Genomic DNA, 56862 nt, shown 5'->3' with positions numbered 1-56862 from the left:
AAGCACCCGGTGGTGCACAACTTGGTGGTGTCCAACGTGCCCGGTCCGCCGATGCCGCTGTACTTCCTCGGCATCCGGGTGGACGGGATGTACCCGTTCGGACCGGTGTTCCACGGCGCGGGCCTGACGGTGACCGTGCTGTCGAACAACGACAAGCTGAATTTCGGATTCATCGCCTGCAAGGAACTGGTGCCCGACATCGCCGCGCTGGCCGACGCCGTTCCCGGCGTGGTCGCCGAATTGCTCGCCGCGGCACGCACGTCGGGCTGAGCGCCGGGTCCCGGTCCGCCACCGCCGCCGGACGGGACCTGCCGAGTCACATCTTCGCGGCGACGGCTGCACAGGCTTCGAGCAGCACCGGTACGAACCGATCGGCTTCCAGCACACAGGACGCGTGCCCGGCCGCGACCAGATGCTTGCTCGCCCCTGGAATCATCGTCGCCAACTCCATCTGCCGATAGACGGGAATCGCGCGATCTCGGGTCGTGATCACCACCGCCGTCGGCATCGTCAGCTCCGGCAACCACGCGGTCGCGTCGAAGCGCCCCACCGCGGCGAGCACCTGGGTGAGCGCCCACCCGCTGGTGCTGCGGAACTCGCCGAGCGCCCAGCGATTCAACCGTCCCGGCGCCCACGTGATCTCGGGAAGCTCGGGCAGACGGCCCGCGAGCTTCTCGGCACGACGGTAGGAGTATTGCTCCACAGCGGCGGCGACAGCGCCGAACGTCCGGTGAAAAGCGTGCTCGCGCCATTTCTCGCGGAACCGATAGGGCGTCGCGCACAGCACCAGCCCGCTCACTCGGTCCGGATGGCGATGTCCCGCCAGCAGGCTGACGATTCCGCCCAGCGAAAACCCGGCGCAGATGGCTCGGTCGATCTCCAACGCGTCGAGCACGGCCGCCACGTCGTCGGCGCAGTCCTCCAGGGTGAACCGCTCGGAGCGGATGCCGCGCCCGTGCCACCGTTGGTCGAACAGGATGACCCGGTACCGCCGGGCCAGCTCCGCCAGCGACGGGAACCAGGTGAGGTACGCGGTGCAGGCGGTGGCGTGCAGGAGCACCAGCGCGGGCGCGTGCTCGGGCCCCGGGATGTCGACCACGTAGGTCCGGCCTCGACCCGCCAGCTCGACCAGGCGGCCACCGGGCACCTCGGCGATATCCGGCACCCGCAAACGTCCGCCGAACCGCGTCACGCTTCGGCCGGGGTTCGTCATAGCGCACCTCCCGAGTGGTCACACCTTGGCCATTCTAGAACACGTTCTACATGTGCGGGACACAAGCCGTAGCCGACGCGGGGCATCCGGGCCCTCACGTCACGGCTGCCCGCCCTTTCCATCGCAGCCGATGGCCGCCCGAAGCACCACCCGCGCAGCGCCGGACACGCCTCGAGATTCGCGCACCGAATGTCGGGCGATGCGCCCGCCGACAACTTCCGCCCCATCAGGAGTCGCGCACCCGGCCCAGGCTCGCACGATGGGCGCCGAATGCTCATACGGGCCACTTTCCGGCACGTTCCCCGGCAGGGCGCGACCGAATCCTTCGCGACCACCGTCGGCACCGGACACTCCCGAAAAAAAACCGGCACCATTCGAAGGATGGCATCGACGGCCCGCTCACCGGGACGCGCGGTCGATCACGCCGTCACCGGCGACCGCCTGGGCTACTGTCGCGGAACGTGTCGACACGAGGCGCATTTTCTGTAACGTGTTACAAGCAGATCGAGAGACGGAGGTACCTCGGATGGGGCGGTTGACCGGCAAGGTGGCGTTGATCAGCGGCGGAGCGCGCGGCATGGGCGCGGCGCACGCAAAGGCCCTGGTCGCCGCGGACGCGCGCGTAGTGCTGGGCGACGTGCTCGACGACGAGGGCGCCGCGGTCGCCGCGGAACTCGGCGACAACGCCGCCTACGTCCACCTCGACGTGCGCGAGCCAGAAGACTGGCGCAAAGCCGTCGGCGCGGCGGTGGAGCGCTTCGGGTCACTGAGTGTCCTGGTGAACAACGCGGGCATCGTGAACGGCAACCTGCTCGTCGCGTTCGAATTGGCCGAGTGGCAACGGATCATCGACATCAACCTCACCGGCACATTCCTCGGGATGCAGGCCGCTACGCCCGCGATGATCGATGCAGGCGGCGGCTCGATCATCAACATCTCCTCTGTCGAAGGCATGCGCGGCAGCCCGGGCCTGCACGGCTACACGGCCACCAAGTTCGCCGTGCGCGGGCTCACCAAATCCACCGCGCTCGAGCTGGCGCAGTACAAGATCCGAGTGAATTCCGTGCACCCCGGCTTGATCCGTACACCGATGACCGAGAACATCCCGGAGGACTTCCTCCAGATCCCGCTCGGCCGCGGCGCCGACCCGTCCGAGGTCTCCGCGCTGGTGACGTTCCTGGCCAGCGACGAATCGTCGTACTCGACCGGCGCCGAGTTCGTGGTGGACGGCGGTCTCACCGTAGGCGTTCCGCACAAGAGCTTCTGAGTCACCCGCGGGTGGCCAGCAGGGCGAGCGGCGGAAGCGACACCAGCGCCGCGGCCACGATCGCGTTGCTCCACTTGTAGGCCACCAGCAGCGCGGCGAACTCGCGCAGGAAGGCGCTCGGCAAGTAGTAGAAGGCGGTCTTGGCGCCCGTCACCTCGGCGTCGAGGTCGAGGCGGCGGGCCAGGATCGCCGTGCGCAACATGTGAAAGTTGCTCGTCACCAGCACCATGCGCGTAGTGGGACCGCGCTCGCCGAGCAGCCGTTTGGTGAAGAGCAGATTCTCCTCGGTCGTTCCCGACCGGTCTTCCAGCACGACGCGGTCTTCCGGCACGCCCCGGTCGATCAAGTAATCACCCATGGCCGACGCCTCGGAGACCTCCTCGTCGTCTCCCCTACCGCCACTGGCGATCAGCAGTGGGGCGCGCCCCGCACCGGCTTCGTCACGGTAGACCTCGATCGCCCGATCCAGGCGCGCGGCCAGCAGCGGCGGCACCTCACCGTCGACCAGCCCGGCGCCGTGCACGACGATCGCGTCCATCCCGGGACGGTAGGGCAACAGTCCGTAGCACAGGGAATACAACAGGAACGCCGCGAACAGAAATCCGACGTAGCTGATCGTCATCGTGAGCGACGCCAGAAGCACTACCAGCCAGATGTTTTCGGTCAGCAGTGCCAGGAGGAGCACCACGTACGGCGTCAACAGGGCGATACCGAGTCCGAGCGGCAACAGATTCGGAAGACGCCAACCCTCACGGCGCACCAACTGCGCGCCGTTGGCGATCGACAACCCGGCCAGCACCAGCACCAGCAGCGGTGACAGCAGCACCACCAGCGGCGCGAGCACCACCGTGCGATCGCCCTCGATGATCCGGCCGACCACCCACGCGCCGACGAACCCCAGCCCGAGGAGCAGGAACACCCCGTGGCCCAGACGCCTGCGGTCCCTGCCGAATCGCACCGCGAACACACCGAGCAGGACCACGCCGACGACCAGCAAAAGCACCGGGTCACGGTAGCCGACGGGCGCGCGGCGCGCCCCTCCGTCGACGAGCGGCGCGGCGACCTCGGCTTTTTCCCGATCGTCCCCTACAGTGTGCAGGTCCGGGCATCGGTCGCGAGCGACCGGTGTCCGGTTGCATTCGGCTTCAGCACACCAGCGTTACTGAACAGCACGTTGTGATGAAGGGGAGTCGACGAAAACCATGCTTCGATTATTCATCGCCACCGCAGCGGCCGCCCTCTGTGTGATCACACCGCAGGCCGCGGCGCAACCGATCTACCCCGCACCGGATCCGGATCCGTTCTACGCCGCTTCGGCGGGACTGGACCACGCCGCGCCGGGCGACGTCCTCGCCGTCCGCCCGATGCCCGCGCTGCCGATGTTTCCCGGCTCGACGGTCACGATGATCAAATTCCGCTCCACCAACTCCGCGGGCGAGCCGATCGCGGCCACCACCACCGTGCTGACGCCGCAGAATCCCACCCCTGGTAGGCCACTGCTGTCCTATCAGCACATCATCAACGCACTCGGCACCCAGTGCACGGTGTCGCGCGTGCTCTACACCAGCGACCCCAACCTGTCGATCCGCGAAGCGCCCGCGCTCAATGCCCTCCTGCTGCGCGGCTGGTCGGTCGCTCTCCCCGACCACCTCGGACCCACCAGTGCCTACGGCGCCGCCAAACTCGGCGGCATGATCACGCTGGACGGCATCCGCGCCGCACGGCGGGTCGCCGAACTCGGATTGGCGGACAGCCCGGTCGGCCTGCTCGGCTATTCCGGCGGAGGCATGGCGAGCGCGTGGGCGGCCGCGCTGGCGCCGACCTACGCGCCGGAACTGTCGCTCGTCGGGGTCGCCTCGGGCGGGGTGCCGATGAATCTGGTCAAGATGATCGAGGGCCTCGGCTACGCGCCGCACGCGGTGTTCGGTCTCGCTTTCGCCGCCGCCCTCGGGCTGGAGCGTGAGTACCCGACGCGGCTGCCGGTGAGCGACCAACTGAATTCGCTCGGCTTGTCGGTCCGCAATCGGATCGCCAACAGTTGCACCAACGACATCCTGCTGGTCGGCGCAGGCCGCGGCATCGTGGACGTCGCGGCCTCGAACTCACTGGCCGACGACAAGCGCGCACGCGAGGTGCTCGAGGAGAACAGCCTGGAACTCTACGAGGACATCCCGGCCACGCCGAGCTACCAATGGCGGGCGGAGCAGGACGCTCTCATCCCGGTCGAGTCGGTCGACGCTACGGTTCGGCGGTATTGCGCCGCGGGTGCGCGAGTGCAATACGAGAAATTCCCGAGTCCGGACCATCTGTCCGCCGCGGTGCTCGGCGTACCGTCCGCGCTCAGTTGGCTGGAAGCGCGCTTCAAAGGTGTTCCCGCGCCGAGTAATTGCTGAGAACGGCCCGGCGGTGGTTCACCGCCGGGCCGGTGACGGGCCGTTCCGCCAAACGGCCACATCGAATCTCGCGGGAGCTAGGCGTCCTTGCCGCTCTCGTACGCGCTCTGACGGGCCTCGTCGAGATCTGCTTCCGCACGGGCCTTTTCGGCCTCGGCTTCCTTCTGCGCCGCCTCGCGCTGCGATTCGGCCTTGTCCTGCTGTGCGCGACCCTCTTTCTTCAGGTCCTCGTCACCGGTGACGACGCCAGCGGCTTCCTTCGCCTTCCCCTTGGCGTCCTCGACGACACCTTCGACAGCTTCCAGGGGTCCGCTCCGATGCTCGGGCATCACATACCTCCCAATTCCTTGTCGGCTGACATGGGTCGCATACCCGGGTCCGGCAGAGCCAATCACCTTGTGAGCGCTGCCACGGGTTGTCTTCCCTCGTTCCCGCGCGACCGCGACGCGAACAGCCGTACGAACCGCTGTCCGGAGCCCGCCAATTCCCGTAGGGATCCGGCCGCTCAGGTCACCGATCACGCAGAAAGGAAGCGACCGCGAGGGCAAGTGACAACACGAGGGCCGCGACGATACTCCACGCGAAGGCGGACACACTCGGATCGGCGAGCACAGCAGCGCCGCTGAAGGTGACGGCGAACGGCAACAGCACGAACGAGATCACCGCGATGGTGGTCTGATTGTGGCGATCGCGATCCTCGGACACGCGATGGCGCTCCTCGGCGCGGCGCTGTCGTGCCTGCGCGTCGGCGAGCGCCTCGTCCTCCAGCCGCGCGCGGCGCGCTTGCAGATAACGGAGATATCGTCGAGGTCGGCGACGACCTGGGCGTAGAGATCGGCCATCCGGTGCTGATTCTGGAAGGCGCGCAGCACCTCCGCGACCTGCACTCCACGCTCGGAAACGTTGTTCCACCACAACCTGGCGCGGATATCGAGGATCTCCGCCTCCAGCGACTCGACCGCCCCCGCGCCGGTGCGGTCGACCCGGATGCCCGCGACCCGATCCGCGATGCGGTGCAAGGCGTTCAATTGCAGTAAGCCGAGCAGAACGGCGTCCAGATGAATCGACCGCACGTAGGCGCGCGCGACGGCGTGGAAATCGGTGGCCTCGGTGGAGGTCAGCGCGGTGTAGGTCACGCCATCCCGCAGAATCGTCGCGCGCCAATCACTCGAGAGGTGAACGGTGCCTGCGAAGATCCGCGGATCGGCGGGGTCGGGCAGTCCGTCCGCCGCCGACGTGCCGGAGGCCAGAAACCATTGCCATCGCTGCATCGTGGACCACGAAGACAGGGCCGCCGGATCGGGAATCGGCTCCGGTATCCGATCACCCGCCCAGCAGAAGTGAGTGACGACGCGCGGTCGCACCGGCTCGAAAGTCACGTCGTCGACGAGCGCGGACAGCCATCGGCGGCCCTCTCCGCGCACCTTGGTGAGTTCGGACAGCACCTCGACAGCCTGCTGAGGCAGCCGCACGTGCGCGACGGCGTAGCCGCCTTCTTCGTCCAACAGCAATTCCCAGTCGTGGACTACCGCACCTCTCCATTCCGGCGGCTCGCCGCTCGACCGTCTGTGCCAACGGCCGGTGTCCTGCGCGCTGTACAGCGCGTCGTGCACGCGGGCGGAGAAGTACCCGGTCCGAGCGCTGCGGTCGGCAACCACCGATTCACCTGCACGACCCGCCGCCGCTTCGACGGCCGGGATCGGCACCGGGAGGGGACCCGGCGACCAGCCACGAGACGACGGCGTTCGCTCGGCCTTCCAGCGCGCCCGGAATATCAGGCACGCGAATACGTCAGCGGCCACGGCTTCTCCTGCGTCCGGTGATCACAGGACTAATAGCCCTCGACGGAGAACGCCTCGGCATACTGCTCCGCCCTCGCCGACAGCGGGGCATTCTCCAGCACGGTCTTGACGTTGCGCAGCACCTCGATGACGCCTGCCAGCAAGCCGACCTGCAACCTCGTCCACGACTCGGCGTCGTCGTCCGCGAGGACCTTCCGGCCCGTCAACTTGAGGCAGACGGCGCCGAGCAATTCGGCGTCCCGTCCCTCGACGAACGCGTGCCCGTCGGCGTTCCTGAACCGCCGCACCGCGTCCATCCGCCAATCCCGGATCTTGTCGTAAACGCCGTCGATTCCGTACCGGTCCTGGGGTTCCTTGGGTTGCTCGCCTTTGAGCCGCCGGTCCAACGTCTCGCCGAACGCGTGATGGCAATCCATGATCCAGGACGTGAAATCACGCGCACCGTGCAGCGGACGCCCGAGGTGCAGCAGTTTGTTGTGGTGCACATGCCCGAAGAGATCGCTCTCACCGCATCGGCGCGAGAGATCGTTCAACTGGGTCCGCAGATCCAGCGATTCCTCCGAGAGGCTCGCGAGTTTTCCGCTCATTTCGCTGTCGATCCGGCGACCCGCGGGATGGAGTGTGTCGATCGTCGACTGCAACCTGGCGCCGCCGGGGTCGGACGGTTTGCCGACATGATGCGCGACACCGGTGCCCAGATCCGCGAAGTAGCCGTGGAGTACGTCCACCCCGCCGGTGCGGCTCGGGTCGCCACCACCCACCTGCACCAGTTCCCGCAGCAGCGTGTGGTTCGGAATCACACTGATGTGCGGATCCTGGTGTCCGGCCGGCCGGTTCGTCTGCCACCAGCGCATGAACGTGTCGCGATCGCCGATTCCGACGGCATGAAGGTTGATGTTGAGGAACTCGTGCAATTCCTCCATCAACGAGACCGGATCGGCGATCGCGACCACGGCCTCTCCGGCGGTTTCCTCGCCCTGCTGCTTCCAATCGGCTCCGTCGCTGACCAGAACGATCAACCGGTCGTTGCCCGGCACGCCGTGGCGGTGCAGCAGATCGGACGCGAAGTGCAGGGCCTGCCCGATATCGGTCGCCGCGTTCTCCGGTCGCAGCAAACCAATGGCGCCCTGGAATTCTCGTAACGTCCGCTCGTCGTCGGGGCCCTGGATCTCGGCCATGGAGCCCGATCTCGGGAAGACGCACATCGACGTAGTGGTGAATTTCACCAGGGCGATGCGGGCCACCCGCCCGGTCACGTGCCGACGGATCTCGACCATGTCCATGAGCGAACGTTTCAGGGCATCCATCCGCGAGATGTAGTTGGATCTCCTGCGCAGCCCGAGCCGGACGACGTCGGCGCGGTCCTCGATATCGTCCCAGCTCATCGAACCACTGCAATCGGCGAGGATCACGATGTCGACCCCGTTGCGATTGCCGGCGAGGAATACGTCCAGCTCGGTCTCGGCGTCGATATAGCAAAGGTCCGTTCGCTCCCGCCCGGAGCGGTCGAAGACCTGCCGCACCCGGAACGACTCGCCGTCGGCGAAGACCCACGCGTCACCGCTGCCGAGATGGATCTGCTGGCCGACGATGTCCTTCGCATTGCGCAACTGCCTGCTGACGTCGTCGAGACGGTTCTCGGTGAGCGGTTCGAGGACGATCCGAGCGGCGGGCTCGCAAGCCGTCGCGTTCAGGCGCCATCCGTGCTCGTCGAGCACTTCCAGCCGCAGTTCGTCGACCAATTCCGTGCTGACGACGACGCAACCCTCGTCGACGGAAGCCGAGGCGACGATCCGCACCGCAGCCTGCCGTGACGCGTCGACGCCCACCTCGAGCACGCCCACCCGAGCGTTTTCTCCCCGGCCGCCCACATCGTGCCGATCCCCGGCGCCGACGGCGACGATGTTGCCGGTGACGAGGCCGTCTCCCCGGGCGACCTGCAATGTGTGCCGCCGACTGTCCCACACGGTCGATGTCATTTCCGCTCCACTTCGACCCTGACACCCAGGTCGTTCGACACCGCTCGCTTCTCCGCGCCGCCGCGACCGATGAACCGGCCCAGGTATTCCGGCTCGACATTGACGAACAGCAAGTTGGACCGCGGCCGGTAGTCCGCGAAACTGATGTGGTTCGCCACCTCGGCGCGGCCACGTGCCCGCAACCATGCGGTGAGCTTGTCGAACAGCTCGCGACCGCGTGCCCCATCTCGCTCGGCAGCGGCCAGATCCTCTTTGCGTATCTTCTCGTGCTCCTGCAACAGACGCCGCATGACGCCGTCGGTGCGGTTGTCGTGCTGGAGTTCGCCGAACATTCGATCGATGGAATGAACTTCCAATTTGCGTGAACGAGAATTGATGAAGATATGCCGGACGATCGTCAACCGCGGCAGCCGCAGGTATGTGCGCCGGCTATCGGTGCGCGGGCCCCGCCGCCGATTCGTGGTTCCCGCCACGATCTGGAAGACGATCTGACGGTCTTCCAGCGACTTCAACCGCAGCGCGTGATCCGGGCACAGCCCGAGCCCCCGCTTGTGCGGCCCGAATATCTGCCAGCGATACGCGTGCCTGGCGCATGCCGCGTTTCCGCAAGTCGCGCGTCTGCCGTCGACGACGAACTCACAGGCGATGCTTCCGGTCGAATTGCATCCCTGCGCCGCGCAGTCCGGAAATTTCTGCCGGAAGCAATCCCGGCAATACGACATGTCCACGCCGCCGGGGTGCCCGACCCGATGCCGGTCACAGAACGCGTTGCGGCCGCGACACAGCTCCCCGTTGCACCAGAACGTGGCCGCCGCTCCGCATGAGCAGGCGGGCCGGTGGCGCGCGCAGGTCGCGGTCATGCGACCTTCGATCACGACGGCATGCTCGTCGCACACGCGGCCCGGCTGACCGCCCTGGTCACAGCCCCTGCACAGGAAGGGTCCGTAGGTGACCACGCCCGCGGCCGAGCAGGTCGTGCACCTGTGCCGAACCGTCGCGGGCTCCAGGACACCTCGTATGGAGAAGACCGTGGTGTCGTCGACCCGGTCGGGAGCGCGCAGTCGATCCTGTATCCACAGCACGCATGTCTGGTCGTCCCGGAGCGGGACGACGACCTTCTCCGTGGCGCGCAGACTGGTGCCGGCCAGATACTTTTCGACCCGCGTCCACAACTCGCGCAATTCGGCCGCGTCGGTAGGCGGATCGCTGGTCTGGCGGATGTCCAGCACGACGTTGACCGGCCGATTCACGACCGCTCCCCTGCGGTGGAGCTCAAGACGATCATCTCGATGCTGACGCGGCGATCGGTCTTGCGCACGTAGACCTGGTTGGTGATCAATCCGGCGCACACTCCCTTCGGCAGTCTGCGGGCCAGACCCAGCATCGCGTCCACGGCGGCTTTCCGTTCGGCCTCGGCCACGTCGAGCCGCACGCAGACGCGGCCGTGCCGCGACAGCCGACCGCTCAGCTCGTCCGGTATGCCGTCGCCGAGTTCTTCGCGCCCGCCCAGTTCGAGCACGGAGGCGTTCGGTTGCCGAAGCACCCGGCGAACCTCCTTGCCACGACCGAGCCGCGACAGCGCGGGAGCCAGATTTCGCGGCGGGCGACCGGACAGCAGAGCCCGCAGCCGTTCATCCATGTCGCGCTGCTCGGTCAACTCGTCCAACTCGCGGATGATCTCGTCGTCCGACCGACGCGGACGAGCGGGCCTGGCGGGCCCTTTACGTCCGTTCGGCGCCGAGCGTCGTGGGGGCCGGGCGGTAAGTCTAGTGCGCCATGCCGCCTCCAAGGTGCCCAGGCTGCCCGGAGCAACCTGCCTGTTGTGCTTGGTCAGCTGGTCGTCGACCAACGCCGCGCGGTCTCTCAGCAGTGCCGCGATCTCATCGCTTCCGATTCGGCGACGGCGGCTCCAGACAGCCAGCAAGTCGTTCTCGGTCTGCGCGTACTCCGGGTGCAGTTTCGCGAGTTCCGGTGCGGAGAGCAAAGGCAGAATCTCGCGCGGCTCGATCTGCATCGCGCGCAGTTCGGCGTCCAGGTCGTCCAGCAGATCGGACACCGAAACGGCCGCCGAGCGGCGAACGGTCGCCTGCTCGCGCGACTTGCGCTGCTCGTCCACCTCGTGCTCGAATTCCCCGCTCATCCCCCTCGCGATGGCGTTCGATCGGTTCCGATCCAGCATGCGCTGCGGGACGGCGGGCATACGCCGTCCGTCCCGCTGCATCATCCGCGCGCGTACCGCGAGTGCTTGCAGCAATACCGCCTGCGCGACAGCTGAACTCGGAAAGACCTGAGCATCGAGGCATCGAACGCTGACATTCGGGATTCCCAACTCACCATCACCCACCGGATTCACGTCCATCACAGCGAATCCCGAGACGCGGTCGTCACGGCGCAGCGCCTGCTCGACCCGCCGCAAATGCCGAGCGGAAGCGGATGCGATATATCTCGTCGAGACCTGATCCTTCGATTCCGCCAGGCGAAGCGAACCACGTCCGGCGACACGACCTCCGACGAACAGCGCACGCCCACTGAGCGCGATGAGTTCGGGAACGTAGCGCCGGATGAGGTTGCTGAGAATTTCGCGTTGCAGGTCGTCGGCGATTTCGATGGAATGCCCGTCCGCGCACAGTCGGCGATGCGGCGGTGCGCCCCACGAGATGCCCGACGGCAACAGCGACCCACCGGCCTTCCGCACCCCTTCCGCGACAGCGGAGACCGCCTCCGCCAGGGCGCCGACGACCTCGGCGCGCTGCGTGGGATCACTGACCCAGACCGGCCCCGTGTCGATCCACAGACAACCCGGCCGCTTCGCATCGAAACACACTCGTGGGTACTCCCCGCCGGACGACGTGGGAGACGATCGTCGCAACTTCCGATGCATTTCATCGAAATCGTCCGCGACGATAACGTAGCCCTTCAATATTCGATGCCGCAGCGGAGCATTTCTGTAGGCGCTCACGAGCACAGTAATAGACCTCATCACCCCGGCGGTGGTGCGGATATGCACGCCCGCACCACCGATCATACTTTCGATCATGTTGCCGCTGAGCTACTTTGGCGAAACATGCCCGAAAGAGTGAAATTTTGCCGAGCTTCACGAATATCGAGCAATATCTTGCCGATTCTTCGCATTCCTCGGCAATGGCGTGCTCCGCGCGTGCGCCGCCGAATCGAATCGCGCCCGCTCGCCACCATTCTTCCGGCATGCGTCAGCGCGGAGGTCAGTACCCGGAACGCGGCTCGAAACCGGGGTCTGGAAGGGAGGGCGGCTCCGCGGGCTGCGGCGGCGCGGGTCTGGGCTGCGGCGCGGCGGGCTGCGGCTGCGGCTGCGGCTGCGGGACGCGTACGCCGACAGGGGGCTCGACCAAGGGTTCCGGCGCGTCGGGTTCCGGCAGAGCCGCCTCCGAAACAGAAGCCTCCGGAGGCGCCGAAGCGATCGGCTCCGAAGCGATCGGCGACACCGGCGCGGGCGCCGCGGCGGAAGTCGGACTCGTGGCCGACGTCGACGCTGCCGGTGCGGCGGGCGCCGACTCCGACGGCTGCGCGCATCCGCCGATCGCGAGCGCGACGATGCCCAACGCGAGCGGCAACCGACGGGATTCGGATCGGAGAGCAGGCACGAGGCAACGCTAGTGCCGGCACGGTACCCACGGCAGTCGGCCGTTCGACCGACAGCGGCGGGCGGCGGCCCGACGCGATACTGGAACCTCCTGTGCCGTCGAAAGTTTGGGTGTGCGATGAGATCCGTCCGAGGTAGGTCGACGGCTACCGCGGCGCTCGTAGCGATCTCGTTGCTCGCCCTGCCCTCCGGCACGACCGCCACGGCCGATCCGGCCGGCGCCGCGACGCTGGTCGTCCTCGGCGACTCGTTCACCGCCACCGCGCCCGTCCTCGGCCATGCCGACGACGGGTGCGCTCGGTCACCGAACTCTTGGCCGAACAAACTCGCCATATCGACAAGACTCTCCGGCACCGCCGGATTCGTAGACGTGTCCTGCAACGGCGGCACGATCGACACCGGGAACGGCTGGACGCTTGTGCATCAGACACGAAAGGCCCACGCACAGGGCGCGTTCGGGTCCGATACACGTGCCGTCCTGATCCAAGCGGGCCTGAACGACATCTGGGGTGCGTCGAGCGGGACCGCGTTTCCCTCGACCGACTGTCTCCTCGACATCGTCGAGGGGTGCGGGCTCGACGCGGCTGAGCAGAACCGGCTGCCCGACTACCACGCGGTGACCGGCGCGACCTACGCGGACCGCGTACGCGAGGTCGTCACGTTCGTGCGTTACTACGCCCCGAACGCGCGGGTGGCGCTCGTCGGATACCCGGAGATCTTCCCCCCGGGGCAGCCCGCGGCATGCATGGATCTCGCCGTGGTCGGACGGGTCGTCCAGCCGCGCGCGGAAGGCTACATCACTTATCTCGATCGCCTGCAGGACGCGCAACGTGCCGCCGCGCAGCTGCTCGGCATCGAGTTCGTCGACGTGCGCGCGATCACCGCGGGGCACGCCAGTTGCTCGGAGGAGCCGTGGATCAGCGGGCTCGCAGGCGCGGACTCGCCGTTCGACGGCGCCCCGGTGCACCCCAACGCGCAGGGCAACGGTGCCGTCGCCGTGCAGGTGCGCCAGCGGTTCGGGCTCTGAGCGCGACGCACGGCCCGCCCATGCCGTCCGACTATCGTCCGGCCGTTGAGCTGCCCGCGCTCACCGGCGCGAGGTGGTGGGCGGCTTTCGCCGTCTTCGTCCTACACGCGTTGGTCTTCATCCCGGCCTATCCGTTCCAGAAGTCGGAGCTGTTCCGCACCATTCACACTTTTGCTCCGATGCAGCAGGGCGCTGCGGGGGTGACCTTCTTCTTCGTGCTCTCCGGCTTCGTCATCTACTGGTCGTTTCGCGAAGGTATGCCGGTGCGGTTGTTCTATCGCCGCCGAATTCTGAAGATCTACCCGACCCATCTGGTCGCCGCGCTGGTGTTCGTCGTCGCGGCAGGCGTCCCGCTCGGCCGTGCGGTGGTGTGGGCGCCGAACGTTCTGCTCGTGCACACCTGGGTGCCCAAGTGGACCACGGTGGGCGGGCTCAATGTCCCGTCCTGGTCGCTGTGCGCGGAGTTGCTGTTCTACTTCAGCTTTCCCCTGGCCTACCCGATGGTCGCGCGTATTCCGCGACGCGGGCTGTGGTGGGCGGCGGCGGCGCTGCTGGTCGCGATCCTGGCGCTGCACACCGGTTTCTACCTGTGGGCTGACGGCCCCAAGGGCATCGCCAACACCTTCGCGCCGAGGCTGCTGCGCGGCGATGTCTCGCCCGAGTTCGAAATTCACGCCTCTCCACAATGGTTCGCGCAGCCCGATATTCCGATCCCGACGTCATACTGGCTCAGTTACCCTTTCCCGGCATCACGACTGCCGGAGTTCTATCTCGGAGTCATCGCCGCTCGTCTCGTCGCCGAAGGGCTCTGGCGCAATACGCGGCTGACCACACCGCTGACAGCGCTGGTCCTCGTCTACGGCGCCACCTGGTTCGTCCCGGTGAACTACAAGATGTCCGCACTGCTGGTGGCGCCGATGACGGCGGTGATAGCCACCTTGGCCGCCCGGGACGTGGCGGGAATCTCCGGCCTCAATGCCAGACGGCCGCTGGTCTGGCTCGGTGACATCTCGTACGCGTTCTACATGATCCAGTTTCCGGTCATGGTGATCGTCACCCGGCTGTTCATCGGCGGGCACCGGTACTCGATCGGCGGCTGGGCGTTGTGGGCGACAGTCGTACTGGTCGTATCGATCCTCGCCGCGGCGGCCATCTACCACGGTATGGACCGGCCCATCATGCGACGCTTCGCCGGACGCCCACCTGGTGACCGGCCACGTCGTGCGGCCACCGCTGCGGATCAGCCGCCGATCAGCGTGCGCGCGAAACCGTAGGCGATCTCGTTCGCGGGCCGCCCGCCCGCGGGCCCGTCGCGCAGTGTGCACAACACGATGACGGTGATATCGGTGACCGGGTCATAGCCCATGAACGTCTGGAACCCGGGGATCGCCCCGTCGTGGCCGAGCAGCGGCCCGAACGACTCGAGTCCGAGTCCGTAGTGGATGTCCGCCGGATCGCTCCGGCTCAACGGAGCCGCGCTGTCGAGGCGCTGCGCCTGGAGCGGGGGCCCGAGCAGGCGGTCGCCACCGACCAGCTCGCGCACGTAGGCAGCCAGATCCGCCGCGGTCGAGATCGCCGCGCCCGCGGCCCCGATCCACGAGGGATCCAGGTTCGTCACGTCGGTCGGCAGTAGTGATCCCGCGCGAGCCGCGGCGAGCTGGTCGTCGGGCAACCGCGGTGACGTGAGCGCGGACTCGTTGGTGCCGTAGAGGTATCCGTGCGGGGACGGCATGGGTAGGGACGCGTCGCCGAGGGCTGGGAACGACGTGTTCGTCAGGCCGAGCGGAACGAAGATGCGATTCGTCAGCAGCGAGCGGATGTCCTCACCGGTGATCTGCTCGAGCACCGAGGCCAACAGAATCGTATTGGTATTCGAATAGCGGAACTCGGCATCGGGGGCGAAATACGGCGGCGACGAGAACCCCAGCCGCAGCAGCTCTTCCGGCTCCCACGTGCGCCCCGGGTCGTCGTCCATCGCTCGTGCGAGCTGAGGTGCTTCGTTATAGCTGAACAACCCGCTGCGCATGTTCAGCAGCTCGGCGATCGTGATGCCGGCGCCGTTCGGAACGTCGCGCCGGTACTTCGACACCGGATCATCGAGGGCCAGTCTGCCCTCCCCGACCAGCTGCAGCGCGACCGTGCCGACCATCGTCTTGGTGGTGGAACCTACGCGAAAGAAGTCGTCGACGGTCACCGGATCGCTCCGCCCGACCGTTCGCGTGCCGAAAGCCTGTCGCCACACGGTGTCCCGCGTCCGCACGTAGACCACCGCGCCCGGAACGAGGTGCGCGTCGAGCACTCCGCGCACGATGGGCTCCAGCGTGCGACCGAGAGCGGTGGAGTCCCCGGCGCTCACCGGGTTGTCACGCGCCCCGGGCTCGGACCCGCCGCCCACGACCACGACGGTGGCGTATGCGACGACGACTGCCACAATGAGCCGCGGCCATCGGCTTCTTCCATGGCGGAAGCTGTGCGTCGCCATCAGTCACCGATCACGGACACTGTGCCGTCGCTGAAGTTCGTGACGTAGACGGTCCGGTTGCCCGGATCGATGACGACACCGTGCGGGCGGCTCCCCACTCGAATCGAGCTGTCGGGCTTTCCGGTCCGGGTGTCGATCAGAGAAACAGCGCTGGCAGTACGCACATCGTCGAGGCCGTGGTTGGTGACGTACACCGTCTTCCGCGGCCCGTCCACCGCCACGCCGACCGGTCCGAGCCCGACGCGCAATGTCGCGGTGACCGCGCGGGTTCGAATGTCGATCACCGATACGGTGCCGTCGGCATGATTGGTGACGTACGCGGTGCGCGTGTCGGAGTCGACCGCCACGCCCCAAGGTTGATTCCCGACATTGATCGTGGCCGCTACGACCGGTAGGGCGGGGTCGATCACCGACACCGTGTGGTCGACGGCGCCGGGCGGACCGGCGTTGGCGACGAAGACGCTGTGCGAACTCGGGTCGACGGCCACGCCGTACGGATGGCTACCGACCCGGATCGTCGCGGTGACCACCCTGGATCGGGTGTCGATCACCGATACCGTGTCGGCCTCGAAATTCGTGACGAAAGCGGTGTGAGAGGCGGAGTCGACGGCGATGCCGTACGGCCCCACGCCCACGGGGATACTTCCCACAAAAGACCCATTGCGCGTGTTGATCAGTGACACGGAGGCGCTCCCAGCATTCGTGACATAGGCGAGCCCCGCCGCCGAATCTATGGCGACCGCGGTCGGCTTCACCATTCCCGGTGCCGTAACCACCCCGGTGACATTCGTCTTCGTGTCGATCACCGAGACCGAATTGCCTGCGCTGTTGGTAACGAACAAGTTCGCGCTGGTCGGATCGATGGCGACGCCCCAGGGTTGCGCGCCTACGGCGATCGTGGCGGTCACCGAGGTCGGTCCGGTCGCCACGGCCGCCGCGCGGTTGCCCGCGGCGCTCGGACCGTTGTCGCCGGACATCTTGCCGGCCAGCAAGCCAACGACGACAACAAGGAGAGCGAGCGCGGAGATCACCTTTACCCGAGTCGGAATCCGAGGCGCCCACGGGCGGCGGCCAGCGGGCGGCGGCATGATCACCGGTGGTGCCGGTGTGACGATGGCGGGCGCCACCGCTCCGCGCGGCGGTGTGGTCCGTGGCGGAGGCGACGGCGCGCGGGTGGCGGCGTGCGCCGCGGCCTGGGTCAGCGCGGGCAACCAGTCCCCCGGCCGGGGCCGCTGCGCCGGTACGGGCGACAGGGCCGCGCCGACGAGTCCCCGTACCGGAGCGGGCACGGCGGCGGGCAGCCGGTTCGGATCGCGGGTGCTCTGGTCTCCGGCCAGCAGCCGCAGCGCGAGCAACCCGAACTTGTAGGCATCCGATCGCGCGGTCGCCAGTTCCTCTCCGGGATTGACCACCTCGACCTCCCAGTCCGGAGTCTCGACTTGCGCCGAGACCGACCGGGACCGCAGCCGCATGGCATCGCAGTCGATGAAGTACACCTTCCGATCCGGCTGTAACGAGAACAGCAGGTTCTTCGGTGACAGGTCGCCGACCGCGATGTCGTGGCGGTGCAGAATAGTCAGCGCTTCGGCGGCTTCGGCGAGTAACTCGTAGCGGTGCCGGTCGGTCAGCGGAATGCCGCGCCGCGCCAGGAAACTGTCACCGTTGAGCAGATGCTGGAACTCCGCGGTCTTCGACTGCACCGCCGAGGACATGGTCATCTTGATGAAGAACTCGTCCGGAATCGCGGGCATCACGAACCCGGTCACCTGGGCGGAGCTGTCCGCCTCGACCAGCCTGCACGGCCACGCGACCCGGGAGAGCAGGTCCATGCCCTCCGCGAAGGGCAGCGATTCGAGGTAGGCGGGCATCTCCTCCAACACGTCGACCGCCACATTCGCCAGCACGACGGGTTTGTATTCCTTGTACACCACCGCTTTCGCGTATCGCATGCGCGCGCTCGGCGCGCTGAAGACCACCCCTTGACCACCGGCCGCCAGCTTGGTCAACGGGCCGAGCTGACCCACCTTCACTCGCTGCTGCGTCACTGCCGATCCCGTCAGTTCACCCTCGGCCAGATGGCCACCAATGTCCGGTCGTCGTCGAATGTCTCCCGCGAGAAATCCAGGGTGTGCGCGAATTCCAGGTGCGACGGCACCCGCCCGGCGAGCACCGAGGCGAACAACGCCCCGACCTCGCCGTCGCCGCCGCCGAGCGGATCGCCGAATCCGTCGGTGCCGACCAGCAACACCTGGCCAGGCTCGACGGTCACCGAGATGGGCTCGACTTCGTTCGGAACTCTGGGCAGCCCGCTCACCGCGGAGGAGGTCAACCCGGAGTCCGACGACTGCTTGCCGCCGAGCACCGGCACGAAACGCTCGTCCGACAGCAACCAGGCACCGGAGTCGCCGACACCGGCCAGCACCGCGGACAACGCGCCGTCGGCGTCGCTTTCACACACCACACACGTCAGCGTCGTCGCCAGCACCTGCTCGGCCTGCTCGGCATCGGCCTGCGCCAGCGACAGCACAGCGGCGGCGCGCTCGGTCAGCATCCACGCGGTGTTCTGGAACAGCGATTGCCATCCGATGTCGCCGAGCGCCTCCACCGGCTGCTCTTCCAGCCACTGGGTGGCGTAGCGCACGGCGGTGGTCGAGCCGATGTGCGAATACCGCGCCGCGGACACTCCGTCGGCCACCGCGACGATCAGTCGATCACGATCCGGCGCCGCGGTGACCGCGAAATCGTCCTGACGCGGTACGCCGTTGTATCGGTGCAGGTAACCACGCACCGATGCCGCGCGAACGGTGAACGGTCCGCGTGACCATCCGTCGATCATGGTGTCCGCGCGGTACGGATTCCTGCCGTACTCGGTGCCGATGGCCTTCGCCTCGAACGCCGGTGTGGGGGCGCCGACGACGATCGGCTCGCTCGCCGGGCGGCTCGGAAGGGTGGGTCCGATCGCCTCGTCCGCCGGTGCCGGGTTCACGATGACAGCCGGATCCGCGGGCACCGGATCATCCGGCAAGCGCTTGCCCCGCTTGCTCAGGAAGCCCATCACACCGTGTCCACGGCGAGCGAGACGAAATTATCGGGTTTCTCCACTTGCAGCGTCGCCTGTCCCGTCGCCAACGCCTGGCCCGAATTGATCACCGACTGCGTCAGCGCCGTGATGAATTTCGAGATCGCGACGCCGGTGTCGGTGCCGGCCGCGGTGATGAACGCGTACTGCGGGTTGGTCGCCACCCGCCGGATCACATCGGCGTCGGCCTGGCCGATGCCGAACGCCAGAATGTTCGGCCGGGCCGCGAAACTCGTCAGCCGCGAGTGCTCGGCCTCCCAGCCCTCGCCAGGATTCGGCGCACCGTCGGTGAGGAAGAACACGGCGGGTCGATTGACCAGGTAGCCGGCGGACTTCAGCGCGGCGATGTCGCGCGGTATCCGGTTGGTCAATTCGGCGAACGCCGCGGCGAACGACGTCGAACCGCGCGCCCGCAGTTCCGGCATGGCTTCCAGATTCCGCAGATCGGTCGGTTCCAGATAACAGACCGCGGTATCGGAGAACCCGAGCACACAGAAACGCACCTTCGCTGCGGCCATGGATTCGCCCTGCAAGGTGTCGAGCAAGCTGGACAGACCCGCGTTCAGATCCGCCACATCGTCGACCATCGAATACGATTCGTCCGCGACGAAATATACCGGAAGGATTGTCGCCTTCGGTTCACTCATCAGGTGCCACTCCCTTTCACCCCGCCACCCGGGCGTGCCAATGCTACCGGCGCAGGTTGTAATTCACTGTCGACCGTTCGACCGACAAATCCCTGCGCCCCAACGGTTTTCCCCTGCGCCACCCGAATCACCGGCGTCAGCGCATTTCCACTCCGCGATATCCACGTCACCACGCCGCCGTTTCCCGACTGTCCGCCGAGGCCGTAGTCACAGGTCGTCGATGCCGATCAGCGCGTCCTGCAATGCGCGGGCCACGAGCGCGGCTTTCGTCGGCGCGGGCCGGCCGACCGCGGCGTACTTGTCCCTGATCCGGGCCAGGTGGGTGTTCACCGTTCCCAGCGAGATATACAGCCGCCGAGCGACTTCCACCTTCGAGTCCGACGCTATCCACGCCAGCAGTACCTCGATCTCCCTGCTGCTCAGCGCCGGACGCTCCCGCGACGCCAATGTCTGGGGCAGCGCATCGTCTCTGTGATCGAACGTGACACTCATGAACCATTTCCTTTACAAGAATTCATCGCACGCGCCTACCGCCGACCGAACAGATCACGCACACATACCCGCACGAGGGCAACGGTGGCGACGAAGAGCGCGAAAAATATCAACGCACGCGAGAGATCGCCGGAGTTCCCGGATTCGGCCGTGTACGCGGACTGGCCGTAGACGAAGAAGCCCACGTCGAGTAACAGCAATCCCGCGAGCACGTACCACGTCCAGACACGTCGGCGGGAGCCTTGGTGAATATTGATGTTCTGCCGACCGCCGTTGTTGGCGTAGATGCTGCTGCCGTTGTTGGCCTGATTGATCTGATTGTTCGTGTTGGGATTGTTGTTCGGTCCCGGCGACGGGTGCATCGTCATCTCCTGTGATGGCCGCCCAGCCAGATGTTCTGGGTTCCGTTCTGATTGGCGTGTACGACACTGCCGTCCTTCGCCACGTTGATCTGATTGTTCTGCGGGCCCTGCTGCGCCGCGCGGTCCGGCCCGTCCGGCCGGATGTCGGCCCCAGGAGCAAGGTGCCGGAGCAGACCGCGGACGTCTTCCTCGACCGTTCGGTACCGAATATGCCAGTATTGCGATTGCGATAGCGCGCGGATATCCGCCGGAAGCTGGTCCGGGCTCGGCAACGACGTGTCGTCCAGCAGAACGGGGACGACCGGTATCCCGCGCGCGAACGCGGTAACGAGTTCCATACGCACCCAGTCGCGATCGTCATCGATGCGACGGAGTCCGCGTTCGTCACGTGCGTCGAGCCAATACGAGCCGATCACCGACACCATCGTGTCGCATTCCTCGAGCGCACGGCGGATCCTGCGCCCGTACAACCTACCCAGGGCCAACGAATCCACATCCCGGAAGACACGCGCCCTGCCGAGGTGTCGGGCCATCTGCTTCGATATCTCGTTGACCGCGTAGACGCTGTCAACGATGCGGTAGTTCAGGAATATTTCCATCAGTTGACCCAATTCTCGAGGACGATTTATCGAGCGCAGTGCTGCGCGATTGCGAAAAATAGATGCCGCGGATGACGGAGCGATTTGGATGAACTGACCAGTTCGTTGCACCCCCGAGTAACATCCTTCGGATGCCTCACGGTCGCGAATCTCGTCCTCGAGCGAAACACCACGGTTTTCAGAGAACAGTCTGCACCCGGACCGAACTCTGAGCGACTCGAACAGCAAACGTTCGGTCATATATCCGACCGCGTGTATCCCCTGACCGCCGGATCGAAAGATTCTGGTTGGTTTATTTCCCCATTATGGTCGACTCGCCCTCCCGGTCGGCGCCAAATGTGCTCGGTGTTCGCATAAGTCGAGCACCGTGCCGATTCACCGTAGGTCGGCACAGTCCTACCACCGTGGCCGCAACGCATCGAAGCGGCGTTCTCGTCCTCATCATTTGCCCCCGCGGCGTTTTCCTACCTCCGGCCGCGAACTGCGGCTCGCTCTTCAGCATTCAACGAGCAGACGGCCGGCGACAGTGGTTGTCCGTTGCCGTTCGCAGCGGCAACGGACAACCGATCACTCAACGTTTGGCAAGGACCGACATCAGCGCCGGTTGGATGTCGAGCAGCGCGGCATGTCGGCGGTAACGGCCCACCGTACGGGCGAAATCGAGGAGATCCGCGCGGATTGTCACCGAGTCCACCGCGCTGATGACGTCGAGCAACGGCGCGATCAACGCGCACGCTCGGTCCAGGTCGCCGAGCGCGGCGTACACCAACGCCCGCCGGGTGCCGAACCGTGCCCGGTCACGGTCGGACTGCTGCGGATTCCGCGACATCGCTCGGTCGAACAGTACGGCGGCGTCCTCGAGGTTGCCCAGATCGTAGTGACACCAGGCCTCGATGAGGACAGAGCGCTCGTGCAGGGCCGAGGGCCCCAGCTCGTTCTCCCCAGTGCGGTGTGCGGCGTCGTAAAGGTTTGCGGCTTCGTCCAGCGCTCGCATGGAATTCGAGTGGTCCAAGCCGATGGCATAGCCCTGTGCCGCCCCCAGCGCGGCCAGCCAGCGGATCCGGGGATGGACGGCGTGGTCGGCGAGCACTTGCTCGGTGAGATCGGTCGTCTCGCCGGAATCGCCGCGATACAGACTCAGCACCGCCCTGCGGACGAGCGCGTAGCTGACCATATGCTCGTCGCTGACGGCGGAAGCGTGGTCGACCGCCCGCGTCGTCCACCACAGCGCGCCGCGCTCGTCGCCGCATTCCTGGGCCATCCAGCCTGCGAATTCCGCGGTACGGGCGGCGTGCAGCAGAAGTTGCCTGCGTAGCTCACCGGCACTGCGCAGAGCGGACGCGGCCGCGGCATGTTCGTGTATCACCGCCATGGGGAAAACGAGGCTGGGACTGCTGGTCCGGCCGAGGCGTTTGATCTCCTCGAACAGCGCGCTCAAGCCGGGTAGCGCGGCGGCGGAGCTGGTGGCTGTCGCGGGGAACGCGGTCACCGGCGGCACGCCGAAGTCCCCGATCCGGAACACACCGGACCCGTCCGCGTGCAATCGAACGTTCCACTCGGCATCCGAGTAGCCGCCGACGTCGATATCGAGATCCAGGTCCGGCTGTGCCGCCGAGGGCGCCAGCACCAGCAGGTCGCCTCCCGCGGACAGGACCGCGTCGCAGGCGCGCGCCAGCGCCGAGGACGGCGACTTCTGCCCGTTCTCGACCCTGCTCAGATGACTCCTGCTGTAGTGCACGAGTTCGGCGAGTTTGCCCAGGGCCAGCCCCTGTTCGAGTCGACGCTTGCGCAGTTCTCGACCGAATTCAGCACTTGCCATAAGTATTACCTCGGAATCCGTTGCCAGCCGGAAATTCTCGCGCGCGACGAATTTCGGCGAACCTGCAACCGCCCCTATGATCCAGGGCCGACCGAACACCACAACCCCTTGTCGCTGCGAGTGTACCCCCGCGACTCCGCGCCGTCAGCGCATCCAACCGCTGGGCGGGCGGCTGCGCCACCGCCGTGCCGTACTCTGGCGATTCGGCGCCGAGTCACGCCGAATCAGCCTATGCCAGCCGGGAATTGGGGACAGGATGGATACGGATCATCGCATCAAGCACCTCGAGATGTTGCAGTCGATCATCGCGCGATTGAGCCAGCAGTCGTTCACGGTGCGCGGATGGTCGGTGACCCTCGTCTCCGTGATATTCGCGCTTCTCACCACACAGGCCAGGCAAGGATCGGGCCTGATATTGCTGGCGCTGGCGCCGGCCTGGATCTTCTGGGGTCTCGACGGTTACTACCTGAGCCTGGAACGCCGTTACCGGGAACTGTTCGCATCCGCCGCGCGGCAACTACGTGAGCCGCTGGCATCCGGGCCGCTCCCGTTCGACATGATTCCCGATTCCGACCGACCCGCACGCGATTTCGCGCGCGCGATCGTCACTCCGAGCGTGGCCGCGATTCCCGTGGTCTTGACCGCGCTGATCATCGGCTACCGGGTAGTCGCGGTCGTCGGCGGGTGAGCGGCGTCGTCCGGACATTCCCGCCACCAGTGCCGATGTAGGAGCGTACGACGAAGCCCCTGGCGCTGGATGCGTCCAGGGGCTTCCGTATCGAGGCGGTTCAGCGCTTGCTCAGTTCGGGAGTCGTGGTCTCCGATCCCTCGACGGACTCCGCCGGGGCTGCCTCTTCGTGCGCGGCGGCCCGGTTCGGCAGCAGCACCGCCATGACGATCACGATCAGCGCCAACGCCGCCGAGACGAGGAAGGCCAGGCGCATGCCGTCGAGATGCGCGGCGACGAGGTCGCTTCCCTCGGCGGCGAGCGACGTGGCGCGCGCCGACATTACCGTCACCACGAGAGCGGTGCCGAACGCCGCGGCGACCTGCTGCAAGGTGCCGAGCATGGAGCTGCCGTGCGAGTACAGATGCTGCGGCAGCGCACCGAGACCCAGGGTGAACACCGGGGTGAACGCCGCCGCCAGCGACACCATCAGCAGGATGTGCAGGGCCAGCAGCTGCCAGTACGGCATGGTCATCGAGATCTGAGTGAACCCGGCCAGCGCTACGGCGATTCCGATCGACCCCGGGATCACCAGCAAGCGACCGCCGAACCGGTCGAACAGGCGGCCGACGGTCGGCCCGAGCAGACCCATCGCCAATCCGCCCGGCATGACCAGCAAGCCGGTGGCCAACGGGCTGAGGCCACGCAGGTTCTGCAGGTACAGCGGCAGCAGAATCATCGACCCGAGCATGGCCATGAACGCCACCGACATCAGGATCAGCGCCTTGGTGTAGGTGGCCGACAGCAGGACGCGCAGGTCGAGCAGCGGGGTACCGGTGCGCTGCAAGCGCAACTGCCGCCACACGAACAGGGCGATCAGCGCCGAGCCCACGGCGACGATGCCGAGCGGGCCCGCGAAGTCGTCGCTTTCGAACCGGCTGAGCCCGAACACCAGTCCGCCGAACCCGAGCGCCGCCAGCGCCACGCTGGCCACATCGATCTGCCCGGCTTGCGGTTCACCGACGTTCTCCAGCTGCCGCAGCCCCAGCCAAGTGATCACACCCGCGATCGGCAGCACAAGCACGAAAAGCCAACGCCACGAGGCGATTTGCAGAACACCACCGGAGATCACCGGCCCCATCGCGGGCGCAACCGAAATCGCCAGGGTGACATTGCCCATCACCCTGCCGCGGTCGTGCTCGGCCACCACCGTCATCAGAGTGGTCATCAGCAGCGGCATCATCACAGCGGTGCCGAAGGCCTGCACGATCCGGCCGAGTAACAGCACCGCGAACGACGGCGCGACCGCCGACAACGCGGTACCGGCCAGGAAGACGCCCATCGCCGCGGCATACGCCTGCCGGGTCGACACGCGCTGTAGGAACCAGCCGGTGGTCGGGATGACCGCCGCCATCGTCAGCATGAACGCCGTCGACACCCACTGCGCCGCCCGGTCGGTGATCGCCAGATCCGCCATCAGGCGCGGAATCGCGTTGATCATGATGGTCTCGTTCAGGATCACCACGAAGGTAGCGAGTACCAGCACCCGAATGACGGTCGGTGTCCGCCCTCCCGAGGCTGGAACGGATGGTGCGGCGGACATCGGATACCTCCGGAGGCATGGGTCGTTGACAGAACATGTGGCCCTTCGCCGAGTCACCGGATCGCATCCCGGCGCCACAGCTGTAGAGACGGTGTCGACTGCTCGAACTCATCGGGCGCGGGTCAGTATTCCGCCCGGCACCGACACAAATCACCCGGTTTTCCTGCCGAGACACCCAGCGCCCTTACTGGAACCCGCTGGTCAGGACCCTCTACAGCCCTACGCGAAGCCCAATCGTGAGCCTGGTCACTCTAGACGATCCGCGCTCGCGGACCGTCCCGACGCGGACGTCCGAGTGAAAGCCTGCCCGCCGCAACCCCGAACGCGACGCTCGCGCCGGGGCCGCGGCGTGTCGGCGGCATTGCCCGGCTACCGCGGCAGGCAGCGGCTAGGGCTCGAGGTCGGCCACTCCTTTGCCGGTCGAAATATCGAACGGCACAGAAGCCTGATCGTGCGTGATCAGCCAATCGCCGTCGATCTTCCGGAAGCAGAGAGTGACCCGGACCCACATACCGTTCGTCGCCACCCCGTTCTGCAGCGTGCCACTGAGCCGACCGAAGGCGTGTCCGAATGCCACATCGTCGCCCACGGTGAGGACCAGGTCGCGAACCTCATAGGTCACATCCCGGAAGAACGTGAACGCGTTCGCCCAGTTCTTCGCTTTCGCCTCGATACCGACATGCTGCAGCGGAGGCTCGACGTCGAAGGACACGACGTCCGTTGCGTAGAGCTGCTTCACGCCCTCGAGATCCTTGGCCCCGATTCCTTCGGCCAACTTGTCGATCCGCCGCCTGATCTCGGCTTCGTCCACTGCGCGTTGCGCGGGCGCCGATACCACCGAACCAACTCCGTGATCGTTGGCAGTCATTGCATCCTCCATTCGATGAATTTCCGGCCGCGAGGCGGTCTCTTCTGCGGGATCACCCGACGGCGACCGCGGCAGCGGCGCGCAAAGGTGCGAGGGCGACGCTCCACGCGACGACCTGATCCAGCGTTTTGCCCAGGGCGGCGGCATGGTGCTCGCCCGGTACGAAGGTGGTGTGGTTCTCGAAATCGGTGAGCACCGAGATCGCGACCTGATAGCCCACGTCGGCCATGCCCAGCGTGCTGCAGACCGTCCGCAACTGCACCACCGCGCGGGCGCCGCCGTTCACGCCGTAGGAGACGAATCCGACCGCCTTGTCGGTCCACTCCGCGAACAAGTGGTCCAAGGCGTTCTTCAGCACTCCCGGGACGCCGCCGTTGTACTCCGGGGTCACCACCACGAAACCGTCGAACGGTGCGATGCGCTCCGCCCAAGCGCGGGTATGCGTGTTGACGGACGGGCCGAACATCGGTGGCACCGCTTCGTCAAGATGCGGCAGCGGGTGGTCACGCAGATCGATCAGTTCGAACTCGGCGTCGCCGCGCTGCGATGCCACGTCCAGGACCCACTGGGCGACCTGCGAGCCGTTACGGTTGGGTCGGGTACTGCCGAGAATGATGCCGATTCTGGTCATTTCCGGAACTCCTGCTTCGCTGAAAGTGTCACGACCTTCCGACGACACAGCCGTCCGGAATGTCAGGCTGTCTCACAAATCGGGTCGCTGTCTCGTCGATTCGGTAAGGGCCCGCGTCGACCGAAGGAGCCGATACCCATGACCGACCCGCACCTGCGCTCGGTGATCAGTGAACGCCGTCAACTGATCAATCTCGCCTACCGGCTGCTCGGCTCGTTGGCCGAAGCCGAGGATGTGGTGCAGGAGACCTACCTGCGCTGGTACGCGTTGCCCGAGCGGCAGCGGCAGGAGGTGGCGGCGCCCGGCGCCTGGTTGACGACGGTCGCCAGCCGCATCTGCCTCGACCTCCTCGGCTCGGCGCGTGCCAGACGGGAACGTTATGTAGGCGAATGGATTCCCGAGCCGTTGCCCGACCGTTCCGAATGGCTCGGTGGTCCCTCCCCTGCTGATCCCGCCGACCGGGTCACCCTCGACGAGTCGATCAGTATGGCGTTCCTCGTCGTCCTCGATTCCATGACACCGGCCGAACGGGTCGCGTTCGTCCTGCACGATGTCTTCCGCTACTCCTTCGCCGAGGTCGCCGAGATCGTCGGACGCACCCCCGCGGCTTGCCGCCAACTCGCCTCTTCCGCCCGCCGCCGCATCCGCACCGCGCAGGGGCCGTCGGGAACCCGGCACGCCGAGGTGATCAGGGACTTCAAACGTGCCTGGGAGACACAAGACATCGAAGCTCTGATCGGGCTGCTCGATCCGAACGCGACCGCGACCGCCGACAGCGGCGGCCTGGCCCCGGCCTTCCTGCACCCGATCAACGGCGGCGAGCGGATCGCCCGCGCTTGGATCGAAATCGCCGCCCGATCTCCCGAGGTGACGTTGCTCGAGCGCACGGTGAACGGCCAACCCGGCCTGGTGGCGCAGCTCGCCGACACCATCGTGTCGGTCTACGCCTTCGACATCGCCGACAACCGGATCACCCGCATCTGGGCGATCCGGAATCCGGAGAAACTCAGCCTCTGGGCAGCGGACTGAACGGGCGAAACCAGGAACGAACTCATACGTTCGCCCTGGTCACGTCCTATCTAGACTTCGAGGGTCATGAATCCTGGAGACTTCATCACTCGGTTGAAGCGGTACGGAGACCTGGAGTGGTATCGCCACGCGGGCGGCATCGGCGATGGCGGGACTCCCGCTCCGCCACTTGTCGTCTGGCGTTTTCCCGAACCTCAGCCCGCTCGCGTTGCCGAACTACTGCACGAGGCCACCCTCGCCGACAATCGAGAGATCGACTGGCTGTTCGACACCACCCGACGAAACTGGGTGCTCACACCTTCACGATTGATAGTCGAGAAAGAACTCCACGGACTGGCAACCGAAGCCCAAGCCGGGGACCTCTTAGTGCGGACGGATCCGGAGTTCTGCCACCGCTCGGTACGCGATTTCGAGAGAATCATCGCGGTGTTGGATCGATATTCCGGCAACTGACACGACTGGAGCGTTGTCCCACACTTGCCGCTGGCTACAGTGCGTGCCGCCACACAGCATGGGCAGGTCTATCACGATGCCGGGATGGTATCGGTTAACCGCGCATCGACCCGCGGCGCGGTCGTCTGCGCTACGAGTCGATGGGCGAGGTGTTGAACCGCAGCGGTATGGGTTTCAGCTACCCGCGCTGCCGGTGGAAGGTCGCGCCCTGCGCAGTTCGCAGGCCAGCCGGTCGGCGTCCGGCCGGTCCTCGCCGAAACGGGCGCAGCCCTGCGAGGTGTAGCCCCGTTCGTTGTAGCCTTGCCGGTCGTAACCCCACCTGTCGTAACCCCAGCGATCGTAACCCCACCGGTCGTACCCCCAGACATCGAAGCCGTCCGGGCCGTAGGGATCTTCCGGCTCAACAGTTTTCGGAAATGACGGAGTCGTCACGGGCGGTTCGGTCGTGACCGGAGGAACACTGGTGACCGGCGGCGTGGTCGTCACCGGCGGCACGGTGGTGACCGGCGGCGCGGTCGTCACGGGCGGCACCGTCGGCACGGGCGCGATGGTGACAGGTGCGGTAGTAGCCGGGGGTTGATCAGGGGTTGCGAATGCCGGTAAGACCAGCGCGGCCGGAGCAAGCACCACCGTCCCGGCGACTGCGGCCAGCAGGACCGACTGTCGAATCGTGCGCGGACTTCTCCTCCACTGAGACATCGTTGACCTCCAACTCAACATAAGCGCGCTCGCCGCACCCGAGTCCCCTATCGGTCGAATGTCCAAATTTGCTACACAGCAGGGACTTACACGGTGAACGGGCCGTCGGTCCTCGCGGCCCTCCGAACAGAGGTCGAGGCAGCGGGCTCGGCCTCAGCTTGCTGCCGCCAGCACCCTCCATACCTTTCTGGAACGCGAGCGGGCCTGCGGAGCCGCGTATTCGATTCGCTGGCGCGCTTCGTGGGCACTGATCCGCAGCAGATCAGTCAATAGCTCCACGGTGTCCCGATAGCCGGTGTCCGCGGCGAGGCCACGACGTTCGGCTTCGGCGACGGCTGCGCGCATGGCAGCATCCAGTCGCCTCCGACGGCGTTCGGTTTCGACGAGGGTGCGCAGCAAATCGACATCGGCCAGTTCCGGCCATCCCGGTGCTGGAGCATCCGGCGCCGCCGCGATCGAATGTATGTTCACCCGAACCAGCCTACCTCAGTGTCGAACACATGTTCGACAATTCGGTTGGCGCGGCGCATTCGCACGGCATTCGGCATGAGCGCTGATTTTCGTACCGGAACCTCGGCTCATCACACTCGGCGTAGACAGCATCGATCTCACACCGAGGCAGTGCCTGCCGGGCCCTCAGCACCGCACCACCGACGAAACCGGGACGAACGCGGCACTGTTCGGAATCATCATGGGGACGCCGTTGGACGACTCGGTCGGGTTTCGACACGACCGGTCGACGAAACGTTCGGTGGCGAATCTTGGCGTTTTCTTGGTGAGGTCCGATCAGTGGACCAAACGAATGAAGCCCCTGACCATATTTCCTGGTCAGAGGCCTATTCTTGCTCCCCCATCTGGACTCGAACCAGAAACCTGCCGATTAACAGTCGGCTGCTCTGCCAATTGAGCTATAGGGGATTGCCCTTGGCGCGTCCGGTTGGTATCGGGCGGGCCGAGGAGAAACTCTAGCGTATCGCTGGGCGGAGGCCCAAATCGCGGCGCTACCTGCTGAGTTGTCACTGAGAGCGGGGGTGTCGCTACCGAGTGTCCGGATCGACAGGCGTGTGGGGTGTCGGGCAGGATGGGGGCGGCGAACTGGCAACTGGGAGGAGCACATCGAGATGCTGCGGTTGATCATCGGCGTGGCGGCCGGCTACGTACTCGGCAGTAAGGCCGGGCGGGCTCGCTACGAACAGATCAGCGCCGCTACCCGCGCGCTGACCGAGAGCCCGGTGACCCGCAAGCTCGTGCTCGTCGGCAGGCAGAAACTGGCGGACAAGCTCAGCACCCGCCCCCGCCTCGAACCGATGGAGCCGATCGATGAGCGGACCACCGTCCTGGTACCGCACGACCAGCTGCGTCGCTGACCCCGCACATGCTGTGACCGATCCCTCGCACCAGTCGGACTGTGTGCGAGGAATCACGGATCTGATCGACCCTAGGCCCCGGTGGCGAAGTCCCCGTGGTTGCCCATCGCCTGGGTGAGCAGGCTCTTGCGGTACTGCTCGAGGGCGACGAGGTCGCCGAAGAGGGCGAAGTAGGCCTCCGGCTGTTCGGTCGAGGAGACCCGCTGGAGCTTGGACTTGAGTTCGGCGATCTGCCTGCCTACCCAGGCCTCCTGGGTGCGCGCAAGGACACCGGCGACGAAGCGCGGGATGTCGGACTCCGATTTCACCGGCAGCGGCTCGTTGGCGAGCTCCGACAGCAGGGCGCGCACGGTCAGATCCTCGGTGCGGTCGGCGACGGCGTTGACCCATTCGGCGCCGCCGAGCCCGGCGGCCGTGCCGCCCGCCTCGGCGATCAGGCCGCGAAGGACCGAGTAGGCGGGGTGGGTGAAGGCTTCGGCCTCGAGCGCGTCGAAACCCGCTCCGGCCATCGCCGGGTACTGGAGTGCGGCGGCGAGTACCTGCCGTTGCGGCAGCAGGGTGGGATCATTCGGGTTCGGCCGTGCCGCAGGATGTTCCGCGACCACCTGGCGCGGCGCGGGCGCACGCCCCGCGCCCGCCTGCCCGCCGCCGTTGCGGTTCCGCTTGGCTTCCTCGCCGACGCGGCGCACCACGGTCTGGATGTCGTCCCAGCCGACCCACCCGGCCAGTTTGGTGGCGTAGGCCTTGCGCAGGGCGTTGTCCTTGATCTGCGCGACCACCGGCACCGCCCGGCGCAGCGCCTCCACCTGGCCCTCCGCGGTGTCCAGGTTGTGGTCGGCCAGCAGACCGCGAATCACGAACTCGTACAGCGGGGTTCGGCGGGCGACCAGATCACGCACGGCGGCGTCACCGGAGTGCTGCCGCAGTTCGCACGGGTCCTGCCCGTCCGGCGCGATCGCGATGTAGGTCTGACCGGCCAGCTTCTGATCACCAGAGAAGGCTTTCAGGGCCGCCGCCTGGCCCGCGGCATCGCCGTCGAAGGTGTAGATGATCTCGCCGCGCCAGAAATTGTCGTCCATCATCAGGCGGCGCAACAGGGCGAGGTGGTCGTCGCCGAATGCGGTGCCGCACGAGGCCACGGCGGTCTTTATCCCGGCCAGGTGCATCGCCATGACGTCGGTGTAGCCCTCGACCACGACCGCCTGGTGCCCCTTGGCGATCTCGCGCTTGGCGTGATCCAGGCCGAAGAGCACCTGGGATTTCTTGTACAGCAACGTTTCCGGGGTGTTGATGTACTTACCGGGCATGGTGTCGTCGTCGAAGAGCTTGCGGGCGCCGAAGCCGATGACATCACCGGACAGGTTGCGGATCGGCCACAGCAGCCGTCGGTGGAAACGGTCGATCGGGCCGCGCTGACCCTGCCGGGACAGCCCGGCCGCCTCCAGCTCCTTGAAGTCGAACCCCTTGCGAAGCAGGTGTTTGGTGAGCGTGTCCCACCCCGCCGGGGCGTAGCCGCAGCCGAAGTGGTGCGCGGCCGCGGCGTCGAAGTTGCGATCGGTGAGATATTTGCGCGCGGTCTCGGCTTCCGGCTCGCGCAGCTGGGCGACGTAGAACTCGTGCGCGGCCGCGTTCGCCGCGACGAGCCGGGACCGGGTGCCGCGATCGCGCTGCACCGAGGTGCCGCCGCCCTCGTAGTTGATCTGGTAGCCGATCCGGTCGGCCAGCTGCTCGACCGACTCGACGAACCCGACGTGCTCGATCTTCTGCAGGAAGGCGAACACGTCGCCGCCCTCGCCGCAGCCGAAGCAATGGAACAGGCCGTGATTGGGTCGCACATGGAACGACGGGGACTTCTCGTCGTGGAACGGGCACAGGCCCTTCATGGAGTCCGCTCCGGCGCGCTTGAGCGCGACGTACTCGCCCACCACGTCTTCGATCCGGACGCGCTCGCGTATTGCCGCGATATCGCGATCAGGAAGTCGTCCGGCCACGGCAGAGAGTCTAGGCGAAGCCGGGGCCGACGCGCCCGGGCGGCTCGGCACCGCGAGTTCCGGGCGAGGGCGCCCGCGAGCGGGGAATCACGAGCGATCCAGTTCCGCGCGGATCGCCGCGACCGTTTCGGCCAGACGTGACTGGTGGGAACCCTGCCAGTAGATCCGGCCGCAATCGCGGCACTGCCGGAAAATGTCGTAGTAGCGGCGGGTGAGCGGTTCGAGGCGATCCTCGACCTCGGCTTTGTCGACCTCGGCGACCACGCCGCCGCAGCGCAGGCAGCGGGTGAACGGATCCAGGCACGCGACGAGGTCGAGCCGCCGGATCACCTCCACGACCTGCTCGATCGGCTGGTCCGACCAGATGTAGACGCCGTGTGTGACGTTGCGGCGCTTCAACAGGCCTCGGTCACGGGTGAGCAGGATCCGGTGCTCGGCCGCGGACGCCTCGGCGAGTTCGGCGTCCTCGGCCTCCCACCGGCAGTGCACGTCGAGACCCAGCAGCCGCATCAGCTTGGCGAGACCGCCCAGATTCACGTCGGCGAGGAAGCGCGGCTCACGCAGCGGATGCGGGCGGACCAGCGTCACCCGGCCGATGTCGAGTGTCTCGAACACGGGATACGCGGTGATCCGCCCGCCGAGGCGCGGGTGATGGTCGAAGTCGACCGGTTCTCCGTCGACGAGGACCAGGTCCACTTCGGTGTGCGGAATGCCCGCTGCCTCGATGACGTCCTTGACGGTCTGGTGCGGGCGGCACGGCCGACGCAGCACGGTGTATCGCTCGCCGGGCCGCAGGAAATCGTTCAGCTCGGCGTAGACCCGGAGATCGACGCTCATTCGACGAACAGCGCCATCGATGCGGTGAATCCGTGCAGCGCGTTGCGGCCCGCGATGGGCCCGATCTCACCGGCGGCGAAGAAACCCGCCAGCGGGATGCCGTCGAGCAAGTCCTCGATGGTCGTGGCGTCGTGGTCCGCAACACCGAACATCCGGCGGCCGCGTCCGTTGCACGTGAACAGCAACGCACCGGCCGGACGGACGGAAAGGTCGGTGCGCGCACGCGCCAGCGCGTTCCGCAGGTCGTGGTCGGCTCCGATCGCGTCGCGGACCTGGAATTGGACGGTGGTGCCGACTTCCACGACCTCACCCACCTCGATCGCGCCGCTGGACGGATCGGCGCCGAGCAGACCGCGGATCAGGAAGTCGCCCTGCCCGGGCTCGGCCAGGTGCTCGTCGACGACGAACCCGATCTGCAGGCCGCGCGCGAGCTCCTCCTGCTGGTCGGGTGGCAGCACGGCGACGATCTGACGCAACCGCTCGATCGGGGACAGACCGCCGAGTCCGGTGATCACCGTGCCGTCCGCGCCGGTGACCGTGTAGGGGTTGCCGATCGGACGGCAGCCCTGAGACACGATCGGCACGTTGTGCAGGCCGGGAAGACGCACGCCGACCGCGCCCGAGGTCACCACGGCGTGGTCGCGGAACAGGCGGCTGCCTTCCGGGCCGTGGCCGCCGCTGACCAACCCGCCCATCACGACGGTGCCGGGCAGATCCGTGTTCACGTACTCCAGCAGCAGATCGGCCGGAAAGGAGTAAGGGTCGGGCAGCAGCAGGTGGAAGTCGCGTGCGGCCTTGTCGAAGCGATAGCCGGCGAGGAGCCCGCCGCTGGCCGTGCGAAGGAAGTCCAATTGGAAGGTTTCGGCTGCGGGCAGTCCGGAGGCCAGCCACACCGCCACCGCGGGTTCGTCCTCGATTTCACGGCGACCCGCCACCACCGCCTGCGCCACGCATCCGATCAGGGCGGGCACCCGGACCGTCCGGTGGACGCCGGAGAGCACCTCGACGGCGTCGTCGGTGTGCACGCGGGACGCGAGCAGCACAGCGAGCGACGGCGCTTCGCCCGCGATCTGGTCGCGGGCGCGCGCTGCGGCCTCCATGCCCGCTCGCCGCGCTTCGGGCGCGGTGGAGAGCCCTACTCCGATCCGCACCCTTCCATGGTAGCCAACCTGTGGCGTCAGTGAATTCACCTGTCGCGCAGTGCTTTTCATCGGCATTGCCGAGCCGGTACCGCCAAGCGGCCCGATGCGCGGGGCGGGCCGGAGATTCCTCAGCTCCACGAGCGAAGCGACAAGGGCGACGAACAGGTTGCGAATCGATAGCTGTTCGGCGGCAGCGACGCACAATCGATCTTCCCAGCCCGGGGAGGTCCGGCGGATTTGAGCGACAATAGCCGCGACCACAGTCTGTTTTCGGTCACCCGGGACCAGAGTGTCGGCGCGGGCCGGGCGCACCGCGGCAAGACCTGATGAGGACAGGCGGGAGACATTGTGAGTCAGCCGTCGCGGATCGACACGGGCGAGCTGCGCGCGATGGTATCCACCTTGGAGCGGCTCATTGCCGACGCTTCCCGGACGGTCGGCGAACTGAAGGCAGCCATCGCCTCCGCGGAAGGGCTCGTCGACGGCGACCGGCTCGATCATGCCGAAGCACTGCCTGTCCTGGCACCCGCACCGGAGAGCCGGGTGCTTCCGCCGGAGTCATCGGCCGAGCCCGCGCCGAAGGCGATGCCGACGCCATGGTCTCGGAAGACCCAGGAGACGCCCTGGTCCAAGCGGGTGGTCCGGCCATACCCGGCGGCGCCGGGCACACCGGTTCGCGTATCCGCGGGCCGCGAGATCGGCGTCTCGGCAGAGTTGTCCGCACCCGTACGCCGACCGGCCGCAGGGCATCACCCGCAATTCGAACCGGCAAGTCACCGAACCGACACCCTCGACGAGCCGGTATCCGTCCGGCGCTCGGTTGTCGCCGAGGGCCCTGCACCCGCAGTCACCGTTGCTCCGGCGTCGATCCGGCGGACGGACCGGGGCGAGCACTCCACACCCCGTCCTCGGATCGATACCGCATCCGGCCACCGGTCCCCTGACGGCCGCCCACCGAATCAGGCGACCGTCGCCGCACCCAGCCCACCGGTCGAAAGAGCGCACCGCACCGAGGACATCCCGCAGATCGGGGACCCGCGCCACGAGGTATCCGCTCAGCGGGCCGACAGAGCCGGCGGTCTTCCGCCGCGTCTGGACATCGAGATCGCCGAAGACTCGATACCGCGACCGGAGAACGAACAGCCGACCCTCGCTCCGGGCCCCCGGAGCGGGTCTGCACCGGCCCGGCCAACCGATTCCACCGGCGCCTCCGCACCGACCGACTCCACGAGCACCACCGCTGAGGAGCACCGAACCTCAGCGTGCCGGACCGATGCCGAGGACAACCGCGAACCCGGCCGCGCGACGAACGGCACGCAACATCCGAAACCGATCCGCCGAACGGATTCGCCGGAAGCCATCGCACCACCGCGACATATCGGTACGGCTGACGACACCCCGTGCGCTCCGGAGACCGGCCCCGCATCCCGTCCAAAGCCCGTCCCGAAAACCACAGAACCTGCGCTCCCTGAACGCACCGATGGCCCCGGGCACCTGGCCCCGATCCACGCCACCGGCGGTGTCGCACCCATCGAAGAAGCCGACAACCCGCATCTTCCGGCGGTCGCCCCGCAAGACGACACGACCCTCGGCACCACAACCACCCCGACGTCCGGTATCGCAGACGACGCGCCGCTCCCGTTGCAGCTCGATATGCCACCCCATCCGGCACGGATCGAGCCCACCCATCAGTCCGGCAGCGCAGGCGAGCTCGCACGTCACCGAAGAACCGGCCAACCCACGCCCACTCCGAAGACCGACGCCGCGTCCTCCCCTCAGAGCGATCGCCCCACCGACTCCGCATCCCTCCAAGTTCCCGACGCCGCACCTACACCGTCGATCGACTACACGAACCTCTCCGGCCGACAACCGGCAATCAGCACCGACGCCCTGGAGCCCCACCCACCGACGGGCATCGCCGAGGAGACGGCACCCGCACCGGCAGCTACCACGCTCCACCCCGAACCGAACCCCCAGAACGACGCCACAGAGCAGCCCGCCGCCAAGCGGCAGACAATCTCAACGCCCGACCAGCCGATCGACAGCGCACGCCTTTCCGGCCGACAACCGGCAATCAGCACCCACGCCCCGGAGCCCCACCCACCGACGGACACCGCCGAGGAGGTGGCACCGGCGCCGCAGGCAGCTACCACGCTCCACCCCGAACCGAATCCTCAGAACGACGCTACGGACCACCTTGCAGCCGAGCAGCAGGCAAGTTCAACGCCCGGCCGGTTGATCCGCAACGCGAACCTCCCCCAACCCACGATCGGCGCCGACGAATCGGTACCTCACCGATCGACAGACTGCACCGACCAGGCGGCACCCGCCCTGGCAGCTACCGCACTACCGCCGATCGACGCCACGGCCGGTTCCGCGGCCGAGCAGCGGGCAGGCTCCGCGCCCATCCGGCAGGCGGATGTCACCGACGAACCCATATCGCGGCGGCAAACCGATAACTCTCCAGGCTCGCCCGGCCTTCCGTGGATCGACGCCCTGCGCTTTTCCTGGCTCGACGCCTCGCCCGGCCCGCAATCCCCTCCGCCGAGCGCAGCTACGACCGACCCCATCTCGGTCCACCACACCGGATCTCACCCACGGACCCACGAGGCAGGCAGCTCCACCAAGCAGCCGGGCAGCGCAGAGAACTTCGAACCCAGTCGCAACACCGGTCACACCGCAGACCCCACGAGCCGGGGCGATTCCGCGCTCGTCCCTCCGCACGACCGCGCCGAGGCTGCCCCGCGTGACCGGCAGACCGACGCACCTGACCAGCCCACGCCGATCGAGGACAGCGGTGCCGCGCACCGACCCGGACATACTCGGCAGACGGACACCGTTGGCAGGTCGGAGAACCACATCTCGGTTCGCCGGAGCGATTCGGCCTCATCGCCGCAGACCGCCGGCGCAGGCGTACCCGTCCGACGACCCGACCCCGCATCCGCCCGGAAATCCGGTCGCGCACCCATCGAACGCAGCGCCACCGCACACCGTCCCGCAGTCGCCGAGCAGGCCGATACCCCCGATCCAGCTGAAGCACTCCGAATCGCGCGGGAGATGTCGGCGCGGCATGGATTGGAAGTCGTCGGGTTCGATACCGCGAATGTCGGTGTCCAGGTGGTCCGTGAGATCGCGTCCACTATCGATGAGCTGCTCACGAAATACCCGATGCCGCTGCGGGGCGTCGAGCTCACCGACGACGCGGAATCGCGCCCGAGACCGGAGCGCGAGCCGACCGCGGAACAGTCGGCCGATGCCGCGATCTGGATGCTCTTGGACCGCGCCGCCTTGTATCCGCCGCGGTCGGCTCCGGTGGAAACACGCCGGATCTTTCGTCGCCGCGGGCCTGCCGAGCGGCCGGTGTACACGGCGGTGGTGCGCGAATTCGCGGGGGCTCTGGATGTCGCCGGTGGGTTCCGGGCTCGGCAAGAAGCTTTGCGAACTTTGATCAACGAGTCGCTGCGTGGCGGCGGCGGTGGTCTCGGCCTGCTGGATCCGGGCCGGGCCTTGATCGACGGCTTCACCGAGGTGATTCTGCGGGGCGAACGAGCGAGCGCGTCGGCCAAGGAATTGCACGGCGCCCTGGTGAAAATGGCCCGAGCCGAGTCCTCCGACGATCTGTCGGCGTGACGCCACCGGTACGGGTCCGAAAGGCGCAGCCGGACAATCGCCCTCGACCCAGCGCACGGCCGCAGCGAAGGCGCCTAAATCTTCAACTCGCTCGCGACTCGCTCCAGGCGGCTTTCGGTGTAAGAAGCGATCTGGTCCACCACGACGCGCACGCGGGCGGTGTCATCGGTGGCGGCGTTCCAGAACGGCAGCAGCAGCGGATCGAGTCTGCGGGGAGCGGTGGCCAGCAAGCGTTCGGCCACGGCGAGGATGCGTTCGCGCTGGGCGGCCTGCCGCAGCCGGTGTGCCGGGTCGGACATCACATAGCGCAGCGCGACAGTCTTCAGCAGCGCCACCTCGGCGGCGACGATGCGCGGCACTTCCAGATCCGCGTTGTACCGGGACAGCGGTTGCGGACCGGACACCTCTTGGGTCGCCATGATCGCGGCGGTGGCGAAGCGGCCGACGAGCTCGCTGGTGAGGCGCTTCAGCGCGACCGAAGCGGTGAACGTGCCGTCGTATCCGGACGCGGCCGCGACCACCGGCAGTTCCGAGAGCCGTTGCGCGGCGGCGATCAGCTCGTCGGCGGCCAGCGAGTGCTGGAACTGGCCGAGCGCGGCCAGCGCGTCCTGTTCGGCGGGGTCGGCCAGCGCGCGCAGATCGATCCGGCCCGCGAGGACACCGTCCTCGACGTCGTGCACCGAGTAGGCGACGTCGTCGGACCAGTCCATGATCTGGCATTCGAGGCTGCGGCGCCGGTCCGGCGCACCCTTGCGGATCCACTCCAGGCGCTCGGTGTCGACCTCGTAGGCGCCGAATTTGGTGCCGGGTCCGGTTCGCCCCCAGGGGTATTTGAGGGCGGCGTCGAGTGCGGCGCGAGTGAGGTTGAGGCCCGCGCTGGCGTCGTCGGCCTCGAGCACCTTCGGTTCGAGGCGGGTGAGGATGCGCAGGTTCTGCGCGTTGCCTTCGAACCCGCCGAAGGCGTCGGCGAAGGTGTCGAGGGCTTTCTCGCCGTTGTGGCCGTAGGGCGGATGGCCGATGTCATGGGCCAGACCGGCCAGGTCCACCAGGTCCGGATCACAGCCGAGTCCGTCGGCGATGCTGCGGCCGATCTGGGCGACCTCCAGCGAATGGGTCAGCCGAGTGCGCGGGGTGTCCGCCTCTCGCGGTCCCATGACCTGCGTTTTGTCGGCCAGTCTGCGCAGCGCCGCGGAGTGCAGCACGCGGGCCCGGTCGCGGGCGAATTCGGTCCGGTGGCCGGTCTCGAACTCACTGCGCGGCGGCCCGAGCCCCGCGGTCTTGGCGCCCTCGACGACGAGGCGTTCGGTGTCGTGATCGGTGTACCGGGCGCTCATCGAGCCTCACTGTCCCGCCGTGTAGGTGAAATCCGCCGAGAAGTGGGTGAGCTGGTACCACAGCAGGGCGCCGGTCTCTCTGGCGATGCCGTGTGCCTGGGATTCCCGCGTGTAGACGGCGGGACCGGTTCTGGTGGGGGCGGTCCACGCCGCCAGCCCCTCGTCGCGGGCCATGGTGCGGGTGCGCAGCGAATGCCAGGGATCGCTGACCAGCACCGCCGACGACATGTCCCGCGCCCGCATCGCAGTGACCACCGCTTCGATGCTGCGCAGGGTGTCCGATCCGGTTTCCACGGCGAGGATCTTGTCGGCGGGCACGCCGCGCGCCTGCAAATAGTTCTTGCCCGAGGCGGCCTCGGTGAACAGATCGCCCTCCTGCTTGCCGCCCACGGTGATGACGCGCGGAGCGACACCGGCCCGGAACAGCTTGTACGCCTGATCGAGTCGCGCCTCGAACACCGAGGACGGCGTTCCGGAGTACTGCGCCGCGCCGAGCACGACGATCGCGTCGGCCTTCGTGTAGTCGTCGATGCGCGCGACCTGCCACACGCGGAAGGCGGTCCCGCCGACCAGCACCGCACCCATCACGACGGAGCCGACGACGAGCCGCCGGGTCCAGCGCAGCAACCCGGCGCCGAAGCCCTGTGGGCGGGCAGGTTCGGGCGCCGGGACGGCTCGGGTGCGCATCGTTGGCAAATCCACTCCCCAAGTCTGCCAAAAGCCGCGCAGGCCCCGGACCGGTTACCGTCAGGGGCGGTTACCAGCCGCGGTCTCGCCAAGCCGGAAGGCTGGGACGCTCGGCGCCGAGGGTGGTGTCGTCGCCGTGGCCGGGGTAGACGACGGTGTCGTCGGGGTAGCGGTCGAAGAGCTTGGCCGAGACGTCGGTGAACAGCGAGCCGAAGTCCTCCGGGGAGGTGGTGCGCCCGACGCCGCCGGGAAACAGCGAGTCCCCGGTGAACAGGTGAGTGCGTCCCGCCCCGTCGGTGAGTGCGAGGGTGATCGACCCCGGCGTGTGGCCGCGCAGGTGGATGACCTCGAAGACCAGATCGCCGATGGTGACGGTGTCGCCCTCGGCGAGCAGCCGATCGGGGTGGACCGGCAGCGGGTCGGCGTCGAGTGGGTGCGCCGCGGTGGGAGCGCCGGTGGCCGCGGTGGTCTCCCGCAGCGCCAGCCAGTGGTCGCGGTGCTGATGGGTGGTGACGATCAGCTGGACCTGCCCGGGCGCCTCCTGCTCGACGAGGGCCGCGATGCGGGGCGCCTCGTTGGCGGCGTCGATGAGCAGGGCCGCGCCGGTGCCGGTGCACTGCACCAGGTAACAGTTGTTGTCCATGCCGCCGACGGACATCTTGACGATGCGGGCGCCGGGAACGTCGCGCTGCTGCGGATTCGAATCCGGTGCCACGTGGCCGCTGTACGGGCGATCGATGGTGATCACGAAATGATGCTAGCGAGCTAGATTCGTGCCATGTCACTGCCGTCGCGGATCCGCTTCGTCCGCTTGCTCGCGATCAGCGTCCTACTGGCCGCGATCGCCTTGCTGGGCGCTCCGACGATCGCGGCGGAACCGCCGCTACGGATGAACACCTATGTGGAGGATCCGGCCGGTGTGCTCGACCAAGGTCAGCGCGATCGGGTGCGCGGTGCGGTGGACCAGCTCTACGCCGACGAGCAGCTGCGGCTGTGGGTGGTGTACGTGCGCGGCTTCGACGGGATGCAGCCGCGGGACTGGGCCAGGCGCACCGCCTCGATATCCGGGTTCGGCCAACGGGACCTGCTGCTCGCGGTCGCCACCGAGGATCGCGCGTATTGGCTGGAGGGCGAAGTGCCCGGCGAGATCAGCGATTCCGAACTCGACGACATCCTGATCGGCCACGTCGAGCCGGCCCTGCGCGACGGGCGCTGGGCCGACGCGGGGGTCGCGACCGCCGCCGGACTGGACGCGGCCATGCGCGGCGGCGGGGTGAACGTCGGTGCCCTGCTCGTCATCGGCCTGCTGGTGATTCTGGTGGCGGGCGGCCTCGTCTGGTACGCGCGCAAACGGCGTCGTGAACGGTTCGAGGCCGAACTGGCGGCGGCACGGCAATTGGATCCGGAGAACGCGACGGCGCTGTCCGAACTGCCGTTGGAAGCGCTGCAAACCCGCTCTCGGGAGACGCTGGTGGAGATCGACAACGCGATTCGCACCAGCGGCGAGGAACTCGAGCTCGCCACCGGCGAGTTCGGCGCCACCGCCACCACGCCCTTCCGCACCGCCCTCGACAACGCGAAAACCGCTGCCGCCGCGGCGTTCGCGATCCGGCAGCGCCTGGACGACGCGATCCCGGAGACCCCCGACGAACAGCGCTCGCTGCTGGTCGAGCTGATCGGCAAGGTGGGGCGCGCCGACCGGGAACTCGACGCGCAGGTCGCGGAATTCGACGCGATGCGCGATCTGCTGCTCAACGCCTCGGCTCGGCTGGACGCCCTCACCAGAGATGTCGTCGACGTGACCGCCCGGATTCCCGGCTCGGAAACCGAGCTGAGCCGGCTCGCCGCCACCCATCCGGCCAGTGTGCTCGCACCGATCGAGGACAACGTGCGGATGGCACGCGAGCGCCTGACGTTCGCGGAGCAGAACGTCGACGCGGGACGTGCCGCGCTCACCGAGCCGGTCGGCGAGCAAGGCGGCGCGGTCGCCGCCATTCGTTCCGCCGAGGCCGCGATCGGGCAGGCGCGTTCCCTGCTCGACGCGGTCGACAACGCGTCGAGCGCCATCCAGCAGGCCCGCGACGGCCTGCCGGGTGTGCTGGACGAGTTGCGCCGCGACCTCGCCTCCGCCACCGAGCTCGCCGACTACGGCGGGCCGGAACTGGCCGACGCCCGCACCGCGGCGCAGTCCGCTCTGGAGCAGGCGACGGCCACGGGCGACATCGATCCGCTGAGCGCCTTCCACGACGCGGTCACCGCCGACGCGGATCTGGACCGCGCCGTCGCGGGGGCCACCGACCGCAAACTCGCCGCCGAAGACCTGCGGCGCAGGCTCGATCGAGCGCTCACGGACGCTCGCGCCCGGATCGGTGCGGCCGCCGATTACATCAGCACCCGGCGCGGCGGCATCGACGCCGAAGCGCGCACCCGCCTGTCGGAAGCACAGCGCAACCTCGACGAGGCGCAGCAATCGAGCGCGAACGATCCCGCCGACGCACTGCGGCGCGCGCAGGCGGCGGCGGATCTGGCCGGGCGCGCGCTCCAAGCGGCGCAGGCCAGCGTGCGGGCATGGGAGGCGGACCGGGCGCCCTCCGGCAGCGCCCAGACCGGGGCGGTGCTCGGCGGCATCCTGCTCGAAGGACTGCTGCGCGGGGCGGCGAGCGGCGCTCGGCACTCCGGGGGCGGCTGGAGCCCCGGCTCGTACGGTGGTTCCTCCGGTTCCCGGCGCATCGGCCGTGGCGGCAGATTCTGAACGGCTCGATCCTGCCACCGGGTGCGGCCGTAGACCGGGACCGGTCGATGGCTCAGCAGGGAACCGGTCCTCGCACCGGTCAGCGAGCGCCGGCCGCGGACAGGGCGGTCAACTCCGCCCGCACCGCCTCGGGCAGGCCGTCGGCATGCGCACCACCACCGAGCACGCCCACGATCAGCTCCTGCGCGAACGTGTAGACCAGATAGGTGACCGCGGCCGACGCTCCCGCGGACGGGCGAGGATGCGCCGAGACGTAGACGATCTCGTAGTCGGTGAGCTCGAGCGTGGCCGGTGTGCGGAACACCGGGACGACGCCGGTATTGGTCACCGCGATATGTCCGGCCAGCGAATGAATCCTGGTGGCACCGTAGTAATCCGGGAAGTGCAGCACGGACTGCTGCACGATGCCTTCGGACAGGTCGCGCGTCAGCCGACTCGAAATGCGCTGTGCCAGTTCGACCGGGCTGGCGGCCGGATCCACCTCGCCCGCGAAGGAAGCCAGCCCGGCCATGTTGGTACCCGCCGAGGCGGCGACCGGCGGCTCCAGCCTGTTGCGCAGGTCGACCGGATACAGGCAGCCCAGAGCTGTTGTGCCGCCGCCTGTCTCACGAGCGTACGCGCGCAGCAGTGCGGCGGTGAGCAAACCGTTCACCGTCACACCGGTCTTGCGTGCGAGATCGGCGATCTGCGCGGTAGCCGCCCGGTTGAGCCGCACGCGTACAGGACGGGCGAGCGTACTCGGCGCGGGTTTCGCGTTATCGGACGGCACGTTCCTCGCCTCCAGCGTAAGCGGCTTGGTCACCTCCTCGAATCCCGACTTCGCGGCCGCGGTGATGCCCCGTTCCGCCGCATACCACTCCAAAGACTGCGGGAGCGCTTGTGGCGCAACGTTTATCGGCCGACATTCGAGAACGCCGGTATAGAAATCCCATAGTCGGGACAGCAGTTCCACACAGTAGCCCGCGTCGGCGACGCTGTGGTGAGCGAACAGCGTGACACGCCACTCGTTCGCGCCCGAGCCCACGACGTCCAGATAGGCCAGCTGGACCGCCGGATCCATCGCGGGAACGCCGATCGCCGCCAGGTCGCCCGCACGCACGGAAACCGGGATCCATGCCCTCTCGTCCGCGCCGAACAGATATCCCAGTCCCGCAGCGTCTTCCACGATTCTGCAGCCGATCACCGGATACGCGCGCCGCAAGGTCGCGAATGCCTCCCGCAACGCCGTCACATCGAGCGCTCCCCGTACCGACACCGACCGGCCCGTGTAGGTGCCATGCCGAACGAACCGCTGCTCCGACGGCGCCAGCACGCGAATCGGAGCTTCCTCATCCCACAACACACGGCAAGGGTGCGGCACTACCGGCACGGGCGCAAACCGACCGGGCGGATACGGAAGACTGCCGGTATGAGTCTCGCGGCGCATCTGGAGCAAATCGGCCTTCCCGCGGTGGAGGAACAACTCGCCCATCCCACCGTGCTCGGTATCGCCGAGGGCACCCTGCCCGAACCGGTCTTCCGGTCCTGGCTGGAGCAGGACTACCTGTTCCTGCTCGACTACGTCCGGGTGTTCGCCCGCCTCGCATGGCAGGCTCCGGCCGCCCATCTCGGCGACCTGGTCGACCTCGCGCACGCCACCTACCACGAGGAGCTGTCGCTGCACCGCTCGCTGGCCGCCGAGTTCGGCGCGGACCTCGACGGCGCGGTCAAAGGCGCTCCGTGCACCGCGTACACGGCGTTTCTGCTGGACTCCGCCGCGTCCTACGGCGAGGGTCTCGCCGCGCTCTACCCGTGCATGTGGGGATACTCCACGCTCGGCGCCCGGCTCGCCCAGCACCCGCCCGCCGAACCGCGCTACCGCCGCTGGGTGGACACCTACGCCGATCCCGGATTCGCCGCCCTCACCCGCCGCTGCGCGCAGATGATCGACGAGTCCGGGGTCGATCCGGGTCGGGCGGAAGAGCTGTTCCGCGAAGGGCTCCGGCACGAGCTGGCGTTCTGGGACGTACCGCTCCGACCCTGATCCCGGACGAATTCCTCGGTCCGCCGATGACTCCTGCCGGGCGGCTCCGTCTACCTGTACAGAGCACTGTCCCGGCATCGAGGAGACCCTTATGAACCGCCCCACTGTGGCGTCACGCGAGGAATGGCTGGCCGCGCGTATCAGCTTGCTGGCCGAGGAGAAGGCGATCACCCATCGCTTGGACGAGCTGGCGGCGAAACGCCGTGCCCTGCCGATGGTCGCGATCGACAAGGAATACGTCTTCGAAGGTCCCACGGGCCGCACGACCCTGCCCGAACTGTTCGACGGGCGCCGCCAGCTCATCGTCTACCACATGATGTGGCGCTGGGATCTGGACGCGGGCTGTCCGAGCTGCGCGATGCTGCTCGACAACGTCGGCCACCTGGCCCACCTGAACGAGCAGGACACCACCTTCGCGGCCGTGTCACGCGGTCCGTGGGAGACGCTCGACCGGTACCGCGAGCGCATGGGCTGGACCTTCCCGATGTACTCGTCGTTCGACAGCGACTTCAACTACGACTTCCATGTCACCCAGGACGAATCCCGCGCGCCGGTGGAATACAACTACCGTACGAAGGCGGAGTTGGAGGCACGCGGCCACAGCTATCACGGAGCGGGCGAACAGCCCGGCACCAGCGTGTTCTGGCGTGACGACGACGGCGCGGTGTTCCACACCTACTCGTCCTACGGCCGCGGCGGCGACATCCTCATCGGCACCCACCAGTACCTCGATCTCACGCCGTTGGGCAGGCAGAAGCACGTCGGCGAAGCGCTGCACCACGACAGTTACGGCAAGGTGGAATCCCATTGCCACTGACGACCACTCCGCCCCGCCGGCCGAGTGGACCTAGGCTGACACGGTGAGTCAGGAGCACATGCGGGCGTCCGACGCCGATCGCGAGAAGATCATCGACCGGCTGCGCCTCGCTATGAACGAGGGCAGGCTGTCGCTCGCCGAATTCGATGATCGGCTGCAACAGGTATACGCCGCCAAGACCTACGGCGAGCTGACGCCGCTGCTGTCGGACCTTCCCGCACAACGGGAAGCACGGCCCGTGCGCGCCAAAGGCATCCCGCAGTGGATCACGATCATGTGGACGCCGTGGGTGTTCGTGAACGCGCTGTGCGTGGCGATCTACCTGGCCACCGGGGCGGGCTACTTCTGGCCGTTCTGGGTCGCGGTGCCGTGGGGTCTCGCGCTGCTCATCCCGACCACGATCGGCATCGTCACCCGCAAGAACAGCTGAAACGACAGCGCCCCGTGGCCCATCGGCCACGGGGCGCGGCGTCGTAGCTCAGGCGCCGATCAGGTGCTGGGCCAGGTAGCCCTCGACCTTGTCCAGCGCGATGCGCTCCTGGGTCATCGTGTCGCGTTCGCGGATGGTCACCGCCTGGTCGTCGAGCGTCTCGAAGTCGACCGTGATGCAGAACGGCGTGCCGATCTCGTCCTGGCGGCGGTAGCGGCGGCCGATGGCGCCCGCGTCGTCAAACTCGACGTTCCAGTGCTTGCGCAGCTGCGCGGCCAGGTCTTTCGCCTTCGGCGTGAGATCGGCGTTGCGCGACAGCGGCAGCACCGCCGCCTTCACCGGCGCGAGGCGGCGGTCCAGGCGCAGCACCGTGCGGGTGTCCACGCCGCCCTTGGCGTTGGGCGCCTCGTCCTCGGCGTAGGCGTCGACCAGGAAGGCCATCAGCGAGCGGGTGAGGCCCGCCGCGGGCTCGATGACGTACGGGATGTAGCGCTCGTTGGTGGTCTGGTCGAAGAAGCTCAGCTCGGTGCCGGAGTGCTCGGAGTGCGTCTTCAGGTCGAAGTCGGTGCGGTTGGCGATGCCCTCCAGCTCACCCCACTCGTTGCCCTGGAAGCCGAAGCGGTACTCGATGTCGGTGGTGCCCGCCGAGTAGTGCGAGAGCTTGTCCTTCGGGTGCACGAACAGCCGCAGGTTCTCCGCGTCGATGCCGAGGTCGGTGTACCAGGAGAACCGCGTCTCGATCCAGTACTTGTACCACTCCTCGTCCTCGCCCGGCTTGACGAAGTACTCCATCTCCATCTGCTCGAACTCGCGGGTGCGGAAGATGAAATTGCCCGGGGTGATCTCGTTGCGGAAGCTCTTGCCGATCTGCGCGATGCCGAACGGCGGCTTCTTGCGCGCGGTCGTCATCACGTTGGCGAAGTTCACGAAGATGCCCTGGGCGGTCTCCGGGCGCAGGTAGTGCAGGCCCTCCTCGGACTCGATCGGGCCGAGGTAGGTCTTGAGCATCATGTTGAAGTCGCGCGGCTCGGTCCAGCGGCCGACGGTGCCGCAGTTCGGGCAGGCGATGAGCTCCATCGAGACCGTGTCGGGGTCGTCGATCTTGTTCTTCAGCGCGTACGCCTCCTGCAGGTGGTCCTGCCGGAAGCGGTGGTGGCAGTTGAGGCACTCGACCAGCGGGTCGTTGAACACGCCCACGTGACCGGAGGCGACCCAGACCTGACGGGGCAGGATCACCGAGGAGTCGAGACCGACGACGTCCTCGCGGGCGGTGACCATGGCGCGCCACCACTGCTTCTTGATGTTCTCCTTGAGCTCGACGCCCAGCGGCCCGTAATCCCACGCCGACTTGGTGCCTCCGTAGATCTCACCGCACGGGTACACCAGACCCCGGCGCTTGGCGAGGTTGGCAACGGTGTCCACCTTCGACTTGGGTGCCACGCGAGAATTCTCCATCCACTGCGAGTCGGAATTTGCCTTGCATGAACACAATAGTTTTGTGTCATAGCCGCGATTGCGCCCAGCCTATCGGCAGCGTCCGCGGCGGTTTCAACCGCACGGTTCGGCGCGCCCGTTTGACATGCGCACCTGTGCATACGCAAACTGGTAATGCTTTCCATTAAGGAGTTGGTGACATGACCGCCGAGACCGCCGCGGCACCGCCGCACAACCCGTATCGGTCGCCGGGACCGGCGCCGGTACCCCCGCGAACCGTGCTGGAGGACGCGGGTGAGCTGTTGCGGGCGCTGGCCGCGCCGGTTCGGATTGCTATCGTGCTGCAGTTGCGCGAATCACCGCGGTGTGTGCACGAACTGGTCGACGCGCTCGGTGTCACGCAACCACTGGTCAGTCAGCATCTGCGTATCCTCAAGGCCGCCGGTGTCGTGCACGGTGAGCGTTCGGGTCGCGAGGTGCTCTACGAACTCGTCGACGACCATCTGGCGCACATCGTCGTCGACGCCGTCGCGCACGCCGAGGAAGGGTGATTCGTGCCAGACAACACGGCCGTTCCGCAGAAACCGGTCGGCATCCGCAGCACCAGGCAGCGCAGCGCCATCGCCGCGCTGCTCGGTGACATCGACGAGTTCCGCTCCGCCCAGGATCTACACGACGAGCTGCGCAGACGCGGCGAGGGCATCGGGCTGACCACGGTCTACCGGACGCTGCAGTCGCTGGCCGACGCGGGCATGGTCGATGTGCTGCGCACCGACTCCGGCGAGTCGGTCTATCGCCAGTGCTCCACCGGCCATCATCACCACCTGGTCTGCAGGCATTGCGGTCGCACCGTGGAGGTGGAGGGCCCCACGGTGGAGGCGTGGGCCGAGGCGATCGCGGGCGAGCACGGCTTCACCGAGATCAGCCACACCCTCGAGGTGTTCGGCACCTGCACGGCATGCGGGACGGCGCGCCGACGCGACCGGTGATCGCACCGATTCCCGGCGTGTCGGGTTAACGCGGCTGCGACCAGCGAAGATTCACCGGCGAGATCCTCGGAAAACCGGGCCGATCCGGGCTCGATACGAAGGATCCGCCATCTGCTGGGGAGGCAGCGTGTCAACGATCACCGACTCATCCGTACGCCCGGTGCGCCGCCGGGCCGTGACCGTCGCCGGGGCCGCGCTCGTCGTGGCCTCGGCGTTATTGCTTTCGGCGTGCCAGGACGAGGACGGCACTCCGGTGGCGGTCCCGTCGACCACCGCGACCGGAGTGGCCGCGGACCCGGGCGCGGTGAACGGGCAGTCGACCGTCCGCACAGTCGGCAAGACCGGCTGGTACGACGGATTCGACATCACCGTGGACAAGGCGACCGTGGTGCCGGACGAATACGGCGGCGCGAAGGTGCGCGTCGACATCACCTACAAGAACACCACTCTCGACAACCACACGCTGAGCATCACGCCGTCGCTACTGGTCGGCAAAGAGGTGGACGGCGGCGCGATCTTCGACAGCCCGACGGTGCCCGGCAACGGCTCCGCCACCGGCACCGCGACCACGTCGTTCAAGTCGGCCAAGGACGCCGAGCACCTCATCGACACGATGACCGTTGTGTACGGGGCGGCCGCCGACAACCAGACCAAGATTCCGCTCGCCGCGGCGGGCAAGGTGGACAGCGTCCAACCGAAGGCGCTGGCCGTCACCGGCACCCTCGTGCAGGACCAGACGACCATTCAGGTCACCGGCGGCCGGATCAGCCCGAGCTACACCAAGAACGAGAACGGCAAATCCGATCTCGCACTGCGTATCAAGCTCGTCGGCGGGCCCGGCATCGCCGCGGGCGGCACGAACATCTACTACGACTACTTCACCGTCCTGACCCCCGACGGCCAGACCGTGGCCGCCGACATCCGCGGCCCGATCAACGAGTTGCTCAACGCGAACGAGACCATCGACAACCCGAAGAACTACGTGGTCTTCGTGGTGCCCTCCCCTGGCACCGGCCCTTACACGGTGACGTACAACGCCCAGAAGCAAGAGGGCGCCGCCACCGCACCCACCCTGTCGTTCACGGTGGGCTGAGCCGACCGCCCGGACTCGTGGCGCCACCACACGAGGACGAGAACGGCTGCGGCCGATGGGGCGAAGCACTGACGGCGGGCCGCCCTCCCGCGAGGGCGACCCGCCGCGGTGACGGATTCAGCCGACCGGGATCGCGTCCCGGTCCGCGGCCTGCGCCTCGGCCGGACGACCGCGCACCGCGGCCACACCGAGCAGCGCGAGCGCGACCGCGCTCCAGATCAGCAGTACCAGTAGCGGTCCGCTCGCGCCGGTGCCGTCGAAGAACGCGACCGAGCGCAGCAGCGACGCGGCGGCGCCGGGCGGCAGCCACTGGCCGACGGCGCCCCACGGCTGCGGCAACAGCTCCGGCGCCGACGTGGCCGCGGAGAACGGGTTGCCGACCAGCAGCATGGTGAGCGCGGCGATGCCGATGCCTGCTCGCCCGAGTACGGCGGCGAGCCCGACCACCGCGCCCGCGACCGCGAACGACACCAGCCCGCCGACCGCCGCGAGCACCGGATACGGCCCGGGCACCACCGACAGCCAGCCCTGGATGATCGCCATGCCGAGCAGTCCACCCGCGACGCCGAAGGTGGCCAGTCCGAGCACTTTGCCGCCGATCGACGGGACCAGCAGTGCCAGGAGCACACCCGCCGCGATGCCGGACATCACCAGCGGCAACACCATCGCACCGAAGGCCGCGCCCCGTGGATCGTCGGAGTCGGCCGCCACCACGTCCTCGACAGCAACGGCGGGCGCGCCGGAGAGCTGCTGCCCGATCTGGGTAAGTTGCTGTGCGACAGCGGGACTCGCGCCGGAGGCGACCAGCATGCGCGGCGGTCCGTCGCCGGTGACGATCGCCCCGTAGACCTCCCGGTTCCGAATGGCGGCGCGGGCGGCGGCCTCGTCCGCGGGCGCGCTGATCTCGAAGGCGCCCGGACTGTGCTCGGCGAGTTTGCCGGTGACCATCGCCGCCTGCGGACCGGTGACGGCCAGCGGCAGGTCACGGGGCGCGATGTGCGCGGCGGGCCAGGCGAACGCGATCAGCATCAGCGCTTGGAGCAGGGTGGCGCCGAGGCCGAGAGCGAACGCCCGCTGCATGGTGTTCATGGCCTTCTCCCTAAAAATCGAATGCTCGTTCTTTTTAGTTGCGCCTACCGTCGCACGAGGTCATCCGGTTGTCAAGAACGGATATTCGTTTTATTTTGGGCTCATGCCCCGAGTCAGCGAAGAACACCTGGAGCGCCGCAGGCAGCAGATCATGGACGCCGCGCGGCGCTGCTTCGCCCGCAGGGGGTTCTACGAGACCTCCATGCAGGACGTGTTCACGGAATCGGGGCTCTCGGCCGGTGCGGTCTACCGCTACTTCAAGAGCAAGGACGAACTGATCACCGCGCTCGCCACGGAGACGACGGTGGCCTTGCGCATCGCCATGGACGAGGCGATCCGCCGCGATCCACTGCCAACGCCCGCCGAACTGATCACCATGATCGCCGAGGAGGTGGTGCGGCGCAGCGGGCCCGACGGGCCGGTGCGACTGGCGCCGCAAGCCTGGGCCCTGGCCCTGGTGCATCCCGGGGCGGCGGTGATGGTCCGCGAGACGATGCTCGCGATGCGCGCGCTGTGGGTGACCTACGCCGAACGGATGCGCGACAAAGGCTGGCTACCCGCAGACGCCGATGTCGACGCCGTGGCCAAGGCGATCATCGGACTGCTGCCGGGATTCATCCTCCAGCACCTCATCCTCGGCGATCTCGACCCGCAAACGCTGGCGCTCGGTGTGCGCACCCTGCTCCCCTACGGCGAGCCCGCGCGTCCGGCAGTCGGCTGACCCGCCCGTCACAGCCAGCCGAGACGTTCGGCCGCGCGCACCGCTTCCGCGCGCGTGCTCGTGCCGGTCTTGCCGATCGCCGACGAAAGGTGGTTGCGCACCGTGCCTTCCGACAGGTGCAACCGCTTCGCGATGGCGCTCGCGGGCGCACCGTCGGCCGCCGCGACGAGCACCTCGCGTTCTCGCGCGGTCAGCGGGGAGGTGCCCGCCGTCAACGTTTCCGCGGCCAGGCCCGGGTCGATCACCCGCAACCCCATCTGTACGCGCCGCACGGCGTCGGCCAATTCCCTGGCCGGAGTGTCCTTGACGACGAAACCGCTCGCGCCCGCGTCGATCGCGCGGCGCAGATAGCCGGGCCTGCCGAAGGTGGTGACCATCAGAATCCGCACGTCCGGGTGGGCGGCGTGCAGTTTCTCGGCCACGGTGATGCCGTCCATGCCGGGCATCTCGACGTCCAGCAGCACCACGTCGGGACCGGTCCGATCGACCGCGTCGAGCACCTCGTCGCCACGCCCGACCTCGCCGACCACCTCCAGGTCGTGCTCCAGCCCGAGCAGCGCGGCCAACGCGCCGCGCACCAAAGCCTGGTCGTCCGCCAGCAACAGCCGGATCATGGCACCCGCTTCCTATTCCGGGATCGTGGCGCGAACGCGCACGCCCCCGCCCTCCGGCGTCGACAGCGTCAGTGTTCCACCCGCGGCGCGCACGCGCTCCCGCAGCCCGGCCAGCCCCGAGCCGGACGCGCTGTCGGCGGGGAGGCCGCGACCGTCGTCGACCACCTCGATGGACGTCGCGGTGACGGTCACGGCGCAGCGGCGCGCGGCGCTGTGCCGGATCACGTTGGTGACCGCTTCGCGCAGCACCCAACCCAGCAGTTCGCCCGACGGTGCGTCCGGCAGGCTCGCCGGTTCCGGCAGTTCCGCGTCGATGCTCGCGGCGGCCAGGGCGGTCCGCGCGTTGGCCAGCTCGCCGCGCAACGACACCTCCCGCAGGCCTCCGACGGTCTCCCGTACCCCGGCCAGCGCTTCGCGCGCGAGTCGTTCGATATCGGCCAGTTCGGTCCGCGCACGGTTCGCGTCGACGTCGAGCAGTCGTTGGGCGAGTTCGGTTTTCACGGTGATGACGGTGAGCGAATGGCCGAGGATGTCGTGCACGTCACGGGCGACGCGATTGCGTTCCTCGATGATCTCCAGTTCCGCGCGCTGCCTGCGAGCCAGCTCGGCGAGCCGGTCGCCGCGGAACCCGAGCTGTCTGGCCACCCACACGACCACGGGAATGAACGCGAGGTAGAACGGCGTCCCGCCCAGATGCCACGACGGCACCGCGAACGGGGCCACCAGCATGATCGTCATGATGACGACCACGACGACGGCGGAAGTGCGCAGCGGAAGCACGAACACGGCGACCACCGCGACATAGAGCGCCGTGGGCAGACCGTCCCCGCCGAGCAGCGCCCCCATCGTCACGGACAACGCCGCCATCGCGGCCAGCAGCAGCCAGGCCCTGCGGTCGACCGGTAAGTCGTCGGGCGCGCCGTCCTTGGCGTACCTGCGGAACGCGACGAACGCGACGATGATCAGCGCCGCGAACGCGAGCACGCACGCGATGGCCGCCACCGCCTGCGCGGGCTCGCCCTCGGCCCAGCGCCGCCTGATCGGTCCGATCAGATAGGCCAGCCAGACCAGCGACATGACAGCGCCGAACCAGCCCCTGCGCCGTCCATCGGGACCGAAGGACTGCCAGTCGAGCATGCCGTCCACCAGACCGGCGGACCTTCTCGGCCGCGCGCCGCCCGCCGTCTTCACGTTCATGCGCCACCTCGCTGCGGCCGGGCGGGACGGAGGCGGCGGTACACGGCTCGCCGGTCGTGGTCGATCATGGGAGGCGACGCTACCGGCACCGGTTTCCCCGGGATCGCGCATACGTGAGCACATCCAGACCGCACGCGCTGCCCTCCGACGCCACGGAACGCCGTCCCACCGCACCGGCCGCGCACGGCGGAACCGGCCGTCCAGGTAGCCGACCGGTTGCGCGGCCGGCGTTCAGCGCGCGGTGTCACGCCGGAACAACGCGGCCCCACCGAACACGAAGACCGCCGACCAGACCGCGACGTCGACCACCGCCCCGAGGACCGACCCGCCGCCGGTGTCCCCGAACGGCAGCCGGGCCAGCGTGGCTACGCCGTTGGTCGGCATCACCTTCGACACGGTCGCGAACCAGCCGTGCAGCGGCATGAACAGTCCGCCCGCGAACGACAGCGCCGCCAGCACCGGACCGAGCAGTTGCATCACGTTCTCCGACGGCAGCAGATAGCCCACGAACAGGCCGAAGGCCGCGAACACGAGCGAGCCGACCCAGGCGAGCAGAAAGCACTCCACCCACGCCGCGGGTGCGAGGTGGGCGCCGAGCGCCGCGCCGACCGCGAACACCGCGGCCACCGAGACGAGCCCGAGCGCCATCGCGACCACGACCTTGACCGCGATGTACGCCACCGGCCGCAGCGGTGTGAGCCGCAGCTGGCGGCTCCATCCCTGCGCACGCTCGACGGCGACCATCGCGCCGCCGCTGGTGGTGGCCAGCATCGCGCCGTACACCGCGATCGACACCATGACGTAGCCGGTCACGTTGCCCGAGCCGTAGGACTGGGTCCGGTAATCGGATTGCAGTCCGAAGATGACGAAGAACAACGGCGGCATGATCAGCGTGAAGATCAGGGTCCGCCGGTTGCGCAGCATGCGGCGCAGTTCCAGGCGCAGGAAGCCGAGGTTGAAGCCGCCTAGCGTGGTGGCGACGGGCCGGGAGACGAGTGTGGTCATGTCAGTGATCTCCTGCCGTGGTCAGCGCGAAGAAGGCGGTTTCCAGGTTGTGCGCGGTGATCTCCAGATCGACCGCGGCGGTGTGGTTCAGCAGGAATCGAGCGACGGCGTCGGAGTCCTTGGCACGCACCAGGATTCGGTCACCACGCAACTCGACGTCATCGACGCCGGGGATCACGAGCAGCCGGGCGGGGTCCGCGCCGGGCAGGGTCGCGGCGACGGTACGGCCCGCGGCCAGGTTCTTGATCTCGGCCGCGCTGCCGTCGGCGATGACCCGGCCCGCGCGCACCAGCACGATGCGGTCGGCGTAGGCGTCGGCCTCGTCCAGATAGTGCGTGGCGAACAGGACGGTGCGGCCGCGCCGCGAATCCTCCCGCATCGCGTTCCAGAACTCCCGGCGCCCTTCGACGTCCATACCGGTGGTGGGTTCGTCGAGCACGATCAGCTCCGGGTCCGGCAACAGCGCCAGCGCGAACCCGAGTCGCTGGCGCTGGCCGCCGGAGCACTTGCCCACCAGGCGATCGGCGATCCCCGCGATGCCCGCGCGGGCGAGCACCTCCTCGACGGGGCGCGGACTCGCGTGCAGGGTGGCCACCAGCCGCACCGTCTCCGCGACGGTGAGGTCAGGCAGCAGGCCACCGGATTGCAGCACCGCGGCGACGCGGCCTGCGGAGACGGCTCGCTCCGGCGCCGTTCCGAAGACCGCGACGGTGCCCGAATCCGGACGCGCCAGGCCGAGCAGCAGGTCGATAGTGGTGGATTTGCCCGCGCCGTTCGGACCGAGGAAGGCGACGATCTCCCCCGGCTCGATCACCAGGTCGAGCCCGTCGACAGCGTGCACGACGCCGGCCGGGGTGCGGAAACTCTTGCGCAGGTCGCGCAGCGCGACGGCGGGCGCGGGCCGCGTCGGACTCTGGACCGCGGTGGTCGTTGCTGAAGTCATGCCGCTACGGTCGCGGGAAACCCGCCCCGGAACCTCGCACGGCTGTCACGACTTCGGCATGACAGATGTCATGCCCTCAGGGCAGCAGACCCTGCCTGGCCCGGCTCGCGTTGGACAGCACGAGCAGCAGCATGGTGGTGAGCGCCTTGTCGTCCAGCCCCGCGGCGGGGAAGGTGTAGCGCAAGATGACGTCCGCGAGCTTGCCGTGGCCGATCACGGTGAGTGAACCGAACTGCAGCGCGTTGTTGCGTTCGGCGACCCGCTTGTGCAGCTGCGGTTTCAGCTGACGATCCCAGGCCAGCACGCAGGTGAGGCTCAGCACGTCCAAGCCCGGCGCCAGATTCACCGCGCGCAGCGACGACAAGGCGCCCTCGTACTCGAAGCCGAGCGAACCTTCGGCATCGACGCGCACGTCGATGCCGTAACTCGACAGGCAGGCCCCGGCCCGTGCCTGCAGTTCCCGGTCCGGGGTCACCGCCGCGTCCATGTCCGCGCCCCCGCTCACTTCGTGCCGCCGAAACGGCGGTCCCGCGCGGCGTACTGGAGGCATGCCTCCCACAGGTTGCGGCGATCGAAATCGGGGAAAAGCGTGTCCTGGTAGACGAATTCGGCGTAGGCGGACTGCCAGATGAGGAAATTCGAGCTGCGGAACTCGCCCGAAGGGCGCAAGAACAGGTCCACGTCCGGCATGTCGGGCTCGTCCAGGTATTTCGCCACCGTCGCCTCGGTGACCTTCTCCGGGTCGATCTCGCCCGCCGCCACCCGGCGCGCGATCTCCCTTGCCGCGTCGGCGATCTCGGCGCGGCCGCCGTAGTTGACGCACATGGTCAACGTCATCACCGTGTTGTCTTTGGTGAGTTCCTGGGCGACCTCCAGTTCCTTGATCACGCTGCGCCACAGGCGCGGTCGCCGCCCCGCCCAGCGCACCCGGACGCCCATCTCGTTCATCTCGTCGCGGCGCCTGCGGATCACGTCACGGTTGAAGCCCATGAGGAAGCGCACCTCCTCGGGGCTGCGCCGCCAGTTCTCGGTGGAGAACGCGTACGCCGACAACCATTTGACGCCGATCTCGATGCAGCCCTCCACGGTGTCCATCAGCACCGCCTCGCCGCGCTCGTGCCCGGCGGTGCGCGGCAATCCGCGCTCCTGGGCCCAGCGCCCGTTGCCGTCCATGACGAGCGCGACATGGTTGGGCACCAGTTCCGGCGGCAGCTGCGGCGGCCGAGCTCCCGACGGATGCGGCGCGGGCGGACGCACGGCGCCCGCGGGCTCGGGGTCGGTCGCGGTGGCGGAGTCTCGGCGGAGGATCACGGCCTCTATCCTGCCTGATCGCCCGCGCCGCCCCCACTGCCCCGTTGCTTCCTCACGAATTCCACGGTTCCGACCGGCACCGGTGACTTATTCTTTTCCATATCGTGATACTGGGGAGGGGTTTCTCGAACGTGACCGATTTACCAGGGACCGGAACCGCGGCAGGTTTCCGCGCCACTCGTGAGTTGCTCGGCCTCCCGGTCCCGTGGTGCGCGCGGTTCTTCGCGGTCGCGGAACGCACCGTCGAGCGGTGGGAGAAGGGGGCCTTCCAGATCCCCGACATCGTGGCCCGCGAGCTCGCCGCCATCGCGGACGAGACCGAACAGGTGGTCGAGGCCATGGTCGATGCCATCGACGCCGGGGAGATCTCTCCCCGCCTGCACACCTACCGGACCAACGACGACTACTCCAAGCACGAGCCGGACACCCGCTACCCGGCCACCTGGCATCGTGCCGTGTGCGCCCGCGTCATGAACGAGTTGCCGCAGGTAGAGCTCCAATTCGTGGAGTAGGCGGCTGCCTCGCCTTCGCTCGGCCAGGCGCGGGCTGAAGACGGGCCCCGCCCGACAGCACCCTCCCCTGCGGCTACCTCGCCTTCGCTCGGCCCGGCGCGGGCTGAACAACGGACTCCGCCCGACAGCACCCTCCCCTGCGGCTACCTCGCCTTCGCTCGGCCCGGCGCGGGCTGAACAACGGACTCCGTCCGACAGCACCCTCCCCTGCGGC

Annotated in this window: 57 protein-coding genes and 1 tRNA gene (1 of these 58 cut by a window edge); 21 read left to right on the top strand and 37 right to left on the bottom strand. The window is 67.9% G+C overall.

Annotation, left to right across the window (positions count from 1 at the left end; all coding sequences use genetic code 11):
• Window positions 1-270 carry the final stretch of a wax ester/triacylglycerol synthase family O-acyltransferase gene (locus ABZ824_RS21485; protein ID WP_356964957.1) on the top strand. It extends 1122 nt beyond the left edge of the window, so only the last 270 of its 1392 coding nucleotides appear in the window; its start codon lies beyond the left edge, outside the window; the stop codon is at window positions 268-270.
• A 46-nt stretch (window positions 271-316) separates the two neighbouring features.
• Here the strand turns inward: ABZ824_RS21485 and ABZ824_RS21480 are convergent, their stop codons facing one another.
• Window positions 317-1213 (bottom strand): alpha/beta hydrolase, encoded by an 897-nt coding sequence (locus ABZ824_RS21480; protein ID WP_356964955.1) that lies wholly within the window; start codon window positions 1211-1213, stop codon window positions 317-319.
• Window positions 1214-1739: 526 nt separating this feature from the next.
• On the opposite strand from ABZ824_RS21480, the gene ABZ824_RS21475 reads away from it, so the two are divergent.
• The gene (locus ABZ824_RS21475; protein WP_356964954.1) at window positions 1740-2480 is read left to right on the top strand and encodes a glucose 1-dehydrogenase; all 741 of its coding nucleotides are present in this window, start codon (window positions 1740-1742) and stop codon (window positions 2478-2480) included.
• A gap of 1 nt (window position 2481) precedes the next feature.
• On the opposite strand, the gene ABZ824_RS21470 is transcribed toward ABZ824_RS21475, so the two are convergent.
• Window positions 2482-3483 carry a YdcF family protein gene (locus tag ABZ824_RS21470; RefSeq protein ID WP_356964953.1) on the bottom strand — a complete coding sequence of 334 codons (1002 nt, stop codon included), beginning with the start codon at window positions 3481-3483 and terminating at the stop codon, window positions 2482-2484.
• Between the two features lie 199 nt (window positions 3484-3682).
• Between ABZ824_RS21470 and ABZ824_RS21465 the strand changes: the two genes are divergently transcribed.
• Complete coding sequence (locus ABZ824_RS21465; RefSeq protein ID WP_356964952.1) at window positions 3683-4873, top strand: lipase family protein; 1191 nt, start codon at window positions 3683-3685, stop codon at window positions 4871-4873.
• A 77-nt stretch (window positions 4874-4950) separates the two neighbouring features.
• On the opposite strand, the gene ABZ824_RS21460 is transcribed toward ABZ824_RS21465, so the two are convergent.
• The 6 genes from ABZ824_RS21460 to ABZ824_RS21435 form a co-directional block, all read right to left on the bottom strand.
• A complete protein-coding gene (locus tag ABZ824_RS21460) occupies window positions 4951-5202 on the bottom strand; it encodes a CsbD family protein (RefSeq protein ID WP_039804891.1) in 252 nt (83 codons plus the stop codon).
• Window positions 5203-5383: 181 nt separating this feature from the next.
• On the bottom strand, window positions 5384-5578 hold the full coding sequence (locus ABZ824_RS21455) for a hypothetical protein (RefSeq protein ID WP_356964951.1): 195 nt from the start codon (window positions 5576-5578) through the stop codon (window positions 5384-5386).
• Window positions 5533-6675 carry a hypothetical protein gene (locus ABZ824_RS21450; RefSeq protein WP_356964950.1) on the bottom strand — a complete coding sequence of 381 codons (1143 nt, stop codon included), beginning with the start codon at window positions 6673-6675 and terminating at the stop codon, window positions 5533-5535. Before ABZ824_RS21450 ends, ABZ824_RS21455 begins: the two co-directional genes overlap by 46 nt.
• Window positions 6676-6704: 29 nt before the next feature.
• Entirely contained in the window at window positions 6705-8654 is a 1950-nt protein-coding gene (locus tag ABZ824_RS21445; RefSeq protein WP_356964948.1) for a vWA domain-containing protein, read from the bottom strand.
• Window positions 8651-9904 (bottom strand): KH domain-containing protein, encoded by a 1254-nt coding sequence (locus tag ABZ824_RS21440; protein WP_356964947.1) that lies wholly within the window; start codon window positions 9902-9904, stop codon window positions 8651-8653. The genes ABZ824_RS21445 and ABZ824_RS21440 overlap by 4 nt, the downstream gene beginning before the upstream one ends.
• A complete protein-coding gene (locus tag ABZ824_RS21435) occupies window positions 9901-11478 on the bottom strand; it encodes a hypothetical protein (RefSeq protein WP_356964946.1) in 1578 nt (525 codons plus the stop codon). Before ABZ824_RS21435 ends, ABZ824_RS21440 begins: the two co-directional genes overlap by 4 nt.
• A 380-nt stretch (window positions 11479-11858) precedes the next feature.
• Here ABZ824_RS21435 and ABZ824_RS21430 point away from each other — a divergent pair, with 380 nt between their 5' ends.
• From ABZ824_RS21430 to ABZ824_RS21420, 3 genes are all read left to right on the top strand, one after another.
• The gene (locus ABZ824_RS21430) at window positions 11859-12287 is read left to right on the top strand and encodes a hypothetical protein (protein WP_356964945.1); all 429 of its coding nucleotides are present in this window, start codon (window positions 11859-11861) and stop codon (window positions 12285-12287) included.
• A 104-nt stretch (window positions 12288-12391) separates the two neighbouring features.
• Window positions 12392-13300 carry an SGNH/GDSL hydrolase family protein gene (locus ABZ824_RS21425; protein WP_356964943.1) on the top strand — a complete coding sequence of 303 codons (909 nt, stop codon included), beginning with the start codon at window positions 12392-12394 and terminating at the stop codon, window positions 13298-13300.
• A gap of 20 nt (window positions 13301-13320) precedes the next feature.
• Entirely contained in the window at window positions 13321-14574 is a 1254-nt protein-coding gene (locus ABZ824_RS21420) for an acyltransferase (protein ID WP_356964942.1), read from the top strand.
• On the opposite strand, the gene ABZ824_RS21415 is transcribed toward ABZ824_RS21420, so the two are convergent.
• The 8 genes from ABZ824_RS21415 to ABZ824_RS21380 all read right to left on the bottom strand — a co-directional run bounded on the left by ABZ824_RS21415 (window position 14541) and on the right by ABZ824_RS21380 (window position 22780).
• Entirely contained in the window at window positions 14541-15731 is a 1191-nt protein-coding gene (locus tag ABZ824_RS21415) for a serine hydrolase domain-containing protein (protein WP_356964940.1), read from the bottom strand. The genes ABZ824_RS21420 and ABZ824_RS21415 overlap by 34 nt on opposite strands.
• A gap of 50 nt (window positions 15732-15781) precedes the next feature.
• Window positions 15782-17827: a hypothetical protein gene (locus ABZ824_RS21410; RefSeq protein ID WP_356964939.1), complete on the bottom strand. Its 2046-nt coding sequence runs from the start codon at window positions 17825-17827 to the stop codon at window positions 15782-15784.
• Between the two features lie 11 nt (window positions 17828-17838).
• Complete coding sequence (locus tag ABZ824_RS21405) at window positions 17839-18837, bottom strand: protein phosphatase 2C domain-containing protein (RefSeq protein ID WP_356965220.1); 999 nt, start codon at window positions 18835-18837, stop codon at window positions 17839-17841.
• Window positions 18837-19508, bottom strand: a complete 672-nt coding sequence (locus ABZ824_RS21400; RefSeq protein WP_356964938.1) for a hypothetical protein — start codon at window positions 19506-19508, stop codon at window positions 18837-18839. Before ABZ824_RS21400 ends, ABZ824_RS21405 begins: the two co-directional genes overlap by 1 nt.
• A 207-nt stretch (window positions 19509-19715) precedes the next feature.
• Window positions 19716-20000 carry a helix-turn-helix transcriptional regulator gene (locus tag ABZ824_RS21395; RefSeq protein ID WP_356964937.1) on the bottom strand — a complete coding sequence of 95 codons (285 nt, stop codon included), beginning with the start codon at window positions 19998-20000 and terminating at the stop codon, window positions 19716-19718.
• A 35-nt stretch (window positions 20001-20035) separates the two neighbouring features.
• Window positions 20036-20362, bottom strand: coding sequence for a hypothetical protein (locus tag ABZ824_RS21390; RefSeq protein WP_356964936.1), 327 nt, complete (start codon window positions 20360-20362; stop codon window positions 20036-20038).
• A gap of 2 nt (window positions 20363-20364) precedes the next feature.
• Window positions 20365-21201 (bottom strand): toll/interleukin-1 receptor domain-containing protein, encoded by an 837-nt coding sequence (locus ABZ824_RS21385; protein ID WP_356964935.1) that lies wholly within the window; start codon window positions 21199-21201, stop codon window positions 20365-20367.
• A 331-nt stretch (window positions 21202-21532) separates the two neighbouring features.
• Entirely contained in the window at window positions 21533-22780 is a 1248-nt protein-coding gene (locus tag ABZ824_RS21380; RefSeq protein WP_356964933.1) for a helix-turn-helix transcriptional regulator, read from the bottom strand.
• A gap of 256 nt (window positions 22781-23036) precedes the next feature.
• Between ABZ824_RS21380 and ABZ824_RS21375 the strand changes: the two genes are divergently transcribed.
• Complete coding sequence (locus ABZ824_RS21375; protein ID WP_355072531.1) at window positions 23037-23468, top strand: hypothetical protein; 432 nt, start codon at window positions 23037-23039, stop codon at window positions 23466-23468.
• A gap of 100 nt (window positions 23469-23568) precedes the next feature.
• On the opposite strand, the gene ABZ824_RS21370 is transcribed toward ABZ824_RS21375, so the two are convergent.
• The 3 genes from ABZ824_RS21370 to ABZ824_RS21360 form a co-directional block, all read right to left on the bottom strand.
• Complete coding sequence (locus tag ABZ824_RS21370; RefSeq protein ID WP_356964931.1) at window positions 23569-25050, bottom strand: MDR family MFS transporter; 1482 nt, start codon at window positions 25048-25050, stop codon at window positions 23569-23571.
• Window positions 25051-25438: 388 nt separating this feature from the next.
• Window positions 25439-25861, bottom strand: a complete 423-nt coding sequence (locus ABZ824_RS21365) for a nuclear transport factor 2 family protein (protein ID WP_356964929.1) — start codon at window positions 25859-25861, stop codon at window positions 25439-25441.
• A 109-nt stretch (window positions 25862-25970) separates the two neighbouring features.
• Entirely contained in the window at window positions 25971-26549 is a 579-nt protein-coding gene (locus ABZ824_RS21360) for an NAD(P)H-dependent oxidoreductase (RefSeq protein ID WP_356964927.1), read from the bottom strand.
• Window positions 26550-26687: 138 nt separating this feature from the next.
• Between ABZ824_RS21360 and sigJ the strand changes: the two genes are divergently transcribed.
• Window positions 26688-27578: an RNA polymerase sigma factor SigJ gene (gene sigJ, locus ABZ824_RS21355; RefSeq protein WP_356964925.1), complete on the top strand. Its 891-nt coding sequence runs from the start codon at window positions 26688-26690 to the stop codon at window positions 27576-27578.
• A gap of 66 nt (window positions 27579-27644) precedes the next feature.
• On the top strand, window positions 27645-28031 hold the full coding sequence (locus tag ABZ824_RS21350; RefSeq protein WP_356964923.1) for a hypothetical protein: 387 nt from the start codon (window positions 27645-27647) through the stop codon (window positions 28029-28031).
• Window positions 28032-28205: 174 nt separating this feature from the next.
• Here ABZ824_RS21350 and ABZ824_RS21345 read toward each other — a convergent pair whose 3' ends face one another.
• A complete protein-coding gene (locus ABZ824_RS21345; RefSeq protein ID WP_355072520.1) occupies window positions 28206-28463 on the bottom strand; it encodes a hypothetical protein in 258 nt (85 codons plus the stop codon).
• A gap of 13 nt (window positions 28464-28476) precedes the next feature.
• Here ABZ824_RS21345 and ABZ824_RS21340 point away from each other — a divergent pair, with 13 nt between their 5' ends.
• Entirely contained in the window at window positions 28477-28611 is a 135-nt protein-coding gene (locus tag ABZ824_RS21340) for a hypothetical protein (protein ID WP_356964921.1), read from the top strand.
• Between the two features lie 272 nt (window positions 28612-28883).
• On the opposite strand, the gene ABZ824_RS21335 is transcribed toward ABZ824_RS21340, so the two are convergent.
• Together ABZ824_RS21335 and ABZ824_RS21330 are read right to left on the bottom strand one after the other, a co-directional pair.
• Window positions 28884-29201 (bottom strand): DUF222 domain-containing protein, encoded by a 318-nt coding sequence (locus ABZ824_RS21335; protein WP_274750416.1) that lies wholly within the window; start codon window positions 29199-29201, stop codon window positions 28884-28886.
• A gap of 374 nt (window positions 29202-29575) precedes the next feature.
• A tRNA-Asn gene (locus tag ABZ824_RS21330) sits at window positions 29576-29648 on the bottom strand.
• 203 nt (window positions 29649-29851) lie between these two features.
• On the opposite strand from ABZ824_RS21330, the gene ABZ824_RS21325 reads away from it, so the two are divergent.
• Window positions 29852-30097 (top strand): hypothetical protein, encoded by a 246-nt coding sequence (locus tag ABZ824_RS21325; RefSeq protein WP_039796811.1) that lies wholly within the window; start codon window positions 29852-29854, stop codon window positions 30095-30097.
• Window positions 30098-30168: 71 nt separating this feature from the next.
• On the opposite strand, the gene dnaG is transcribed toward ABZ824_RS21325, so the two are convergent.
• The 3 genes from dnaG to ABZ824_RS21310 all read right to left on the bottom strand — a co-directional run bounded on the left by dnaG (window position 30169) and on the right by ABZ824_RS21310 (window position 34076).
• A complete protein-coding gene (gene dnaG, locus ABZ824_RS21320; protein ID WP_356964918.1) occupies window positions 30169-32088 on the bottom strand; it encodes a DNA primase in 1920 nt (639 codons plus the stop codon).
• A gap of 87 nt (window positions 32089-32175) precedes the next feature.
• On the bottom strand, window positions 32176-32925 hold the full coding sequence (locus tag ABZ824_RS21315) for a Mut7-C RNAse domain-containing protein (RefSeq protein WP_356964917.1): 750 nt from the start codon (window positions 32923-32925) through the stop codon (window positions 32176-32178).
• Window positions 32922-34076, bottom strand: a complete 1155-nt coding sequence (locus ABZ824_RS21310) for an FIST N-terminal domain-containing protein (protein ID WP_355072512.1) — start codon at window positions 34074-34076, stop codon at window positions 32922-32924. The genes ABZ824_RS21315 and ABZ824_RS21310 overlap by 4 nt, the downstream gene beginning before the upstream one ends.
• Window positions 34077-37124: 3048 nt before the next feature.
• On the opposite strand from ABZ824_RS21310, the gene ABZ824_RS21305 reads away from it, so the two are divergent.
• Window positions 37125-37697 carry a hypothetical protein gene (locus ABZ824_RS21305; RefSeq protein WP_355072509.1) on the top strand — a complete coding sequence of 191 codons (573 nt, stop codon included), beginning with the start codon at window positions 37125-37127 and terminating at the stop codon, window positions 37695-37697.
• A gap of 74 nt (window positions 37698-37771) precedes the next feature.
• Here the strand turns inward: ABZ824_RS21305 and ABZ824_RS21300 are convergent, their stop codons facing one another.
• The 3 genes from ABZ824_RS21300 to ABZ824_RS21290 all read right to left on the bottom strand — a co-directional run bounded on the left by ABZ824_RS21300 (window position 37772) and on the right by ABZ824_RS21290 (window position 40466).
• On the bottom strand, window positions 37772-39031 hold the full coding sequence (locus tag ABZ824_RS21300; RefSeq protein ID WP_356964916.1) for a deoxyguanosinetriphosphate triphosphohydrolase: 1260 nt from the start codon (window positions 39029-39031) through the stop codon (window positions 37772-37774).
• Between the two features lie 6 nt (window positions 39032-39037).
• Window positions 39038-39718 carry a YdcF family protein gene (locus ABZ824_RS21295; RefSeq protein ID WP_355072969.1) on the bottom strand — a complete coding sequence of 227 codons (681 nt, stop codon included), beginning with the start codon at window positions 39716-39718 and terminating at the stop codon, window positions 39038-39040.
• Between the two features lie 70 nt (window positions 39719-39788).
• The gene (locus ABZ824_RS21290) at window positions 39789-40466 is read right to left on the bottom strand and encodes an MBL fold metallo-hydrolase (protein ID WP_356964915.1); all 678 of its coding nucleotides are present in this window, start codon (window positions 40464-40466) and stop codon (window positions 39789-39791) included.
• A gap of 30 nt (window positions 40467-40496) precedes the next feature.
• Here ABZ824_RS21290 and ABZ824_RS21285 point away from each other — a divergent pair, with 30 nt between their 5' ends.
• The gene (locus ABZ824_RS21285) at window positions 40497-42470 is read left to right on the top strand and encodes a TPM domain-containing protein (RefSeq protein WP_356964914.1); all 1974 of its coding nucleotides are present in this window, start codon (window positions 40497-40499) and stop codon (window positions 42468-42470) included.
• A 79-nt stretch (window positions 42471-42549) separates the two neighbouring features.
• On the opposite strand, the gene ABZ824_RS21280 is transcribed toward ABZ824_RS21285, so the two are convergent.
• Window positions 42550-43812, bottom strand: coding sequence for an acyltransferase (locus ABZ824_RS21280; RefSeq protein WP_356964913.1), 1263 nt, complete (start codon window positions 43810-43812; stop codon window positions 42550-42552).
• A 66-nt stretch (window positions 43813-43878) separates the two neighbouring features.
• Here ABZ824_RS21280 and ABZ824_RS21275 point away from each other — a divergent pair, with 66 nt between their 5' ends.
• The 3 genes from ABZ824_RS21275 to ABZ824_RS21265 all read left to right on the top strand — a co-directional run bounded on the left by ABZ824_RS21275 (window position 43879) and on the right by ABZ824_RS21265 (window position 45740).
• The gene (locus ABZ824_RS21275) at window positions 43879-44493 is read left to right on the top strand and encodes a transcriptional regulator (protein WP_356964912.1); all 615 of its coding nucleotides are present in this window, start codon (window positions 43879-43881) and stop codon (window positions 44491-44493) included.
• Window positions 44494-44584: 91 nt separating this feature from the next.
• Window positions 44585-45310 carry a DUF899 domain-containing protein gene (locus tag ABZ824_RS21270; protein WP_356964910.1) on the top strand — a complete coding sequence of 242 codons (726 nt, stop codon included), beginning with the start codon at window positions 44585-44587 and terminating at the stop codon, window positions 45308-45310.
• Between the two features lie 43 nt (window positions 45311-45353).
• A complete protein-coding gene (locus ABZ824_RS21265; protein ID WP_355072496.1) occupies window positions 45354-45740 on the top strand; it encodes a DUF1707 domain-containing protein in 387 nt (128 codons plus the stop codon).
• Window positions 45741-45788: 48 nt separating this feature from the next.
• Here the strand turns inward: ABZ824_RS21265 and ABZ824_RS21260 are convergent, their stop codons facing one another.
• Entirely contained in the window at window positions 45789-47180 is a 1392-nt protein-coding gene (locus ABZ824_RS21260; RefSeq protein ID WP_355072494.1) for a glycine--tRNA ligase, read from the bottom strand.
• Window positions 47181-47374: 194 nt separating this feature from the next.
• On the opposite strand from ABZ824_RS21260, the gene ABZ824_RS21255 reads away from it, so the two are divergent.
• The 3 genes from ABZ824_RS21255 to ABZ824_RS21245 all read left to right on the top strand — a co-directional run bounded on the left by ABZ824_RS21255 (window position 47375) and on the right by ABZ824_RS21245 (window position 49256).
• A complete protein-coding gene (locus ABZ824_RS21255) occupies window positions 47375-47725 on the top strand; it encodes a metalloregulator ArsR/SmtB family transcription factor (RefSeq protein WP_039796803.1) in 351 nt (116 codons plus the stop codon).
• Window positions 47726-47728: 3 nt separating this feature from the next.
• Window positions 47729-48163 carry a Fur family transcriptional regulator gene (locus ABZ824_RS21250; protein ID WP_355072492.1) on the top strand — a complete coding sequence of 145 codons (435 nt, stop codon included), beginning with the start codon at window positions 47729-47731 and terminating at the stop codon, window positions 48161-48163.
• 127 nt (window positions 48164-48290) lie between these two features.
• The gene (locus ABZ824_RS21245) at window positions 48291-49256 is read left to right on the top strand and encodes a hypothetical protein (RefSeq protein WP_356964909.1); all 966 of its coding nucleotides are present in this window, start codon (window positions 48291-48293) and stop codon (window positions 49254-49256) included.
• Between the two features lie 117 nt (window positions 49257-49373).
• Here the strand turns inward: ABZ824_RS21245 and ABZ824_RS21240 are convergent, their stop codons facing one another.
• A complete protein-coding gene (locus ABZ824_RS21240; RefSeq protein ID WP_356964908.1) occupies window positions 49374-50345 on the bottom strand; it encodes a hypothetical protein in 972 nt (323 codons plus the stop codon).
• Between the two features lie 103 nt (window positions 50346-50448).
• Here ABZ824_RS21240 and ABZ824_RS21235 point away from each other — a divergent pair, with 103 nt between their 5' ends.
• A complete protein-coding gene (locus ABZ824_RS21235) occupies window positions 50449-51066 on the top strand; it encodes a TetR/AcrR family transcriptional regulator (RefSeq protein WP_356964907.1) in 618 nt (205 codons plus the stop codon).
• Window positions 51067-51074: 8 nt separating this feature from the next.
• Here ABZ824_RS21235 and ABZ824_RS21230 read toward each other — a convergent pair whose 3' ends face one another.
• The 6 genes from ABZ824_RS21230 to ABZ824_RS21205 all read right to left on the bottom strand — a co-directional run bounded on the left by ABZ824_RS21230 (window position 51075) and on the right by ABZ824_RS21205 (window position 56136).
• Window positions 51075-51680 (bottom strand): response regulator transcription factor, encoded by a 606-nt coding sequence (locus ABZ824_RS21230; protein WP_356964906.1) that lies wholly within the window; start codon window positions 51678-51680, stop codon window positions 51075-51077.
• Window positions 51681-51692: 12 nt separating this feature from the next.
• Window positions 51693-52877, bottom strand: coding sequence for a sensor histidine kinase (locus ABZ824_RS21225; protein ID WP_356964905.1), 1185 nt, complete (start codon window positions 52875-52877; stop codon window positions 51693-51695).
• 231 nt (window positions 52878-53108) lie between these two features.
• The gene (locus tag ABZ824_RS21220; RefSeq protein ID WP_356964904.1) at window positions 53109-53882 is read right to left on the bottom strand and encodes an ABC transporter permease; all 774 of its coding nucleotides are present in this window, start codon (window positions 53880-53882) and stop codon (window positions 53109-53111) included.
• 1 nt (window position 53883) lies between these two features.
• Window positions 53884-54825, bottom strand: coding sequence for an ABC transporter ATP-binding protein (locus tag ABZ824_RS21215; RefSeq protein ID WP_356964903.1), 942 nt, complete (start codon window positions 54823-54825; stop codon window positions 53884-53886).
• Between the two features lie 76 nt (window positions 54826-54901).
• Entirely contained in the window at window positions 54902-55312 is a 411-nt protein-coding gene (locus ABZ824_RS21210) for a hypothetical protein (RefSeq protein WP_355072967.1), read from the bottom strand.
• A gap of 14 nt (window positions 55313-55326) precedes the next feature.
• On the bottom strand, window positions 55327-56136 hold the full coding sequence (locus ABZ824_RS21205) for an isoprenyl transferase (protein ID WP_356964902.1): 810 nt from the start codon (window positions 56134-56136) through the stop codon (window positions 55327-55329).
• A gap of 131 nt (window positions 56137-56267) precedes the next feature.
• On the opposite strand from ABZ824_RS21205, the gene ABZ824_RS21200 reads away from it, so the two are divergent.
• Entirely contained in the window at window positions 56268-56648 is a 381-nt protein-coding gene (locus ABZ824_RS21200) for a DUF1870 family protein (protein ID WP_355072476.1), read from the top strand.
• Window positions 56649-56862 lie beyond the last annotated feature (214 nt).

This window comes from Nocardia sp. NPDC047038 (assembly GCF_040644075.1).
Lineage (GTDB): Bacteria > Actinomycetota > Actinomycetes > Mycobacteriales > Mycobacteriaceae > Nocardia > Nocardia sichangensis.
Note: the sequence above shows the minus strand (reverse complement) of the source record. Positions and strands in the feature narration are given on the sequence as shown.

Coding starts and splice junctions, on each gene's coding strand:
- ABZ824_RS21395 (WP_356964937.1), bottom strand. CDS start 20,000: ATGAGTGTCACGTTCGATCACAGAGACGATGCGCTGCCCCAGACATTG.
- ABZ824_RS21210 (WP_355072967.1), bottom strand. CDS start 55,312: ATGGACGCGGCGGTGACCCCGGACCGGGAACTGCAGGCACGGGCCGGG.
- ABZ824_RS21385 (WP_356964935.1), bottom strand. CDS start 21,201: ATGACCGAACGTTTGCTGTTCGAGTCGCTCAGAGTTCGGTCCGGGTGC.
- sigJ (WP_356964925.1), top strand. CDS start 26,688: ATGACCGACCCGCACCTGCGCTCGGTGATCAGTGAACGCCGTCAACTG.
- ABZ824_RS21240 (WP_356964908.1), bottom strand. CDS start 50,345: ATGAACACCATGCAGCGGGCGTTCGCTCTCGGCCTCGGCGCCACCCTG.
- ABZ824_RS21305 (WP_355072509.1), top strand. CDS start 37,125: ATGTCGGCGCGGCATGGATTGGAAGTCGTCGGGTTCGATACCGCGAAT.
- ABZ824_RS21295 (WP_355072969.1), bottom strand. CDS start 39,718: ATGCGCACCCGAGCCGTCCCGGCGCCCGAACCTGCCCGCCCACAGGGC.
- ABZ824_RS21430 (WP_356964945.1), top strand. CDS start 11,859: ATGCGTCAGCGCGGAGGTCAGTACCCGGAACGCGGCTCGAAACCGGGG.
- ABZ824_RS21370 (WP_356964931.1), bottom strand. CDS start 25,050: ATGTCCGCCGCACCATCCGTTCCAGCCTCGGGAGGGCGGACACCGACC.
- ABZ824_RS21215 (WP_356964903.1), bottom strand. CDS start 54,825: ATGACTTCAGCAACGACCACCGCGGTCCAGAGTCCGACGCGGCCCGCG.
- ABZ824_RS21425 (WP_356964943.1), top strand. CDS start 12,392: ATGAGATCCGTCCGAGGTAGGTCGACGGCTACCGCGGCGCTCGTAGCG.
- ABZ824_RS21230 (WP_356964906.1), bottom strand. CDS start 51,680: ATGATCCGGCTGTTGCTGGCGGACGACCAGGCTTTGGTGCGCGGCGCG.
- ABZ824_RS21475 (WP_356964954.1), top strand. CDS start 1,740: ATGGGGCGGTTGACCGGCAAGGTGGCGTTGATCAGCGGCGGAGCGCGC.
- ABZ824_RS21315 (WP_356964917.1), bottom strand. CDS start 32,925: ATGAGCGTCGATCTCCGGGTCTACGCCGAGCTGAACGATTTCCTGCGG.
- ABZ824_RS21390 (WP_356964936.1), bottom strand. CDS start 20,362: ATGCACCCGTCGCCGGGACCGAACAACAATCCCAACACGAACAATCAG.
- ABZ824_RS21325 (WP_039796811.1), top strand. CDS start 29,852: ATGCTGCGGTTGATCATCGGCGTGGCGGCCGGCTACGTACTCGGCAGT.
- ABZ824_RS21360 (WP_356964927.1), bottom strand. CDS start 26,549: ATGACCAGAATCGGCATCATTCTCGGCAGTACCCGACCCAACCGTAAC.
- ABZ824_RS21375 (WP_355072531.1), top strand. CDS start 23,037: ATGGATACGGATCATCGCATCAAGCACCTCGAGATGTTGCAGTCGATC.
- ABZ824_RS21235 (WP_356964907.1), top strand. CDS start 50,449: ATGCCCCGAGTCAGCGAAGAACACCTGGAGCGCCGCAGGCAGCAGATC.
- ABZ824_RS21460 (WP_039804891.1), bottom strand. CDS start 5,202: ATGCCCGAGCATCGGAGCGGACCCCTGGAAGCTGTCGAAGGTGTCGTC.
- ABZ824_RS21350 (WP_356964923.1), top strand. CDS start 27,645: ATGAATCCTGGAGACTTCATCACTCGGTTGAAGCGGTACGGAGACCTG.
- ABZ824_RS21380 (WP_356964933.1), bottom strand. CDS start 22,780: ATGGCAAGTGCTGAATTCGGTCGAGAACTGCGCAAGCGTCGACTCGAA.
- ABZ824_RS21300 (WP_356964916.1), bottom strand. CDS start 39,031: ATGAGCGCCCGGTACACCGATCACGACACCGAACGCCTCGTCGTCGAG.
- ABZ824_RS21445 (WP_356964948.1), bottom strand. CDS start 8,654: ATGACATCGACCGTGTGGGACAGTCGGCGGCACACATTGCAGGTCGCC.
- ABZ824_RS21465 (WP_356964952.1), top strand. CDS start 3,683: ATGCTTCGATTATTCATCGCCACCGCAGCGGCCGCCCTCTGTGTGATC.
- ABZ824_RS21405 (WP_356965220.1), bottom strand. CDS start 18,837: ATGGGCTTCCTGAGCAAGCGGGGCAAGCGCTTGCCGGATGATCCGGTG.
- ABZ824_RS21420 (WP_356964942.1), top strand. CDS start 13,321: ATGCCGTCCGACTATCGTCCGGCCGTTGAGCTGCCCGCGCTCACCGGC.
- ABZ824_RS21480 (WP_356964955.1), bottom strand. CDS start 1,213: ATGACGAACCCCGGCCGAAGCGTGACGCGGTTCGGCGGACGTTTGCGG.
- ABZ824_RS21255 (WP_039796803.1), top strand. CDS start 47,375: ATGACCGCCGAGACCGCCGCGGCACCGCCGCACAACCCGTATCGGTCG.
- ABZ824_RS21275 (WP_356964912.1), top strand. CDS start 43,879: ATGAGTCTCGCGGCGCATCTGGAGCAAATCGGCCTTCCCGCGGTGGAG.
- ABZ824_RS21225 (WP_356964905.1), bottom strand. CDS start 52,877: ATGAACGTGAAGACGGCGGGCGGCGCGCGGCCGAGAAGGTCCGCCGGT.
- ABZ824_RS21220 (WP_356964904.1), bottom strand. CDS start 53,882: ATGACCACACTCGTCTCCCGGCCCGTCGCCACCACGCTAGGCGGCTTC.
- ABZ824_RS21400 (WP_356964938.1), bottom strand. CDS start 19,508: ATGAGTGAACCGAAGGCGACAATCCTTCCGGTATATTTCGTCGCGGAC.
- ABZ824_RS21270 (WP_356964910.1), top strand. CDS start 44,585: ATGAACCGCCCCACTGTGGCGTCACGCGAGGAATGGCTGGCCGCGCGT.
- ABZ824_RS21285 (WP_356964914.1), top strand. CDS start 40,497: ATGTCACTGCCGTCGCGGATCCGCTTCGTCCGCTTGCTCGCGATCAGC.